29 protein-coding genes and 1 pseudogene are annotated in these 49,057 nt (G+C 73.1%); 15 read left to right on the top strand and 15 right to left on the bottom strand.

Going from position 1 to position 49,057, the window contains the following annotated elements; genetic code table 11:
* Nucleotides 1–708 precede the first annotated feature (708 nt).
* Nucleotides 709–2,367, bottom strand: coding sequence for a serine/threonine protein kinase (locus IH54_RS40800; protein WP_043183290.1), 1,659 nt, complete (start codon nucleotides 2,365–2,367; stop codon nucleotides 709–711).
* Between the two features lie 201 nt (nucleotides 2,368–2,568).
* Here IH54_RS40800 and IH54_RS0136670 point away from each other — a divergent pair, with 201 nt between their 5' ends.
* A complete protein-coding gene (locus IH54_RS0136670; RefSeq protein WP_052398280.1) occupies nucleotides 2,569–3,363 on the top strand; it encodes an FHA domain-containing protein in 795 nt (264 codons plus the stop codon).
* A gap of 56 nt (nucleotides 3,364–3,419) precedes the next feature.
* On the opposite strand, the gene IH54_RS42230 is transcribed toward IH54_RS0136670, so the two are convergent.
* The 3 genes from IH54_RS42230 to IH54_RS0136655 all read right to left on the bottom strand — a co-directional run bounded on the left by IH54_RS42230 (nucleotide 3,420) and on the right by IH54_RS0136655 (nucleotide 6,947).
* Nucleotides 3,420–3,653 carry a hypothetical protein gene (locus tag IH54_RS42230; protein ID WP_159012313.1) on the bottom strand — a complete coding sequence of 78 codons (234 nt, stop codon included), beginning with the start codon at nucleotides 3,651–3,653 and terminating at the stop codon, nucleotides 3,420–3,422.
* Nucleotides 3,654–3,685: 32 nt separating this feature from the next.
* The gene (locus IH54_RS0136660) at nucleotides 3,686–6,106 is read right to left on the bottom strand and encodes an ATP-binding protein (protein WP_159012311.1); all 2,421 of its coding nucleotides are present in this window, start codon (nucleotides 6,104–6,106) and stop codon (nucleotides 3,686–3,688) included.
* A gap of 82 nt (nucleotides 6,107–6,188) precedes the next feature.
* The gene (locus IH54_RS0136655; protein WP_052398279.1) at nucleotides 6,189–6,947 is read right to left on the bottom strand and encodes a Crp/Fnr family transcriptional regulator; all 759 of its coding nucleotides are present in this window, start codon (nucleotides 6,945–6,947) and stop codon (nucleotides 6,189–6,191) included.
* A 173-nt stretch (nucleotides 6,948–7,120) separates the two neighbouring features.
* Between IH54_RS0136655 and IH54_RS0136650 the strand changes: the two genes are divergently transcribed.
* From IH54_RS0136650 to IH54_RS0136630, 5 genes are read left to right on the top strand one after another with little or no spacing between them, the layout of a single operon-like run.
* Nucleotides 7,121–7,873, top strand: coding sequence for a hypothetical protein (locus IH54_RS0136650; protein WP_031525373.1), 753 nt, complete (start codon nucleotides 7,121–7,123; stop codon nucleotides 7,871–7,873).
* Nucleotides 7,870–8,286, top strand: coding sequence for a hypothetical protein (locus IH54_RS0136645; protein WP_031525372.1), 417 nt, complete (start codon nucleotides 7,870–7,872; stop codon nucleotides 8,284–8,286). Before IH54_RS0136650 ends, IH54_RS0136645 begins: the two co-directional genes overlap by 4 nt.
* Before the next feature lie 29 nt (nucleotides 8,287–8,315).
* The gene (locus IH54_RS40795; RefSeq protein WP_043183288.1) at nucleotides 8,316–9,476 is read left to right on the top strand and encodes a protein phosphatase 2C domain-containing protein; all 1,161 of its coding nucleotides are present in this window, start codon (nucleotides 8,316–8,318) and stop codon (nucleotides 9,474–9,476) included.
* Nucleotides 9,473–10,618, top strand: a complete 1,146-nt coding sequence (locus tag IH54_RS0136635; protein WP_159012309.1) for a hypothetical protein — start codon at nucleotides 9,473–9,475, stop codon at nucleotides 10,616–10,618. Before IH54_RS40795 ends, IH54_RS0136635 begins: the two co-directional genes overlap by 4 nt.
* A gap of 15 nt (nucleotides 10,619–10,633) precedes the next feature.
* Nucleotides 10,634–11,284: a vWA domain-containing protein gene (locus tag IH54_RS0136630; protein ID WP_031525369.1), complete on the top strand. Its 651-nt coding sequence runs from the start codon at nucleotides 10,634–10,636 to the stop codon at nucleotides 11,282–11,284.
* Between the two features lie 1,096 nt (nucleotides 11,285–12,380).
* Here the strand turns inward: IH54_RS0136630 and IH54_RS47435 are convergent.
* Nucleotides 12,381–12,485 (bottom strand): annotated as a pseudogene (locus tag IH54_RS47435) (flavin reductase family protein); the annotation flags it as partial.
* 383 nt (nucleotides 12,486–12,868) lie between these two features.
* Here IH54_RS47435 and IH54_RS0136625 point away from each other — a divergent pair.
* The 7 genes from IH54_RS0136625 (at nucleotide 12,869) to IH54_RS0136590 (ending at nucleotide 22,892) form a co-directional block, all read left to right on the top strand.
* The gene (locus IH54_RS0136625) at nucleotides 12,869–13,429 is read left to right on the top strand and encodes a GrpB family protein (protein WP_052398278.1); all 561 of its coding nucleotides are present in this window, start codon (nucleotides 12,869–12,871) and stop codon (nucleotides 13,427–13,429) included.
* 732 nt (nucleotides 13,430–14,161) lie between these two features.
* Nucleotides 14,162–15,976 carry an ABC transporter ATP-binding protein gene (locus IH54_RS0136615; RefSeq protein ID WP_063762443.1) on the top strand — a complete coding sequence of 605 codons (1,815 nt, stop codon included), beginning with the start codon at nucleotides 14,162–14,164 and terminating at the stop codon, nucleotides 15,974–15,976.
* On the top strand, nucleotides 15,973–17,766 hold the full coding sequence (locus tag IH54_RS0136610; RefSeq protein ID WP_031525366.1) for an ABC transporter ATP-binding protein: 1,794 nt from the start codon (nucleotides 15,973–15,975) through the stop codon (nucleotides 17,764–17,766). The genes IH54_RS0136615 and IH54_RS0136610 overlap by 4 nt, the downstream gene beginning before the upstream one ends.
* A gap of 1,327 nt (nucleotides 17,767–19,093) precedes the next feature.
* The gene (locus IH54_RS0136605; protein WP_324607853.1) at nucleotides 19,094–19,807 is read left to right on the top strand and encodes an AfsR/SARP family transcriptional regulator; all 714 of its coding nucleotides are present in this window, start codon (nucleotides 19,094–19,096) and stop codon (nucleotides 19,805–19,807) included.
* A gap of 43 nt (nucleotides 19,808–19,850) precedes the next feature.
* Nucleotides 19,851–20,615, top strand: coding sequence for a thioesterase II family protein (locus IH54_RS0136600; RefSeq protein ID WP_031525364.1), 765 nt, complete (start codon nucleotides 19,851–19,853; stop codon nucleotides 20,613–20,615).
* Between the two features lie 151 nt (nucleotides 20,616–20,766).
* Complete coding sequence (locus IH54_RS0136595) at nucleotides 20,767–22,668, top strand: HAD-IIIC family phosphatase (protein WP_031525363.1); 1,902 nt, start codon at nucleotides 20,767–20,769, stop codon at nucleotides 22,666–22,668.
* Nucleotides 22,665–22,892, top strand: coding sequence for an acyl carrier protein (locus tag IH54_RS0136590; RefSeq protein ID WP_031525362.1), 228 nt, complete (start codon nucleotides 22,665–22,667; stop codon nucleotides 22,890–22,892). The genes IH54_RS0136595 and IH54_RS0136590 overlap by 4 nt, the downstream gene beginning before the upstream one ends.
* A 72-nt stretch (nucleotides 22,893–22,964) precedes the next feature.
* Here the strand turns inward: IH54_RS0136590 and IH54_RS0136585 are convergent, their stop codons facing one another.
* Both IH54_RS0136585 and IH54_RS0136580 read right to left on the bottom strand, forming a co-directional pair.
* Nucleotides 22,965–24,377: an aldehyde dehydrogenase family protein gene (locus tag IH54_RS0136585; RefSeq protein WP_324607852.1), complete on the bottom strand. Its 1,413-nt coding sequence runs from the start codon at nucleotides 24,375–24,377 to the stop codon at nucleotides 22,965–22,967.
* 10 nt (nucleotides 24,378–24,387) lie between these two features.
* Nucleotides 24,388–25,482, bottom strand: coding sequence for an NAD(P)-dependent alcohol dehydrogenase (locus IH54_RS0136580; protein ID WP_031525360.1), 1,095 nt, complete (start codon nucleotides 25,480–25,482; stop codon nucleotides 24,388–24,390).
* A gap of 177 nt (nucleotides 25,483–25,659) precedes the next feature.
* Between IH54_RS0136580 and IH54_RS0136575 the strand changes: the two genes are divergently transcribed.
* On the top strand, nucleotides 25,660–27,255 hold the full coding sequence (locus IH54_RS0136575) for a hypothetical protein (RefSeq protein WP_159012307.1): 1,596 nt from the start codon (nucleotides 25,660–25,662) through the stop codon (nucleotides 27,253–27,255).
* Between the two features lie 68 nt (nucleotides 27,256–27,323).
* Here the strand turns inward: IH54_RS0136575 and IH54_RS45095 are convergent, their stop codons facing one another.
* The 4 genes from IH54_RS45095 to IH54_RS0136555 all read right to left on the bottom strand — a co-directional run bounded on the left by IH54_RS45095 (nucleotide 27,324) and on the right by IH54_RS0136555 (nucleotide 31,047).
* Nucleotides 27,324–28,391, bottom strand: a complete 1,068-nt coding sequence (locus IH54_RS45095) for an alpha/beta hydrolase (protein WP_031525358.1) — start codon at nucleotides 28,389–28,391, stop codon at nucleotides 27,324–27,326.
* Nucleotides 28,388–29,098 carry a 2-oxo acid dehydrogenase subunit E2 gene (locus tag IH54_RS45090; RefSeq protein ID WP_052398276.1) on the bottom strand — a complete coding sequence of 237 codons (711 nt, stop codon included), beginning with the start codon at nucleotides 29,096–29,098 and terminating at the stop codon, nucleotides 28,388–28,390. The genes IH54_RS45095 and IH54_RS45090 overlap by 4 nt, the downstream gene beginning before the upstream one ends.
* 115 nt (nucleotides 29,099–29,213) lie before the next feature.
* Nucleotides 29,214–30,320 carry a ferritin-like domain-containing protein gene (locus IH54_RS0136560; protein WP_031525356.1) on the bottom strand — a complete coding sequence of 369 codons (1,107 nt, stop codon included), beginning with the start codon at nucleotides 30,318–30,320 and terminating at the stop codon, nucleotides 29,214–29,216.
* 85 nt (nucleotides 30,321–30,405) lie between these two features.
* Entirely contained in the window at nucleotides 30,406–31,047 is a 642-nt protein-coding gene (locus tag IH54_RS0136555; RefSeq protein WP_078862796.1) for a TetR/AcrR family transcriptional regulator, read from the bottom strand.
* A 179-nt stretch (nucleotides 31,048–31,226) separates the two neighbouring features.
* On the opposite strand from IH54_RS0136555, the gene IH54_RS0136550 reads away from it, so the two are divergent.
* On the top strand, nucleotides 31,227–32,747 hold the full coding sequence (locus tag IH54_RS0136550) for an MFS transporter (RefSeq protein WP_031525354.1): 1,521 nt from the start codon (nucleotides 31,227–31,229) through the stop codon (nucleotides 32,745–32,747).
* A 33-nt stretch (nucleotides 32,748–32,780) separates the two neighbouring features.
* Here IH54_RS0136550 and IH54_RS47825 read toward each other — a convergent pair whose 3' ends face one another.
* The 4 genes from IH54_RS47825 to IH54_RS45075 form a co-directional block, all read right to left on the bottom strand.
* The gene (locus tag IH54_RS47825; protein ID WP_031525353.1) at nucleotides 32,781–34,259 is read right to left on the bottom strand and encodes an FAD-dependent monooxygenase; all 1,479 of its coding nucleotides are present in this window, start codon (nucleotides 34,257–34,259) and stop codon (nucleotides 32,781–32,783) included.
* A 12-nt stretch (nucleotides 34,260–34,271) separates the two neighbouring features.
* Complete coding sequence (locus tag IH54_RS0136540; RefSeq protein ID WP_031525352.1) at nucleotides 34,272–35,324, bottom strand: 3-oxoacyl-ACP synthase III family protein; 1,053 nt, start codon at nucleotides 35,322–35,324, stop codon at nucleotides 34,272–34,274.
* A 131-nt stretch (nucleotides 35,325–35,455) separates the two neighbouring features.
* Nucleotides 35,456–39,505, bottom strand: coding sequence for a type I polyketide synthase (locus IH54_RS0136535; protein WP_043183285.1), 4,050 nt, complete (start codon nucleotides 39,503–39,505; stop codon nucleotides 35,456–35,458).
* Between the two features lie 43 nt (nucleotides 39,506–39,548).
* Nucleotides 39,549–49,010: a type I polyketide synthase gene (locus IH54_RS45075; RefSeq protein ID WP_234344228.1), complete on the bottom strand. Its 9,462-nt coding sequence runs from the start codon at nucleotides 49,008–49,010 to the stop codon at nucleotides 39,549–39,551.
* Nucleotides 49,011–49,057: the final 47 nt, after the last annotated feature.

The raw sequence follows: 49,057 nt of genomic DNA, 5'->3' as shown, positions 1-49,057 counted from the left end.
TCAACCATCGGCCCCTTCACCCCCAGAGCCGCGGCGAGTCCCGTCACCGCGGCTCCCCACAGCTCGGGGATCAGTCGGTGGCCATTCCTCTGCGCCGGACACCAGCCCGACGCTGGGATATTGCAGACCAGTTCCAATGAGCTACACCATTTCCACGGACGCAGCCCCGGGTCATGCTGCCTGGTGCCGTTCTGCCTGACCACAGCGCCTGTGGCCGGTCAACCGAATACTCTCTCGTACTACGTCGTCCAAAGGCGTCCGGCCACGGACTGGCCACGGGAGACACCGGATGCCCCGCACCCCGGGGTTGTCGCCCCTCTACAGGAGGCGCCTGCTATGGGTTACTGAAGGACACCCGCCTGTGGCCGGATCAACCGACGGCGCGGAGTCGTTCGAGGAGTTCGCCGACTTCTGCTGTATCCGCGTACTGCGAGACGACCTCCCGGTCGCCCCCGGCGCCGCCCACCTCTTCGGGAGCCCGGCGCCCTGGAGGAGGTCACCCGTGCGGCGCGCGACTGGTCCACCGCCCACATGGCACCGGCTGGTGCAGGCCGATGAGTACGCCGTCCGGGACCGGACCCAGCAGCTCAACGGACTGCCAGGCCACGCGTTTCCGGCGGATGGTCGGCGGGTCGGCCAGTGGCTCCGAGCCCGCTGGGATGCAGCCGGTCGGGGCACCTTGCGCCCCTCAGCGGCTCTCCCGGTTACTCACTCCTCCACCGGGGTGTGGCCGTGCATGGCGAAGCGGGCGGAGCACTGCGTGCCGGACGCGTCGTTCGCGTTCCAGACGCAGATCCACATCGTGGTGCCGACGTCCGAGACGAAGTTCGTCTTCGCAGCGCCCCAGGAGGCATGGAAGCCGTACGCGACGCCGTCGCTGCGGTAGAGCATGGCATTGCAGGTCTGGCTCAGGGAGGTGTTGAGCACGCCTGCGAGCTCGCCGGATCCGTTGTCGTCCAGCCAGGCGGAGCAGGCGGCGTCGTTCCCGACCCAGCTGGTGTCCGCTTCGGAACCCTTGACCTGGTCCGGGTCTTCGTTGCCGCTGATCCCGGCGATCTGCCGTGCGGTGGGGCGTGCGGCGACTGCGGTGGATGCGGTAATGGCGGGGGCCGACGGCTTGGTGGGCGCGCCGTCCGGCGGGGCGGTCGTGTGCGTGCCGACCGGGACGCCTGGGGTCAGGGTCAGGGTCGGGGGCGCGGACTCGGCGGTGGGCGAGGCCGGACGGCTCGGGTTCGCGGAGGACGCCCGCGTCGTACCGGCCACAGGTTCGACGGTCGCCGGTGATCTGCCGGGTGAGTGGGCGGTGCCCTTCTGCGAGGGTCCGGACGGAATGAGCAGGAACGCTGCGCCAGCAGCGACAGCGAGCACTACGACGGCCAGGAGCAGGCGTCTGCGCGGGCGGCGGGGTAACACGGGGATCGTGGGCAGGGTCCCGGCCTCCGTCGACCCCGGAGGGTCCGCGGCATCCGGGGGGCCCGCAGCCAGGTTCGGCGGCGGTACCGTCTCCAGCTTGCCGACCGGCGTCGTGGCGAAGGCACGTCGCGAGGCGATGCGCGACATGACCTCGGAGGGCCAGGACGGGGGCGGAACGGACGGGTGCGCGCGGACCGCTTCCACCACCTCGCCGGCGGTGGGGCGGGCTTCAGGCGCGGCGGTGAGGCAGGACCCGACCACAGCGGCCAGGCTCGCGTCCACCGCGCGCAGCGGCTCGACGTCGGGGACGGCCCCAGGCGTGCGGCCCGAGGCCGCGTAGAGCAGCAGCGCCCCGAGCGCGTAGACGTCCGCCGGCGCGTCCACGTCCTCGTCCCCGGTCTGCTGCTCCGGCGCCGAGAATCCCTGCGTCCCGTAACCCCCGCCGCCCCTGGTGAGCCTCGTCTGGTCCGCTGCGCGCGCGATGCCGAAGTCGATCAGCCTCACACCGTCGCGCACCAGCATGACGTTGCCGGGCTTGACGTCGCGGTGCACGATGTCGAGCGCGTGCACGGCGCGCAGTTGGGCGGCTGCCTCAGCCAGCAGAAGCCACAGCGCCTCGACGGGCAGCGTGCCGCGCAGCCGGACCGCTTCGTCCACGGTGAGTCCGGGAATGTACTCGGCCGCGAACCAGGGGCGTTCGGCCGTGCCGTCGCTCGCCAACACCCGCGGCCCGACCCCGACCGGCACGCGGTAGAGAATGCCCACCTCGCGCTCGAAGCGCTCGCTGGAGACCAGCCGCGGCCGCACGCGCTTGACGGCGGCGTAGCCCTTGTCCGACGCCCCGAGGTAGACCTCACCCATGCCACCCGTGCCGAGCAGGCCGATGATGTTGAAACTGCCGATCTCCCGGGGATCGTCCGGGCCGAGCTGTTCGGCGATCGTGCTGTCCATCATCAGCGGTTCCTCGGCTGCTCGCGCTCACGGCGGGCATGTCGTCGCCCAAACCGGGGCCACACGATACGCGTTGGCGGCGGACGCGCGCGGCCGACGTACAGGACCCACACATTTCCGATATCCGCGCGCCGAATGCGGCGGGAGGACCGGTCCTCGCAGTGCGCTCATACACTGGCGCGACCCGAGCCGGAGGTCTGTGAAATGAAGTCCGGAAACTTCCCACCCCAGATACTGCCGCCGGGGAGTCCCTCCGGCAGGGTGCCCTCGGCGCCGCCCGGCACGATCTTCGTGCTGGGTCCGGAAGGCGGGTACGCCGTGCCGCCGCGCCGGTACACGCTGCTGTTCGGGCGCGACCGCGAGGACGTGCATGTGGCAGTCGGTGTCGACGACCCGACCGTCAGCCGCCGGCACGGCGTATTCACCTGCACGGGTGTGGGCGGCGAGTGGTGGCTGGCCAATACCGGCAGCCTGCCGATCGAACTGCCCGACGGAGCGCTTATGCTCACCGGCCACAAGCGGATCATCGCATCCGGGTACACCCCGCTGGTGATCAACTCGTCCAAGCAGCGTTCGCACCTGGTGGAGGTCCGCGTCGTCGACCAGGACGACCGGCACCCGCGCGCCACGAGCAGTGCGAAGACCGTGGATCCCGAGACAGTCTACGAACTCTCCCCCCAGGAGCGACTGGTGCTCACCGCGCTCGCCCGGCGCTATTTGGAGGGCCACGACACCTTCCCACTCCCGCTGACCTGGGAAGAGACTGCCCGTCTGGCCAACGCCTCGCCTTACGCCGCCAAGTCCTGGACCTACAAGTCGGTCGCGAACACGGTCGAGGACGTACGCGAGCGGCTGCACCGGCGGGGCGTGCGCGGGCTGCTGCGCGACGAGGTCGGCGAACCGGTCGGCTCGGTGCTCAGCGTCAACCTGATCAGGGAACTGCTGAAGACTGCGACACTGAACACCCAGGACCTGGAACTGCTGGCCGAACGGGACTGAGCGGAGCACGGCGCTGCGTGCCCCGGCCGAACGTCGGCCGAGGCACGCGGCGTTGCTCAGTCCCCGGCGTCACCGGCGATTTCGCGGGAGGGTCCGGAGTTGTAGGTGACGTGCATGGTCCCGTGTTCGACGGCGAAGACGGACCCCTGGCCCTCCGCGGAGTTCTGCTGGTGCGGTTGGGAATGCCCGGGGCAATGCGTCGTGCTCGTCACGTGGTTGTCGTCGCCGACGACGAAGGTGCCGGAGACGTCTCCGACGTTGATGTCCCGGTGTCCGGGTTCCGTAGGCATGTTCGGCCTCTCGTGGGCGGGTTGCAGGGAGGTCATTCGCCGCAGTCGGTGTCGAGGCTGTCGGCGGCCGAGAGCATCGCAACGCCCTGGCTCGACGTGTCGAAGTCGGTACCGCTCGGGGAGTCCGCGTACGACTGGTACAGGCTCTCCATCTGCTGGACAGGGGTCAGCATGCTGTCGAGGTCCGTTTTCAGGGAATCGTCCTGGGCCTGTGCCATGGCCTCCTGCAACGTGGAGTCGATGGCGCTCAGGTCGTTGATGACGGTGCTGACCTGGGAAAACACCGTGCTGGGGTCGGGAGGGGCGTACGCCTGGCCCGCGTTGTAGTCGTCCATGGCGCTGTTGTACGAGGCCATCGCGTCGGACGCGCTGGAGGCGTCGGCGCTGAACTGCCCGATCCCCGGCGGCAGGTCCGAGATCAGGGTCGCGCAGACGGGATCGACGGAATCCGGGGTGTCGTAGGCCGGGTCCTGCGTACCGACGTATTCCTGGTCCAGCGTGTCGACGACGGTCGGTGCGGCGACGGGGGACGGGTCCGGCCGGTGGTTCTCGTACGCCGTGACACCCACGCCGAGCACAGCTACGAAGCCGAAGGTGCAGGCGACGGCGAGTGCCGACATTCCGCCCTTGGCACCCACCGCAACGGTGGTGGCCGCCGTGTGGGCTCCGCCGGTCGCCGTCGTGGTCGTGGTTGCGGCATGCGACGACGGGGAGAGAGACGTGTGCGCGTGCGAAAGATCGACCCGCGGCCGGATCTGTGCAGCAGTGGAGTGCGCATTGGCCACATGGGTCGCGGCCTGCGCGTGCTGGGCGGGCTGGGAGAGGTCGAACACCGGCCTGGCGGCGGCCGTGGGCAGGTGAGCCGCAGCGGCGGACGTGTGGACCGCGGTATGCGCGGCGTTGGACACGTGGGCCGCGGTATGCGCGGCGGTCGACGTGTGAGCCGCGGCGTGCCCCTGGACGATTGCGGAGGCCGGATGCGCGACGGTCGACGCCGTGTGGGCGACCTGTTGCACGGCCGAATGGGCCCGCAGCGCGAGGAGTTCGTGCACCAGCACACCCGCCTCGACTACCAAGCCCGCCTTCAGTGCAGCCCGGCCGATCGCCCGCTTCCGGGTGTCGGCCTCGCGCACGAAGAACTCCTCGCCCTGCGTGTCCTCCGCGCTCCTCGCCGCCGACCAGCCGGCTCCGAGCAGGCAACCCCACGCGTCGAACTGCCGCGAGAGCGCCAGCTTGGGCGAAGCGGCGCGGACCAGCGCCACGCCGAGCTCCGGGTGTCCCCTCTGCTCCGCCCGCACCACCGCGACGTCCAGGGCCTGGAAGTGTGCCGCGACGTCGTCCGGGGTGGTGCCCCTGGCCCGGACCCACTCGGTGAGCTCCCGGCAGAGCCGGTCGGCGGGGAACTCCGTCCCCCGGCTCGTCAGCACGTACTCGGCGACATCCGGCGGACAGCTGTAGCCGGTCTCCGAGGCGAGCAGCAGGCCGCGGCGCACCAGGCTGTCGGCGACCGCGTCGCTGTCCGGATGTCCGAGCAGATCGTTGAGATGCCGGGCGGCCAGCTCGGCGCCGGACAGCGAACCGAGCAGGTGCATCAGGTCGTGCTCCCGCGGCTCAAGCCTCCTCACCAGCGCGGGAATCAGCTCGGGGAGCTGGGTGACACCCGGCAGGCCCGCTCCGCCCGCTGCCGACGAGGCGATGCGCCGCAGCTGGAGCGGGCTGCCGTCCACCACGTCGCACAGCGCGTCCACGGTCGACGCCTCGTCGGTCCGCAGTTCGCGGCCGAGCAGCGTCGCCACCAGTTTCGCCGCTGCCGGGGCCGTGAGCCCTTTGAGCTGGACCGCCTGGACGCCGTCGACCGCGGACAGCTGCTGCGAGGTGAAGACGAAGGTGGAGTGCTGGGCCAGGTCGAGGAGCCGGCGTAGGTCCGTCCCGTCGAGTCCGGTGTCGTCCAGGTAGATCCGCAGCCGCAGTTGCTTGAGGTGCTCCTTCAGCACCTCGGGCGACGGCTTGTAGTTCGGGGCGTCGAAGCTGATGTCGAAGATCGCCTGGGCGATGTCGTCAGCCGTGCGGCCGCCGGCTTCGATGTAGGCCACCCCGTCGGCCCCGCGCGGCAAGGTGCGGGCGAGGTGGCGCAGCAGCACACTCTTGCCGATGCCGGACGCGCCCCAGATCTGCACCAACTTGCCTGCTCGGACGGCTTCCTGCAGCACCCGCAGGTCCTCGTCGCGTCCGATCAGCGGATCGGCGGCGGAGCGCGGGAGCTGGGAGATCGGCTGGCGCTTGACCGGAGCGGGCAGCGGTCCGGCGTGCACGGTGACGGTCGAGCCGTACTCGGCGTTGAGGTTGAGTGCGAGGTGGTTGACGGTGTTTCCGCTGCCCACGATCATCATTCCGGACACGTTGTCTGCCCGGACCGGGCCGGATGCGTCCTGAGCTCCGCTGTTGTCTGCCATCTTGCTTCCTCGTTTTCTCCCACGCGCGGATCCCCGGCGCCCGGTCAGGCTGGCACCGGCTCGTCGCGCGAACCCGGTGCTTCTACGTGATTGGCGAAGTCCGCCGGCGATCCGGCGGCACGGCTGCGAAGCCCCCCGGCGGGGCGGCCTCGGCGGCGATCCGGGCGAGGTGTTCGAGGTCGAGGATGGTGATCCTGCGGTAGCCGGTCACGATCACGCCCGACGCCCGCAGCGCGCGCAGCGCCTTGTGGATCGACGACTCGGCAGCACCGACCAGGGTGGCCATCTCCGGTTGCGACAGCGGAAGCTGGGCGTCTCGACGGCCGGGAAGCCGGTAGGTGACGGCCAGGTGGTACAGGATCCTGGCGAGCCGCCCGAGCACGTCGCAGCCGGTGAAGTCGACGATCCGGCCGGTTGCCGTGCGCAGCTTGGCCACCACGCTCGCCCCGATCGCCTGCCCTACGGCAGGGTGCTGCCTTGTGCACTCCAGCAGTTCGGAGCGCAGGATGTAGCGGGCCAGCACCCTGCCGCAGGCGGTCACGGTGCCGACGCGCGGCTGACCGTCGATTCCGGCGAGTTCCCCCACCAGATCCCCGGCCATCCGCACGGCCAGCAGCGCCTCGCGGCCGTCCTGTGCGTGCGCGGTGACCTTCACCGTGCCGCCGAGCAGGAGCAGCGCGAAGTCCGAGGTGTCGGCCTCCCGGATGGCGATCTGGCCGGCCGGGTAGACCACACGGTGGCCGAGCCCGAGCAGGATTGCGCGGTCGGCCTCGTCGACCCGGCCCAGCAGCCCGGTCGGCGGCCAGTAGGACGCGGTCCGGCGAACCGGTGTGTTGCTCATCGGCCGTACCTCTCTTCCTCGTCCGCCCGAAGCGGCACAAGCGGTATTAGTAGCGGTTCTCCGCCGGGACCCCTCCTCTACGATCCCGTCAACCATCGGGAACGGCACCGGAGAACCGGGAAGTCGGCGAATCGGTGCGCGAATTTCGGCCCCGTCGTGATCGCGGAGGGATTGTGAATCCGAGGTATGAATACCGGGCGCTGCTGGCGTGCGACATCGCGGACTCCGCGGGCCGCGGCGAGCAGCGGCTGCAGGAGATCCGCAGGGTTCTGCGTTCCGCGTTGTCCGACTCCCTCGGTCTCGCGGACCTGGACGCCGCGGACTTCACCTACGTCGACACGGGCGACGGCTGCCAACTCGTCGCCCCTGCCGGACTGTCCAAGGCCAGGCTGCTGCACCCGCTGCTGCCCGAACTGGGCACGCGGATCCGCGGGCACAACCGGCAGGCCCGCCAGGACGCCCAACTGCGGGTGCGGGCGGCGGTGCACGCGGGGGAGATCCGGATCGACCCGGAAGGCACCGTCTCCGGTGCCCCCTTCGAAGCGCTGGCCCGGCTGCTCGACTCCGCACCGCTGCGGAACGCGGCCCTCGCCGGCACCACCGGTACGCCGGTGGCCGTGATCCTCTCGCAGCACTTCTACGAGGAGGCGGTCGGTCACGGCTACGAGGGGCTCGACGCCGACGCCTTCACAGCAGCAGACGTCCGGGTCAAGAAGTACGCCGCGCAGGGCTGGCTCTGGTACCCGGGCAGCCCCGTAGGGCCGCGCGCCGATTCCGGCGGGGAATCCCACGCCGGCGAAATGCCTGCAGAACCCGGGCGGCGGAACGTGGAACAGATCGTCCAGGCCTCGGGAAACAGCACAGCCTTCGCCGTCCTCCGCGGCAACCAGTACGTCCGCCACAACGACCGGGGTACGCAGCGATGAACGAAGAACTCGCGGAAATCGCCGTGAGCGGCGCCGCCACCCTGGTCGCCGCCATGGGCACCGACCTCTGGCACGAGGCGAAGAGGCTGATGAGCGACATCCTGGCGCGAGCTCGCAGCAGTCGGCGCAACGAGCTGTCCGCCGCACTCGATCAGCCGTCGACCGCGCACAGGGGGGCGGTCGACGGCGCAGCCGTGGGCTACTGGGCCGAGGCGCTGTCCCAGCTGCTCGACCGGAACCCGGCTCTTGCCGGGGACGTCATGGCGCTGGCGGCGCTGCGCACCCCGGAAAGGCCGGACGTCCAGATCCAGGTCAATTCCGCGACCCACTCGGGTGAGGTGTTCGCGGTGCAGCACGGTAGTCAGCACTTTGCTTCCGGGCCGGACTCCCGCGGTTCCGGGGCGCGCTCGTGAGGCGGGCCGACAGCCGGCAAGGCGGCCTCATGGACGGGTGGGTGCGGGCGGTGCTGCTCGTGGCCGTCGTCGTCGGAGCCTTCGTCGAGGTCAGCACGCCGCACGAGCACTATGGCCGGCTGGTGAACGCGTTCGCCCTCGCCGCAGTGGGTGTCGTCGGCACGGCGGCGACGCTGGGGTACGGAGCCGCCGCGACGCCCGCCCGGCACCGGGACCGCCCCGAACCGGAGCCCAGGCCCAACCCGCCGGTCCCGGCCGTACCGGCAGCGGCGCCGCCGCAGGCCCGGCCCGCGGCCCCCCGGCCGTTCCTGCGCGAGCGGCCGACCGACCTGAGCGTTCCTCGTTTCGGCGAGGGCGCCCGCGCCCAGGGCTACCCGTGGCTGCTGCCGGAGCGCACGGTGCAGAACGGGATCGCCGCCGACGAGGCCGTGGTCGGCGCCTTCAGCATCCGCGCGGCGTCCGTCGTCGGGCCCGGCCACCGCTGCGGCCAGCCCGCCGAACCGCGGCAGGATTCCTACCGGATCGGGCGGAGCCGGGACAGCCGGTACGCGATCGTGGCCGTGGCCGACGGCCTGTCCAGCGCGGCCTGGTCCGACGCCGGCGCCACCACCGCCTCCAGCCAGGCCGTCACCCTGCTGCGTGAGCAGTTGGAAGCAGTGGGCTTTGACGGGCTCGACATCAAGAGCCTGTACAGCCGGATCGCGGAATCTGTCGCCGCGCACGCCGCCGGACGCGGCGTCGGCACCTCGCACGTGGCCACCGTGCTGATCACCGCGGTGTTCGCCGAACCGGACGCGAACGGCATCGCGAGGGCCTGGGTCTCGTGGCTCGGCGACAGCTCGGCCTGGACGCTCGACCCGCGCGGCCCGCTGTGGCTGTTCTCGTCCGGCGAGCCGAAGGACCGCACGTCGGCGGTGGTCTCGAACGAGGTCACCGGGCAGTTGCCGGACACTCCGCAACTGGCCAGGGGCCACTACGTCACGCTGCCTCCCGGCGCCGCCCTCGCCCTGGTCACGGACGGGATCGGCGACGCGTGGGCAAACCCGGAAGGCAACGTCAACACGTACTTCGCGAATGCCTGGCGTCTGCCGGTCCCTGCAACGCGGCTCATCGCCGACGTCGGCTTCGACGCGCCGCAGTGCCTTGACGACCGCACCGCGGTCGTGGTGTGGAACGGAGCACGGACATGACAGCACCCGATCTCACCGACGGAGCCGGTGGCAAAGGCAGTGCCAACGGCGGCGGTCCGGCAGCCGATCCATGCGGCTGGACATTGCCGCGGAAGGTGAGCATCGGCGATCTCGGACCGCTCGGCGAGTCGATCTCTGAGCACAACGGCCAGGCAGTCGCCGTGAAGCCGCTGACGGACCATCCGGGCTGGCTGGCCAAGCTCTACCGGCAGGACCAGCACCCGGACGACGCCTCTCGGCTCGACCTGCTGATCTCGGCCCCCGGCACCCTGCCGGAGGCGGACCGTGCCGCCCTTTACACCGGGACGTGCTGGCCCACGGCCCGGATCCACGAGCCCGGCAACCCGGCCGTCGGCTGCGTGATCCCGGTGGCACCCGAGCACTACCGCTCCGAGCTGCGGCGCGGCACCTTCAGCGAGCGCCGCTTCGTGGAGGTCGACTGGCTGGCGAAGTCCGACGACTCGATCCGGGGGATCGGGCTGCCGAGCCCAGGCGCGAAGGGCAGGCTCGCCGCCTGCCGCCGTCTCACCGAACTCGCCGCGATCCTGGAGACCTTGGGCCTGGTCTACTCGGACTGGTCGTTCTCCAACGCCTTCTGGAGCCCGGACCAGCACTCCGTCTACCTCATTGACGTCGACGGCTGCCAACCCGAGAAGATGCCCGACCTCCACCAGCCGAACTGGGCCGACCCGCTCACCCCGCAGGGCACCGACGCGGACAAGTACACCGACCGCTACCGGCTCGGACTGCTCGTCGCCAAATGCATGACGGGCCAGCGCGATGCCCGCGTCTTCCACACCATCGCCGGCTCCCCCTGGGGGGAGCAGCCCGCAGCTTCGGAGGTCCTGCTGGACATGCTGCTCGCGACCGACCGCGAACAGCGGCCCTCAGCGGCCCAGTTACGCCAAGCCCTCAACGGCGGCCCCTATCTCAGGGCCATGCCCCGTCCGACCCGCACCGAACTACCGCCACTGGCCCCGATCGTGCAGGCCCCCACCAGCACCGAGCGGGCCGAGAAGAAGAAACCCGTGCCGAAGCCCACCGGCAAGACATCCAAGCCCGAGGACACCACGCAAGAGGGGTGGGTTCTCGTCCTCATCCTGGCCGCGATCGTGATCCTCGTCCTCGCCGCCCACCACTGACTCAGAGGTGCACCCATGTCAGACTGCCTGCCCACCTATGTGGTGATCGACGCGTCCTCGTCGATGAAGCCGCACGAAGCGGTGCTCAACGCGACCCTCGCCCGTCTGCACTACAACCTGGCGGTGAATCCTCGCGTCTCGGAGTTCGCCCGAGTGTCCGTGGTCGCCTTCTCCACCGACGTGCACGTGGTGATCCCGATGTCGGACATGGAGCAGGTGCCGGCCATGCCCGAGGTGATCTGCGGCGGGCGCACGGAGTACGGCAAGACCTTCGACCGGGTGCGGCAGTGCATCGAGCAGGATGTCCGTGACCTGCGGTCGCAGAACTTCGGTGTGCTGCGACCGACCGTCTTCTTCCTCACCGACGGCAGTCCGACGGACGCACACTGGCAGAACTCCTTCCGCACGCTGGTGGACAGGAAGTGGCCGCGCCACCCCCACGTGATCGCCTACGGCTTCGGCGGCGCCAACCGCGCAGTGCTGGAAAAAGTGGCGACCAAGGCCCTGTTCATCGCCGACGGTTCGGACACCGAGACGGCGCTGAGCGGAGCGATCTCCGGCCTGCTCAACACCCTGATCGCCTCGTCGAGGAGCGGTCACATGGAGATCGCCACCAATGTCACCGGCTTCGAATACGTCCAGGTCGCCCAGGAGTTCGTGGACTGATGACCTACGCCGACCCGCGTTTCTCAACGCCCCGCGCCCTGCGTGCCTCCGCAGGCCTGACCGCACTGGCCGTAGCGCTGCTCACCAGCGGCGCTGCAGTCGAGGTGATGGGCAATCTCCTCATCCCCTCGGCAAATGGAAGCGGAAGCGCCCCTCACGTGACACCGGCAGCGCACCCGCCAAACCGCCCCACCCCGACACCCTCAGCCTGCGTCCCGACCCTGACCTCCCCCTCTTGCCTACCGACAACCATGCCCACAGCCCACGGCTGGGACGGGCCGGGCGCAGCCCAAGATAGAGCCCGCGCCCCGGATCTGCCGCACTGATCGATGTACCTCAGGCCCGAAAAGTCACGCTCGACGCCTTGTAGGAAGTCGACAGCACTTCAGCCTCGCGTGGGTCGAGTCCGGGCAACGCCGTCGCCCGCTTGCTGCACGCATGGCCACGGGATGGCCACCGGGTCCAAACCCAGAGCACAGGCCAGAAGACATTCAACGAAAAGTCACAGGTCAGAGCGCCGCATCGAGTAATCACCGCTGACGATCAACCGGCGACCCACGCATTGCGATTCGCAGGTCGCGCGTGTCCGGTTGGCCCGAATTCCAAGGCCAACGAATGCAAAAACCCCAGGTCATGGCCTATGCGACCTGGGGCTTCGTGGAGCCGCCTTCGGGATTCGAACCCGAGACCTACGCATTACGAGACCGTAAGAGTTCGTGCTACGCGGTGCCTGGTCGTGCTGCCTGATGCTGTCCTGCCTGATCAGAGCACATCCGGCTCGTTGGCCCGTGCTGCCGCGTATCGCGTCGTCCAGAGGCGTCCGGCCACCGGTCGGCCACCGGAGGCGCCGGATGCTTCGTGCATCAGGGCTGTCGTCTTTGGACAAGGGGTGGTTGTGGCCGGGTGCGCGTGTCTGCCGGGAGGTAGGACTCTGACGCGGCTTGCAAGAAGTTTCGGCCTGCGCCGGTTCGGCGATACGAGTCTTCCCTTCGGCAACAGGCGTTCCCGTCGGTTGGCTCCGCAGAGACCGCGGCTCCGACCTCGTCTGCACCGATGGGGCTCTGCCCTTCACAGACGTCGTCGGCGCAGCGCCCGTCGCCGCCGCGTCAACAGCGGAGATGGGCCTGGGCACCACGGTCGCCGTGAGGAGCCTGTAGAACGCGTTCCGGCCGAGCTGCTCAGGATCGAAGTCGATTCGCATGCGCCCCAGTATCCCGGCGGGCGCGCGCGAGCCTAACGACGGATCGCAGCACGGCCAAACCCGGTGTTCTCCGGAAAGTGCCCGGTGCCGAACGGCACGAGCACCGGAGCTGAGCTGCACGAACACGACCCCGTCCCCCTCTGGGACGACCTGGTGGTCCCGCCCCAGGCGATGGGCCGCGGCGTCACCCTCAACCTCTTCGACCAGCTTCGCCCGGATCCACCGGGAGAACCCCGGGTCGATTCAGTGCACCTGGCCCGAGTTGCGCACGCCCCGGCCGACGTCGGCCGGTCTCACGTCAGCGATCCTTGCAACTCGGTACGCGACAGCCAGGGAACTCCGAGGGATGCGACGGGCTTGGCGATCCTGCGAAACTGCGGGACATGACTGACATGATCGTGGTCAGCGACTACCACCCCGGATGGCCCGAGCGGTTCGAGGATCTGCGGCAGCGCCTGGCACCTCACGTCGCCGGTCTGGCTGTGTCCATCGAGCACGTCGGCAGTACGGCCGTGCCCGGGTGTGCCGCCAAGCCGATCATCGACCTCGACATCGTCGTGTCCGAGGAGTCGGTCATGCCTGAGTTGGTCTCCCGGCTCGCCGGGCAGGGCTACCGGCACGAAGGCGATCTGGGGATTCGGGGACGGGAGGCGTTCCAGGCCCCTCCTGCGTCTTCCGGACATCATCTGTACGCCGTGGTCGCGGGCTCGAAGCCCCACCTTGATCACGTCCTGCTCCGCGGTTACCTGCGTCAGCGGCCCGATGAGGTCCGGCGCTACAGCGCCTTGAAGGTGGCCTTGGCACACCGGTTTCCTGCCGACAGCGAGGGCAGGGCGGCCTACTCGGCGGCGAAGAGCGCCCTGGTGGAGGAACTGGTCGCGAAGTCCTACGCCGCTTGGGCCGCCGGCGCCTCGGGACGTGAGGCGGACCGCACGGGGTGGTGATGTTGTGACGCATTACCGAACCCGTGCGGCCTTGTCCCGTCCTGCCCTCTGCGTGCGCGGGCGGCGCAGGGCCGGACCACGAACTGGTCTTCACCGACCGCATCATGGTCACCGTGGTCCACCTGCGCCTGCCGGCTGCGGCACGCGGCGCCCGCCGAGCCGTACGGCGTGACCCGCCCTACCGTCACCCCCGCCGTCCACGGGATCCGCCCACCGCTCACCGGCCCAACTGGTCAAGGCGGCCGAGAACCCCCGCTCCACACTCGACCTGCCCCCCGGATACGCCACGCCGATGCCGGACCGCGACGCCGCCGTGTTCACGGCGACGGGACGCCGTCGGGCAGCGGCGGGCGGCCCGCCAGGACGAGCCGGGAGCCCGCCGCGTCCAGTGCCTGGGCGTAGTTGACCACCTGCGCGGTGGTACGCGTCGGTGAGGAAGGCGACGCCGACGAGGATGACCGCGGCCGCGTGCTGCTCGCGCAAGAGCCGGACGAGGTCGTCCTCCCGGCTCACCTCGTCGTGGGTGCGCAGACCGGGCTCAGCCTGCCGCGGCGCGCGGCCTCCTCTCCACGCCGGCGGCCAGGTGCTCGCTTCCCCGACCCGGGCCGACCGGTCACCTCCCCGCAGGGGACCCGGCCGTAATGGAGTTGCGGCGGAAGGCGTTCGACATGAGCATCAGGGCCTTCCCGAGCGGTCGGAGGGGCTGTGGGTCTGACTATTCGTGAGCGGTGGATGCTTCTGCTGCCGCTGCGAGACGCCGGCGGTCCGCTGCTCGTCGGTTACGTCCTGCTCGCAGTGGTGGAGGCCATGGTGCCCGCTGCCACAGCGGTCACCATGGCCTTGCTGGTCTCGCGGCTCGGTGCCGGCAGCAGCGGTGAGGTCTTCGCCGCCGCCCTGGAGCCCCTGCTCGCCTTCGGCGCGGTACTGCTCGCCGGGCATGTCGTCGATGCCCTGGCGGAGCCGCTGCGGTTCGTCGCCCAGACCCGGATGGACGGTGCGCACCGGGCGCGCATCGCCGGGCTCGCGGCAGGCAGCCCCACCATCGGGGCCTTGGAGCGGCCCGAGGTACAGGAACAGATCCGGCTGGCCCGCGCCGACCCGGACAACTGGACCGAACGCACTCCCGGCCAGGGCGCCCTGGCGCAGGTCGGCGATTTCGTCCGCGTCCTGGGCATCACCGCCTCCTGCCTGGTACTGGCCCGCTACGCCTGGTGGCTGGTCCCGGTCGTGCTTCTCGCCGCGGTCGCAGCCCGGTCCATCGGATACCGGCAGGGCCAGGCCTTCATACGTCTGTGGCAGGCCGGCACCCCGCACGGACGCCGCGCCTACATGTGGCAGGAGGTGCTCACCAAGCCCGCGGAGGCGAAGGAGGTGCGTGTCTTCGGCTTCGCCGAGTGGGCACTGCAGCGCGAGCAGCAGCACATCCACGGCATGTTCGACCCCGCGTGGGCGGCGACCGTGCGCCACCTCAACCAGCAGTGGACCAGACTCGCCCTGACGGTGGCGGGCCTGGCCGCGGCCTATGCCCCGGTGGCTCTGGACGCCGCCCACAGCCGGACGACGGTGGCGGTCGAGACCGCGGTGTTCGCGGCGGGCTGGTCGGTGTTCACCGCGCTCGACAGCTACGGCTGGCGCGACAGCATGGGCGCCCTGCCGGTTCTTCACGCGGCCCGGAAGCTGGAACAGCAGCTGCGGGCTCCCGCCGCCCCACCCGGTGCGACCCCCGCGAGCCGGCCTGCGGAGGCGCCCCTGGTCCGCTTCGAGCAGGTGGAGTTCGCCTATCCCGGCACCGCACGCAAGGTCCTCCAGGGCCTGGACCTGGAGATCCGCCCCGGCGAGCTGCTGGCCGTCGTCGGCCTCAACGGCGCCGGCAAGTCCACCCTGATCAAGCTGCTCTCCTCGCTGTACGAACCCACCGCCGGCCGGATCACCGCTGACGGCACCGACATCGCCGAACTCGGGCCGGCCGCCTGGCGACGCCGGGTCTCCGTCGTCTTCCAGGACTTCGTCCGCTACCACCTCACCCTCGCCGACAACGTGACGCTCGGGCAGGCCGACGGCACCGCCCCCGACCTCGCCCGCGCCGAGGCCGCGGCCCGCGACGCGGGGCTCGACGAGGTGCTGGCCCGGCTGCCCGACGGCTGGGCCACTCCGATGGCCCGTTCGCGTACCGGCGGAGTGGACCTGTCGGGCGGCCAGTGGCAGCAGGTGGTGCTCGCCCGCGCGCTGTACGCGGTACGCAGCGGAGCCCGGCTGCTGGTGCTGGACGAGCCGACCGCGCACCTGGACGTGCGCACCGAGTTCGACGTCTTCTCCCGGCTCGCCGCGCACCGGGGCGGCAGCAGCGTGGTACTGATCTCCCACCGGCTGTCCACGGTCCGGCAGGCCGACCGCATCGTGGTGCTCGACGGCGGCCGGATCACCGAGTCCGGCACCCATGAGGAACTGATGGCCTTCGGCGGCTCCTACGCCGGGATGTTCACCCTCCAGGCCGAGCGCTTCGTCGCCGGCTTCGACGACCGCATCCAGGAGGGGGACCTTCGGTGAAGCGCTATCTGGCTCTCTGGGCCGAACTCTTCAGGCTGTCCTGGCGGAAGGAGCCACGGCTGGTCGGCGGCATACTGGCCGCCCAGACGGCCGCCGTGGCCGCCGTCGCCGCCTCCGCCCTCTGCCTGCGCGAAGCCGTCGACGCGGCGCTCGCCCACCGCTCGGGCCCGGCCGTCGCAGCCGCCCTGGGCGCGGCGCTCGCCTACGGTGTCACCTGGTTCCTTCGCGGCGCGAGGGGGAGCCTGCGGATGCTGCTGGTGGAGAAGGTCGGGCTCACCGATCTCCACCAGCAGATCCACCGGGACATCGCCTCCGTCGAGGGCCTGGACCACCTGGAGCGGACGGACTTCCTGGACCGCGTCACCGTCGTCCGCGAGTCCGCCTGGGAGATCGCCAGCAGCCTGTGGGCCTCGGTGGACGCGGTGTTCAACGTCATCGAGGTGACCGTCGCACTGGTGCTGCTGGGAACCATGAACCCCTGGCTGCTGTTCCTGCTCGCCTTCGCCGCCGTACCGCTGTGGTTCGACCAGCGCGGCCTGCGGGCGGTGAAGGAGGCCGAGACGGCGACGGCGGAGGCCTTCCGGCTGCAACGGCACCTGTTCGAGCTGGCGACCTCCGCCTCGGCGGGCAAGGAACTACGCGTGGCGGGATCCGGACCCGAGCTGGCCCGGCGCCAGCAGGAGGCCTGGGACGAGGCGATGAGCGGCCGGACCATGGCACGGATCAGCGCCGCGGTGTGGAAGGTGTCGGGATGGGGACTGTTCACCGCGGGCTTCGTCGCCGGACTGGCGCTCGTCGCCCACCGGACGGCCCATGGCCACGGCACGGTCGGTGACATCGTGCTCACCGTCACGGTGGCCAACAACCTGCGCGAGTCCGTGCACCTCACGGTCGTCCGGGCCACCGAAACAGCGGGGGCGAGCCGGCTCATCGAACCCTACCTGTGGCTGCGGGACTGGGTCGCGGTCGACCGCGCCCGGGCCAGGGGCGGCGAGAAGACGCCCAAGGTGCTGCGCGAGGGCATCGCGTTCGAGAACGTCAGCTATGCCTATCCCGGCACCGGCCGGCTCGCCCTGGACGGAGTCGACGTCACCCTGCCCGCCGGCTCGGTGGTCGCGATCGTCGGTGAGTACGGGTCGGGCAAGACGACCCTGGTCAAGCTGCTGGCCAAGTTCTACCGCCCGGACGGCGGCCGCATCACCGTGGACGGCGTAGACCTCGCCGAGCTGGACACCGGGGACTGGCGCTCCCGCTCCAGCGCCGCCTTCCAGGACTTCGGCCGCCTGCACGCCTCCTTCGCCGAGGCGGTGGGGCTCGGCGACCTCGCCCACGTCGAGGACCGCGAACGCATCGCCGAGGCGGTGCGCGCCGCCGACGCCGAGTCGCTGGTGGCCCGGCTGCCCGACGGGCTGGACAGCCAGTTGGGCCGGGAGTTCGACGGTGTGGACCTCTCCGAGGGCCAGTGGCAGAAGACCGCGCTCGCCCGCGCCTCCATGCGCCCTGACCCGCTGCTGTTCGTCCTCGACGAGCCGACCGCCTCCCTGGACGCACCCAGCGAGCACGCCATCTTCGCCCGCTACATGCAACGGGCCCGGGACCTGGCCGCCCGCACCGGCGCGGTCACCCTGATCGTCTCGCACCGCTTCTCCACAGTCACCGGCGCCGACCTGATCCTGGTCCTGGACAACGGCCGACTCGCCGAGGTGGGCACCCACCGGGAACTGCTCTCACTCGGCGGCCGCTACGCCGACCTCTACGCGATCCAGGCCAACGCCTACGCCCCGAGGTGACGTTTCGCTTCCCTCTCGGCTGCGGTACTGCGCTCCGGCCGGCCGCCGGGCTCATGTGTTGCGCCGGGCGAAGTTCTCGGGACGTCTGCATGAACGGATCCCCCGCCCGGCGTGCGGACCCTTCGGCCGGCTGCCTCCTGGATCGCGCCGCGCGTGGCGTCGGCACGGCCTGCCCCGGTACGGCCGAAATTCGCCCCCCCAGCGGCACCGCGGCACATGCGGAACACGGGAAACACGCCGGGCCGCGCCGGCTCGCTCGCCGGTGACGTGGCTCACAGACCGCGGCTGCGCGTACGGCGCCGCCGATATGGCGCGTCGCCCGATATTACGCATTTAATCTCGGCAACTGTCCTGTATCGGGGCACGGCCCACCCGGGCGTTCGACCTTCGGGTACGCCCCGCACGGCGGACCGCGGCCGGGCCCGGTAGAACATGCTCACGAGTGCCGCGAAGAAGCCCCTGGGGGCTGCATCCCATCTCTTGGCCAAGTGCTGGGAAAAGGAGAAGGTAGCCGCCGCACCACGAACGGTATAGTTCCGCCTTCACAACCCCGCCCTCAGCGGCGAGCCGAGCCCACAGGCACCGGCGAAACACGTTCGCACCGGTCCGGAGGTCGATTACCGGACAGCCCTAGACTCGCTTTAGACGCCAATTAGGTGGCCCATTAGGCTGGGCCGATGGTGGCATTCTGTCCGCCGAGCGGTGCATGGCGCCAGAAAACGTCCATGTCACGGGGGAGCACAGTGCACGAGCATGACACCGATGACAAAACGGTAAATATCGACCCGAATCGGCGCAGTGCAGCGCCCAACGGGCGGGAAATTGAGCCAAACGCAGTTCTTATCCACCGCCGGTCGCAACTGGCGCAGGATGGCCCGTTCTTGACAGCCATGCCGGTGTCGCTAGGCTCGATTCCGATATGAAATCCCTCCTGTGGCGTGACGCCATGCCGACCGGATCACGCACTTGCAGACCGAAGGCGCCCAGCCGGCACGCCGGCGACGGCAGGAGGGGCTCCGGGCTCTCCCGGGCGTGAATCCACCGAACAGGCGATCGGCGCAATATGCCGTTCATACATGACGTCGACGGCGCCCGATCTGCGAGTGCAGTCCGATCGGTCACCGGTGACCGCGACGTAACACCGTGCAAACGACCCCGCCCGTGGGGACCATCAATGAAGCGATCTGAAGACCGTTGCAGCCAATCACGGGAGGCTCAACTGTGGCAGCCAGTTGCGAGGGCGGTCGGTCGCGAGAAACGGGGAGGTTCCATGCGTTATGAGATCCTAGGTCCGCTTCGCGTGGTATCGGGTACCGGCGAATTCTCGTTGAGCGCGCGGAAGATGGAGATCCTGCTCGCCACCCTCCTCATCCGCGCCGGTCAGCTCATGTCCGCCGATCAGTTACTGACGGAGCTGTGGGGCGAGGATCCGCCGCGGCGCGCCGACGCCGGGCTCTACGTGTACATCTCCCAGCTCCGCAAGTTCCTCGGCAGCATCACGGAGTCCAACAGCACGATCGTCACCAAGTCGCCCGGCTACGTACTGCACCTGGGGTCGGACGAACTCGACCTGCACGCGTTCCAGAACTCCGCGCGGCTCGGGCGCGAGCAGCTCAAGTCGGGGACTGCGGGCGAGGCCGCAAAGACCCTGGAGTCCGCGCTCGCGCTCATCCGCGGTTCGGTGCTCGGCGGGCTGCAGGGCGGGCCGGTCACCACCAGCTTCGCCACCTGGTTCGAGGAGGCGCGGCTGGAGTGCCTGGAGATGCAGATGGAGGCCCACCTCGCGCTCGACCGGCACCGCGAGGTCGTCAGCCCGCTGTACTCGCTGATCGCCGAACACCCGCTGCGCGAGGCGTTCTACCAGTTCCTCATGATCGCCCTCTACCGGTCCGGCCGGCAGGCGGACGCCATACGCGTCTACAAGCGGGCGCGGGACATCATCGTGGACGAGCTGGGGCTGGAGCCCTGCCGGTCGCTGCGCGACCTGCACCAGGCGATCCTCGTCGCGGACGGCGACGTCGACGTGCGGATCGCCGTCTGACATGCCGGACCCGAGGAGCCCGACGAGTGAGACAGGACGGCCGATGACGACGACACGAGCGGACGACTGGATACGCAGGTTCCACCCCGCCCCCGGCGCCGGCGGAACGCTGGTGTGCTTCCCGCACGCGGGCGGGTCGGCGGGCTACTTCTTCCCGCTGTCACGGGCGCTCGCGCCCGAGGTCGAGGTGCTGGCCGTGCAGTATCCGGGCCGGCAGGACCGCAGGGCGGAGGCGGTCGTCGAGGAGATACCGCTGCTGGCCGCGCGGATCGCGGAGGTGCTGCGCGAGCGGGCGGGCGCACGGCTGGTGCTGTTCGGCCACAGCATGGGAGCGGTCGTCGCCTTCGAGGTGGTGCGGCTGCTGGAAGGCGGCGGTGTCGCGGACCCCTCGGTCGCCGGGATCATCGCGTCGGCGCGGCGAGCGCCGTCGCTCCCGCCGGGGACGGCCGTGCACCTGCGGGACGACGCGGGGATCATGGCCGAGATACGGCGGCTGAGCGGCACCGACGACGCCGTGATCGGCGACCGTGAGCTGATGCTGTCGCTGATGCCCGCGATCCGCGGCGACTACAAGGCCATCGAGACCTACCGGTGCCCGCCCGGTGCCACCGTGGGATGCCCGGTGACGGCCTTCGCAGGCGAAGCGGACCCGGTGGCCACGCCCGAGCAGGTCGCCGCGTGGAGCGGCCACACCACCGGCGCGTTCTCCTTGCGGACCTTCCCGGGCGGGCACTTCTACCTCAACGGCTGGAACGGCCCGGTCGTGCGGGAGATCAGACGGTGCCTGCCGACCGCGGCGGTGCGCTGACGGCAGGGGGCCGGCCTTCAGCGTCGAAGGCCGACCGGCCCCGCCCCTCCCACCGTGGCTAGACACGCAATAGCCCGGGTTTAGAGCCCTCGCCGACCATGAGTGGCCGGCATGCCGATGTCAGCGGATATCAGCAAGGGGTGTGAGCACCATGACAGCAGTCGGGCCGCCGCAGGAAGCACAGGCCTCCGACGAATTCTTCAGGATGTGCCGCGAGGAGCGGCTGACCGAGTGCTACCCGGACGTCGCCGGCCTGCTGGCGGGCATCTCGGGACCGGACTTCCTCCGCGCGGGCCAGTTCCTCGGCCGGCTGGACCCGGAGGCGGTCCTGCGGGCCCATCCCGGAACGGTGGCGCTCACCGTGGCCGTCACCGGGCACGGCACACTGGCGCCCCTGGTGCCGGTGCTGACCGCGGAACTGGCCCGGCACGGCATGCTGCTGCGGCCGGTGGTGTCCGCGTTCGACTCCTACGTCTTCGACCTCGCGGACCCCGGCAGCGCGCTGTACGCGGCCGAGCCGGACGTGACGCTGTGCGTCCTGGACCCGATGACGGTCTTCGACGAGGTACCGGTCCCCTGGCGCCCCGCGGACGTCGAGCAGTGCCTCGCCGCGAAGCTGGCCGTCATCGAGGGCATCGTGGCGACGTTCGAGGCCACGAGCCGCGGCACGCTCGTCCTCAACACCATCCCGCTGCCCCACCGCTTCTCGGCCCAGCTCGTCGACCACCGCTCGCGCGCCGTGCTCGGAGCGCTGTGGCGCGAGGCGAACGCGGGGCTGCTGCGGCTCGCGGAGGGGCACCCGGCCGTCGTGGTCGTCGACCTGGAGCCGCTGATCGCCGAGGGGGTGCCGCTCAGCGATCCCCGGCTGAGCATCTACACCAAGGCGTACCTCTCCCCCGACCTGCTCGCCCTCTACGCACGCGAGGTGGGCCACCTCGCCCGCGCGCTGGTCGGCCGGGGCAAGAAGTGCCTCGTGGTCGACCTGGACGGGACGGTGTGGGGCGGGGTGCTCGGCGACGACGGGGTCGACGGCGTCGAGGTCGCCGAGAGCTACCGCGGCGAGGCCTACCGGGCGTTCCAGCAGACGGTCAAGCAGCTCGGCTCGCAGGGCGTGCTCCTCGCGGTGGCCAGCAAGAACGAGCTGTCGCTGGTGCGCGAGGCGCTGCGCGACCGCCGGGACATGACGCTGCGGGAGGAGGACTTCGTACGGGTCGCGGCGAACTGGCGGCCCAAACACGAGAACCTGGCCGAGCTGGCCTCCGCGCTGAACCTGGGGGTGGACAGCTTCGTGTTCGTCGACGACAACCCCTACGAGTGCGGTCTCGTTCGGGAGCTGCTGCCGGGCGTGACCGTGGTGCAGGTCGACGGCGACCCGGCGCTGCACGTCGGCAAGCTGGTGCGCGACGGCTGGTTCGACACGCGGGAGCTGACCGCCGAGGACAGCACCCGCGTCGAGAAGTACCGCGACGAGCTGGTGCGCAAGGACTTCCTGGACAGCTTCGACTCCGTCCAGGACTACCTCACGGAGCTGAAGGTCCAGGTGCGGCTCGGCCCCGTGGCCGAGCGCGACGTTCCGCGGCTGTCGCAGCTGACCCTGCGCACCAACCAGTTCAACCTGACCACGCAGCGCCTCCAGCAGCCGGAGGTCCGCGCCCTGCTCGGCGATCCGGACCGGCTGGTGCTCTCCGTGCACTCCAGCGACCGCTTCGGCGACAACGGGCTCGTCGGCGCGGTCTTCGCCCGCCGTGACGGGGAGCACCTGCACATCGACAACGCGGTGCTGAGCTGCCGGGTCTTCTCGCGCGGCATCGAGCAGGCGTGGCTGGCGGCGCTGCTGGGCCACGCGCGCGCCGCCGGACTGACCGCCGTGTACGGGGAGTACCGGCCGACGGCGAAGAACGGCATCGTGGCCGGCTTCTACCCGCGCTACGGCTTCACCGAGGCCGGACCGGCCGACGGGGGCGGCACGCTCTTCCGCCACGACCTGCGCGAGCCGGTGGAGATTCCTGACCATGTGACGCTTGACGAGAACATCACGGGAGGCCGTGCATGAACACCCTCGACGAATTCGTCTCGGTCATACGCGACGAGCTGGGCCTGCCGGTCACGGTCGACGACGCCTCGCGCGGCTTCGACGAGCTGCCCGGCTGGGACTCGGTCCACCTGGTGTGGCTGCTGTCGGTGCTGGAGCGCCGCACCGGGCGCAGCGTCTCGCTGCCCGACGTGCTCGAGGCGCGCGACCTGGCGGGCATCTACTCCGTGGTCAGCGCCGCCTGACAGCGCACACGCCCGTGGGGTGCCGGCCGATGCGGCCGGCACCCCACGGTTGCGTCCGGGGCCGAAGGCGGCTCAGAGCCGGCCGACGACCTGGATCTCGGAGAAGCTCTCCAGCCCCCAGCGGCCGTTCTCCAGCCCGATGCCGCTCGACTTGTGTCCGCCGAACGGCACGTCGGGGCGCAGTGCGCCGCGTCCGTGGGTGTTGATCCACACCTGGCCCGCGTCCACGCGCGCCGCGACCTGCGCGGCGCGGTCGGTGTCGGCCGACCACACCGAGGCGGTCAGCCCGTAGGGGGTGCCGTTGGCGCGGTCGATCGCGTCGTCCAGCCGGTCGTACGCGACGACGGGCAGCGCGGGGCCGAACTGCTCCTCGTCGACGATCGGGACGCCGTCGGACAACCCCGTCAGGATCGTCGGCGGGAAGAAGAGCCCCGGCCCGTCGCCCGCGGGCGCGCCGCCGGCCGCGGCGACCGCACCGCGGCCGAGTGCGTCGGCCACCAGGCCTGCCACCCGGTCGTACTGCCGGCGGTTGCTGACCGGACCCAGTTCGGTGCCCTCGGCCGCGCCGTCGCCGACCCTGGTGGCCAGGGCCCGCGCCGCGAGGGCCTCGACGAGCTCGCCGTGCAGGGCCGCGGGCACGTAGACGCGTTTGACGGCCATGCAGAACTGCCCGTTGTTGCGGAAGGCGCCCCAGAAGAGGGCCTCCGCGATCTTCGCCGGGTCCGCGTCGTCGAGGACGATCGCCGGGTCGTTGCCGCCCAGTTCGAGGCTGATGCGCTTGAAGTCGGCGCTCGCGGCGGTCATGACCTTCGTACCGGTCTCGGTCGACCCGGTGAAGCTGATGCGGCGCGGCGTGCGGTGCGCCGTGATCCACGCGCCGAGCGGGTCCGGTCCGCTGACGACGTTCAGGACGCCGGGCGGCAGCACCTCGCGCAGCAGCTCGCCGATCGCGAGCGTCGTCAGCGGGGTGTACGGGGAGGGCTTGAGCACCACGGTGTTGCCGGCCCGCAGCGCCGGCGCGACCTTCCACAGGGCGAGCGCCACGGGGAAGTTCCACGGCGCGATCGCGGCGACCACGCCGAACGGGCGGCGCATCACCGCGATCCTGCCGTTCTCGTCGTCCTGCAGCAGCGTCTCGGCCGGCAGGTCGAGGTCGGCGTAGTAGCGCAGCCACGCGCACGCACCGGCGATCTCCCCCCTGGCCTCGTAGCCGGGCTTGCCCTGCTCGGCGGTGAGGAGGGGGGCGAGGCGGTCGACGGCGGCCACGATCGCGTCGGCCGTCTCGTGCAGGGCCGCGCGCCGCGCCTTCTCGTCCGCGCTCCAGGCGGGGAAGGCCGCCTGCGCGGCGGCCATCGCGGCATCCAGCTCCGCGGGGCCGCACGCGGGCGCGCGGGCGACCACCAGGCCGGTGGCCGGGTTCACCACGTCGTACGCACCGGAGCCGGGCAGCGGCAGCCCGCCGGCGGTCATCGTCGAGTCGAACACGGACAGCCTCCTATGCCGCCGGCACCAGGACCGGCTTGACGACGTCTCCGTTGCCGAAGTCACGCTCGGCGTCGTTGATCCCGGACAGCGGGTAGGTGCGGACGAGCCGGTCGAACGGGAAGCGCCCGTTCTGCCACAGGGCGATGAGGACGGGGATGAACTGCTGCGGCACCGCGTCGCCCTCCATGACGTAGCGCAGGGTCTGGCCCCCGAGCAGTGCCCGCGGCGGCAGGACGACGTCGGCGGCGCCGGAGCCGACCAGCGCGCAGGTGCCGCGCGGGCGCAGCGAGGTCACGGCGGCCAGCACGACCTCCGGCACGCTCGTGGTGTCCAGCGCGGCGTCCGCGCCGCCGCCGGTCAGCGCGGCGATGCGGGCGGCGGTCTCGGGGTCGGCGCCGTCGAGGGCGTGGGTGGCACCGAGTTCGAGGGCCAGTTCGCGGCGCTTGGGGTGGGTGTCGACGGCGACGATCTCGCGGGCCCCGGCGGCGGCTGCGGCCATCACCGCCGCGAGCCCCACCGCGCCGGTGCCGAAGACCGCGAGCGTGGAGCCCGCGCCGGCGCGCAGCGCCAGCAGCGCCGTCCCGGCGCCGGTCTGGATGCCGCACCCGAGCGGGGCGAGCGTCTCCAGCGGCAGCGAGGCGTCCACGGGGACGAGGCCGCGCTCGGCGGCGATGCAGTGCGTCGCGAACGAGGACTGCCCGAACCAGCGCGCGGCCACCGGCTCGCCGCCCGCGTCGGTGACGGACGTCGAGCCGTCGACGCGGCGGCCGGAGAGGTTGCGCGGGAAGAACTGACCGCAGTAGGAGGGCTCGCCGCCCAGGCAGCGCGCGCACCAGCCGCACGAGTCGTAGCTGAGCACGACATGGTCGCCGGGCCGGACGCGGGTGACGCCCGGGCCCACGTCCTCCACCACCCCGGCACCCTCGTGGCCGAGCACGACGGGACCGGACACGATCGGCACGTGCCTCGGCATCAGGTCGCTGCGGCACAGCCCGGCCCCGGCGACGCGCACCAGCACCTCGCCGGGGCCCGGTGCGGCGAGGTCCACCTCCTCGATGCCGAAGGGTCCCGTCCTGTCCCGCAGCACCGCGGCATGGATCATCATGCGAATATCACCTTCGCAACAGGGGGTAAATGCGGGGAAATTCCCGGCTCCCGATGCTACTGATCGCAACTAAAGTCCTTCTAATACCGACCTTCTGCGGACGACCGCCACCAATTTCCCGGATTTGGCTGTACCGTATCGGCGTCGATATGAATAACGGACGAGGGAGATTGTGAAATGAATGGTGAATCCGAGGGGCATACCGCGGGCCGCCCCGCGCACCGCGGGGTGTCGCGGCGCGGCGCGTTAGGCGTGGCCGCGGGCGCGATGGCCTCGGTGCTGCCGCTGGCCGGCCACGCCCACGCCGCCGCGGGCCGGGGCGCGGCGCGGGTCGAGACCTCGCTGCTCCCGTCGGGCGCGCAACTGTACCGGGACAATGCCGCAATGGTCGGATTCGGACCGCGTTTCACCGGTTCCCGGGCACACGACAACTATCTCGGCTGGCTCCTCGACCAGTTCGAGCGCACCGGCTGCCGAATACTGCCGTCGCACGCGTATCCGTGCGAGACCTGGGAGGCCGAACGCTGGGGCCTGACGCTGCTGGAAGGAGCCCACGCCGGGCACGTGCGCGTCGCGGCCTACCACCCGCGCGGCGGCGAGACGCCCCCGCAAGGCGTGGTCGGGCGGCTCCTGCACCTCGAGGGCGCACCGAAGATCGGCGCGGTGGCGGACACCGCGGACCCCGCGGCGCTGGAGCGGGCCACGGCGGACTGGCAGCGGCGGACGTCGCAGTGGCTGGCGGCACGGACGGCCGAGCTCGGCGCGGACGCCGCGGGCACCGTCCTGCTCATCGACCCGGGGCTGCCCACGACCGGCACCCGCGCGGCGACGGACGCCTCGGCCGGGGTGTTCCTGCGGCAGCCCAACGACGACGGGGTGCCGTGGAAGAAGCTGTGGGACCCGCGGCTGTGGTCGGCGGTGGCCTCGGCGCCCGGCGCCGCGACCGCCGCCGGCGTCGTCTGCATCGTCGACGCCTCCTACGAGGCACTGGCCGGCGACTACCTGCCGCCCAAGAACGCCTACACGGGCATCCCGGCCGTCTACGTCGACAAGGACACCGGCGCGATGCTGCGGCAGGCCGCCGAGGCCACGCCGCTGGTGCGGTTCACGATGACGGCCGGGCGCACCAAGACCACGACCCCCAACCTCGTGGCGGTGCTGCCCGGTGACGGCAGCACCGACGAGGTGCTGATCGGCAACACCCACACCGACGGCACCAACTTCCTGGAGGAGAACGGCGGCATCGGCCTGCTGGCCCTGGCCCGATACTTCCGGGGCTTGCGCCTGCGCGGCCGTGGGCTGCGCCGCTCTCTGGTGTTCTCACTCGTCACCGGCCACTTCGACGCGGGTTTCCCGGAGACGGAGGGCTTCATCGACGACCACCCCGACCTGGTGGGGAAGGCCACGGCCGCGCTGAGCATCGAGCACCTCGGGGTGACCGAGTGGGTCGACGACGACGCCGGCTACCGCTCGCTGGGGGTTCCGGACTGGGGCGTGATGTACGTGGCGGACAGCCTCGTGCCCCTGGCCTCCGAGGCGTTCGCGCACCACGACCTGTTCAACCACCGGCTGGGCCGCAACCCGTCCAACTACGGCGGTGTCGGCGCGGCGTTCGCAGCCGCGGGCGTCCCCGCGCTGTCCTTCCTCGCGGCGCCCACCTACCTGCTGTCGACGACACCGAACGGCGACCTGGACAAGCTGGACCCGGCGCTGATGCGCCGCCAGCTCGCCTGGTTCGCCGACCTGCTGCACCGCCTGGACGCGACCCCCTGACACGCGCCGCGGGCCGGCCGCCGGGAGCGAAGAAGCCCCTCGGCGGCCGGCCCGCGGCACACGGTGCGTCAGCGGCCGGACCGCAGCCGCGCGATGCGCCACCGCAGCGACGCGCGCCGCCGCAGGCTCGCGCCGGTCGTCCGCAGGACGGCGAGCACCAGCCGCAGCCCGCTCTCGGCGACGTGCCGGGGCGAGCCGTGCACGTCGTCGTACGTGTGCAGGTGCAGCCGGCGCACGTTCTCGCGCAGCATCCGCACGTCACCGGCGGGGATGATCTCGTCGCGCAGGCTCACCAGGCCGTGCACGGGGATCTGCAGCGCCCGCAGCTGGCTGCCGGTCAGCGCCCAGTCACGCACCCGGTCGGGCACGTCCCCCGGCTTCTCGTCCATCAGGTGGGCCATCGTGTCGACGGTCACCCGGGGCAGCGCCTGCTGCCACTGCGGATCGGTGAAGAACGGCCCGACGGGCGCCCCGGCGACGACTACGCCCCGGATCCGCGGGTCGTCCACGGCGCAGCGCAGCGCCAGGTGCCCGCTGAAGCTCAGCGCCATCGCGTGCACGCGGGTGGCGTCGGCGCCGAGGTCGCGCACCGCGTCCAGGATTCTGGAGATCATCAGCCAGCTGTCGGCGCCGTAGCGCAGGGTGTTCTCGCCCACTCCGGGCATCTCGGTGACCAGGCCGGCCATGCCGAGCGACCGGGCCCGCATGAGCATGGGCGCCCACTGCTCCTTGACGCTGATGATCCCGCCCATGATGAGCAGCAGCGGCCGGCGCTCGCCGGGCACCAGGTTGGACGTCCAGCACGCGACGCGCCCGCCGGGCATGTCGACCTCCAGCCGCTGGATGTCGGAGTTCTCCCGGCGCCACCGGTCGAACGCCCGCACGCAGCCCTCCATGGCCTGCCGGCGAGCTTCTCCGTCCACGAAGGGGAAGCGGGCCATGTTGTAGTGGCGGCACGCCTCCAGCAGCTTGCCCTGCGACTCCAGTTCGCGGGCCGCGGCGCTCCACTCGGCGACCCAGGAACCCGGTCCCTCGCCGTCGTCGCGGATGCGGTCGAGCAGTTGCCGGTAGTGCGGGATGCCCTGCGCCTTGGCGTGGACGCCCACGTACTGCTTGAGCTCGGCGATGTCGTTCACGACCGCCCCTCCCCCGCCGCCTCGGCGACGGCCGCCGGGGCCGGGGGCCGCACGGTGAAGCCCTCCAGCGCGTCCTTGATCTCGCTCAGGACGTCCGCCGCCTCGGCCCCGTCGATCACCCGGTGGTCGAACGTCAGGTTGAGCCGCATCACCGGCGCGACCGCGAACGCGCCGTCGCGCACGACGGCCCGGTCGGTCACCCGCCCCACCCCGAGGGTGATCGTGGTGCCGCCCACCGAGTGGAAGCCGTCCACCGCGCGGTGCCCGAGCGAGCTGACCGCGAAGGTGCCCATGAGAGCGGCCCGCCGCTCCAGCGGCCGGGCGATCTTCCGGTAGCGCGCCAGGCCCCGCGGGTAGCGGCGGGCGTCGAGCCGGCGGGCGCCGGTGAACTCCGGCGCAGTGTCCGGGTCGATGTCGCGGTAGCGGTCGACCGCGCCCTGGATCTCCTCCAGCGTCGCGGTGTCCAGGTCCCGCAGCACCGCGGACAGGGCCACGCGCCGGCCGCCGAGCGTCTTGTCCAGCGCCAGCTTGCCGTTGACGGAGGCGTAGCGCGCCACCGCGGGACGCCCCCAGCCGAACCAGCGTTCGCGGATCGCGGCGTTGGCCTCCGGGTGGCGGGCCAGCACCCGCCCGGAGGTGTGGAGCACGTACGTGACGACCGAGTGGCGCCGGCCGTCTGCGCGTGCCTCCTCGCGGTGCCGCAGCACGCTCGGCCTCGTAGTGGGCCTACTCGGTCGATGCGGCAACGCAGCGAGGTGCCGTGCCGGGCGTCGCAAGCCGGTGAACCCTCCCGGTCACAGCACTAGCGTGCGGCGCCTTCCGTCACTCGGCGGCGGCCTCGGCGATGACGGCGTCGACCTCCTCCTTGCGGGCCTGCTCCTCCGCGCGTGCCGCCTCCGTCTCCAGTTTCTCGGCGACCTCCTCGTCCTGCCGCATGAGCACCTCCAGGTCCTGGCGGGCGAGGTCCAGCACGCCGAGGTCGGCGAAGACGCCCTGCACCCGCTCGCTCCACAGGCCGATGTCGCGCACGCACGGCACCAGGCGGCTGAAGAGCAGGCCGCGGAACATCTTGTGCGCCTCGGAGTTGTCCAGCAGCGCCTTCGACTCCTTCTCCGAGATGCCGAAGTTCTCCCACACCTCGGTGCCGCGAAGCCGGTCCTGCATCAGGTAGCAGCCCTCGATGACGAAGTCCTCGCGCTCGCGCCGCTCGGCGTCCGAGATGTGCCGGTAGTGCTCGCGCAGCGCGAGCCGGCCGAACGCGACGTGCCGCGCCTCGTCCTGCATCACGTACGCCAGGATCTGCTTCGGCAGCGGCTTGGTGGTCATGTCGCGGATCAGCCCGAAGGCGGCCAGCGCGAGGCCCTCGATCATCACCTGCATGCCCAGGTACGGCATGTCCCACTGGGGGTCGCTGAGGGTGTCGCTCAGCAGCCGGCCCAGCTTGTCGTTGATCGGATAGATCAGTTCGAGCTTCTCGCGCAGGAACTTGGAGTAGATCTCGACGTGCCGCGCCTCGTCCATCACCTGCGTGGCGCCGTAAAACTTGGCGTCGAGGTCGGGGACGGACTCCACGAGCCGGGAGGCGCAGATCACCGCGCCCTGCTCGCCGTGCAGGAACTGCGAGAACTGCCACGAGGCGACGTGGCGGCGGACGTCGGCGCGCTCGCGCTCGTTCATCCGCTCCCAGTGCGGCGTGCCGAAGATGGCGATCGAGCGGTCGGGGACGCCGAGCGCGTCGTACGGGTCGACCTCGGTCTCCCACGCGATGCGCTTCATGGAGTCCCACTGCTTGTCCTTGCCCTTCTGGTACAGGGACAGCAGGCGTTCACGCCCGTCGTCGTAATCCCACGAGAACCTGGCCGCGCCCGACGCGGGCACCTCCCAGGTCGTGGATGCGACAGGCGTGGTGTAGAGATCGCGTGCCGACACGGCGCCTCCTTGGTTGACCGGCTCCGCTCACGGTCGCCCGCCGCCTTAAAGCACGCCTAATCCACGTCTAGGGCCGGGGCCGGTGTCAGGGCGCGGTCAGCGGGAGCAGCACCCGGTCGACGACGGAGACCAGGTACGCGTCGGGCGCGGGGGCGCTGTGCACGAGCGGGTACTGCACCAGCAGGGCCGGGCCGACACCGGCCACCAGCTCGGTGGCGGCCTGCGGGCCGACCTCGCCGCGCTCGGCGCCGCGCCGCAGCACGTCGAGGATCCGGCGGGTGCACGGCTCGACCACCCGCTCGATCGCGGCGCGGCGCACATTGCCGTTCTCGCAGCCGGCCTCGGCCGAGACGATCTGGAAGGCGGTGCCGCGCGTGGCCGTGAACGACACCTGGACGCACCGCATGAGGGCGAGCAGGTCGGAGCGCAGGTCGCCGGTCAGGGCCACCTCGTCCGGCTGCGGGAGCATCGCCTTGAGGGCGTCGGCGACAAGCTCCTCCTTCGACGTCCAGCGGCGGTACAGGACGGCCTTGCTGGTGTGGGCCGCGCCCGCGATGCGCTCCATCGTCAGGTTCGCGTAGCCGACCGCCTCCAGCTGCTCGAAGACGGCGTCGAAGATCGCGTGCCGCAGCGCCTCGCCGCGGCGGCGCGAGACGACGGCCGCGGGCGACGGCGTCAGGGCGCCGCTCGGCGCGACGGGCGGCTGGGCCCGGGTCGGTGTCGCCAATGTCGTCTCCCGCGTTCCGGCGTGGCCCGCCGAGCAGGTCGGCAGGCCGTCGACCTCTTCAGCATAACCCCCGGAATAAGAAACGACTCGGTTTCCAATCGAGCTGACGCCATGTTAGCCTGCTGCGAAAATAGGAAACGTTTTGGTTCCTCAGGTCGTCACGGTGCTGGGAGGCATCCATGTCAGTGGAATCGGCAACACGCTCGGGGGGGACCGGGCCGGCCGATGCGGCGACGAGCGGCAAACGGCTCGGCCTGGTCCTCACGGTCATCGTCGCCTGCCAGTTGATGCTCGTGCTCGACGCGACGATCGTGAACGTCGCGCTGCCGAAGATCCAGGGCTCGCTCAGCTTCTCCCCGACGAACCTGGCGTGGGTGCTCAACGCGTACACGCTGGCGTACGGCGGCCTGCTGCTGCTCGGCGGCCGGGCCGGTGACATCCTCGGGCGGCGCCAGGTGCTGGTCGGCGGGATCGCGCTGTTCAGCGTCGCCTCGCTGCTCGGCGGCCTGGCCACCGAGTCGTGGATGCTCGTGGTCTGCCGCGCCGCGCAGGGCGTCGGAGCCGCGTGCGCCTCGCCCAACGCGCTGGCGCTGATCGCCAGCAACTTCCCCGAGGGCACGCCGCGCACCAAGGCGCTGGCCGCGTGGGCGGCGGTGTCGGGGGTCGGCGGCTCGATCGGCCTGATCGTCGGCGGCATGCTGACCACCTGGCTGTCGTGGCGGTGGGTGATGTTCATCAACGTGCCGTTCGGTGTCGCCGTCCTCGTCCTGGCTCCGATGGTGCTCACCAGCCCGCCGCGCAACCCGGGCCGTTTCGACATCGCCGGCGCGGTCACCTCGACCGTCGGACTGGGCGCACTGGTGTACGCGTTCATCAGGGCCGCGTCCGACGGGTGGAGCGACGGCCAGACGATCGTCGCGTTCGCCGTGGCCGCCGCCGCGCTGGCGCTGTTCGTCGTGGTGGAGAACCGGGTGGCGCAGCCGGTCGTCCCGCTGCGGCTGCTGGCCGACCTGCCCAGGGCCCGCTCGTACCTGCTCATCCTGCTGCTGACCGGCAGCATGCTCGGCATGTTCTTCTTCACCACCCAGTTCGTGCAGAAGGACCTCGGATTCAGCGCGCTGCAGGCCGGTTTCGCCTTCCTGCCGATGACCGCCGGCATCCTGGTGTCCGCCTCGCGCGCCTCCAAGCTGCTCAAGACGATCGGCCCGAAGCCGCTGATGCTGGCCGGCGCCCTGCTCACCACCGCCGGCATGACCTGGCTGACCCGGATCTCCGACACCAGCTCGTACGCGGGCGCCGTCCTCGGCCCGATGATCATGTTCGGGCTCGGTGTGGGCGCACTGTTCGTGCCTCTGAGCGTCGCCGTCGTCTCCGGGGTGCCCGCGCGCGACACCGGCGCGGCCTCCAGCATGATGGTCGTGATGCAGCAGATGGGCGGCTCGGTGGGCCTGGCCGTCCTGGTCACGGTGTTCGGCTCCGCCACCCGGGACGCGCTGTCGGACCCGCCGCACGACATGACCCCGGCGCGGCTGCCCGAGTACGTCCTCGCCCACGGGGTGTCCGCCGCCTACACCGTCGCCACCGTCTTCCTCGCGGTGATCCTGCTGCTCGTGCTGATCACCCGCCAGGTCCGCCCGGCCGACGACGCGAAGACGGCCTCCGCCCCGGCCGACGCGGAGGCGGAGGCCGTCGAGAGCTGACGTCCTGCCGTAACGTTTCGGGCCGGTGGCCGCTCAGGCGGTCGCCGGCCCGAACCAGCGGGTCAGGGCGGCGAGCGCACCCGCCGGGTCGGTGCCGTCCCCGGCCCAGGCGACACGGCCGTCGGGCCGCACCACCAGCAGGGCCGCGTCGATCCCCGGGACGGGCTCGGCCGCCACCACGTCGACCTGGCCGGGCCGGCCGTCGGCCCACGACCTGGCTCCCGCCGCCGCGCCCGCGAGGTCCAGCACGAGGCCGCGGCCGGAGTGCAGCAGGCGTGCCACCGACGTCTCGCCGTCCGCGGTGCGCAGCGGCACGTCCGCCAGCCGCCGGCCCGTCAGGGGGTGGGCGTCGCCCTCGGGTCCGAAGGAGTAGGCGGTGTCCAGGTCGGCCGCCATCCGCACCAGGTAGGCGTTCACGTCGTCGAACCGGATCAGCTCCCTGAACACGTCGCGCAGCGGTGCCATGGCCGGCAGCGGGTGCAGCAGCGCGGCCTGCGCCGCCGTCGTGCGGCACGCACGGTCGGCGACCGGCCGCCGCTCCTCCTCGTAGGTGTCCAGCAGTCCGGCGGGCGCGCGTCCCGCGGCGGCTGCGGCGAGCTTCCAGCCCAGGTCGACCGCGTCCTCCACGGCCGTGCTCATGGACTTGCCGCCCAGCGGGAAGAACGTGTGCGCCGACTCGCCGGCGAGGAAGACGCGGCCGTCGCGGAAGCGGTCCGCGAGCCTGGTGGCCACGTCCCAGCGCGACAGCCAGCGCGCCTCCAGCCCCGGCGCCTCGACACCGGCCAGCCGCCGCAGGGAGGCGCGCAGCTCCTCGGCGGTCACCGGCGCCGCGGCGTCCTCGGGCAGCACGTCGAACTCGGCGGTCATCACCCGCACATGGTCCGGGCCGAGCCGGCGGACCGTCAGCAGCCCGCCCGGGTACTCGGTGGCGCCCGTGAGGTCGAGCACCTCGGCGGCGCCGGCGGCGGTCACGTCGCCGACGATGCCGTGGAAGGGGAAGTCCGAACCGGGAAAGCCGATGCCGGCCAGCTCCCGCACCCGGCTGCGCCGCCCGTCGCAGCCGACGAGGTAGCCGCAGCGGATCTCCGACTCGCCCGCGGCCGTCCGCGCCGTCACCGTCACCCCGGCCGTGTCCTGACGCAGGCCCACCACGGTGTGGCCGCGCAGGATCTTCACCCCCAGGTCGGCGGCGCGCTCCTCCAGGACGCTCTGCAGCCGTGACTGCGCCACGGCGAACGTGTACGGGTGGTGCCCCGGCAGCCGCGACGGGTCGAGCCACAGCTGCGCGAAGTGCGCGTTGCGCGACTCGATGCCGTACGGCCGCAGCGCGTCCATGATGCCGCGCTGCGCGAGCAGTTCGACCACGCCCGCGTTGACGGCCAGGCCCGGCGCCTCCCCCGTGGGGTGGGGGCTGCGCTCCAGCACGGTGCACGGCACACCGCGCAGCCCGAGTTCGCAGGCCAGCATCAGGCCCGCAGGGCCCGCGCCCACGACGACGATCTCCTCGCTCACCGCTGCTCCACCTCAGATCTTCTCGAATGCGAAACCGGCCTTGATCCACTTGCTGGACTCCACCGCGATGCCCAGGGCACGGTCGCCCGGACTCATCTCCGCCAGGGCCCGTTCGAGCTGGAGGAACGGAAGGGCGTTCCCGGTGTTCCCCGTCTCGGTGACGCAGGAGACCTCCTCCGCGGCGACCTCGAGACCCTCCAGGATCTTCGGCGTCATGCGTCCCGACAGCTGCGGCGGCAGGATGTAGTCGAAGTCGGTGTCCTTCCACCCGAGGTCGTCCAGCAGCTCCCGGAGGATCTCGACGGACATGGCGGGCACCGCGTTCTCGATCGCCTTGTAGTTCTCGCCCGCGGGCGGTACGTCGCTGTCGCGTTCGGCCAGGCCGTACCACTCCAACGTCTGGCCCGGCTCGCGTCCCAGGCCGGTGAGCCGGGTGAACACCCGCTCCAGGACGGCCTGGCCCCGGCGCCCCGGGCCCTGCCCGCCGGCCTCGGGGGCGGTGTCCAGCACCACGGCCCCGGCGCCGTCCCCGAACAGCAGGAGGTTGACCAGCTGCGCGGGGGGCATCGAGGCGACGTCCATGCCGATGTCGAAGTGCTTCGCGGTGCTGTCGCCGCCGATGACCAGGGCCGTGCGGTAGGCGCCGGTGCGCAGGAAGTGGTGCGCCACGTCGAGCGCCTGGACGGCGCCCGAGCAGCCCGACTGGAGCTGGAAGGTGCGGACGTCGTTCACGCCCAGCCGCTCGGCGACCATGTTGACCGTCGCGGGCATCAGCATGTCCGGTGTGGCGGTGCCCATGACGATCAGGTCGACGTCCTCCGGTGCGACGTCCGCGCCGGCCAGGGCGCGGCTCGCGGCGGTCGTCGCGAGGTCGGTGAGCGACACGGACCGCTCCCCGGTGTCGAGATCGCGGGCCAGGTGGCGGGTGCGCGTTCCGATGAACACGTCCACCCACTGCTCCCACACCTTGTCCATCTTGAACAGGCGGGCCAGCCGCGCGTTGCCGATCGGTGCTCCCGGCAGCGCGGTCCCCACGGAAAGGATGCGGATGTTCGGAGAGTCCATACCGGCATCGTCCGAGCCCGCCCTAATGCTCGACTTGGGCGTTCCTTGCGTGCTCCGGTCCCGCCGGCCGGCATGCCGCCGCCCCGTGCCGTGCGGCACGGGGCGGCTCCTCGTCCGGCTCGGTGGGGCGCTCAGCCCCGGGCGCCGACCACCTCGCCGCTCGCCCGCTCGTGCGCCCCGGCGCCGCCGTTCCCGCCCGACGCCGCCAGCTCGCCGCGCAGGTATCGGGCGAACCCGGCCAGCGTCGGGTGGTCGAAGACGGCCGTCGCGGGCACCTCGAGCCCGGTGTCGTCGCGCAGCCGGTTGCTCAGCTCCAGCGCGGTGAACGACGAGAAGCCCAGCTCCAGCAGGCTCGTGGCGCCGTCCAGCTCCTCGGGCGCGTCGTGCCCGAGCACCGCCGCCGCGTGCCCGCGCAGCGCGCCGAGCACGATCTCCTGCGCCTGCGCCTCGTCGGCCCCGGCCAGTTGCGCCAGCAGCCCGGGGCGCTCCGCGGCGCCGCCGTCCGCGGCCGACCCGCCGGGATCCGCGACGGCCGCGAAGAACGGCGATCGCGCCGCGCCCGGCAGGCTGCCCCAGTCGATGTCCGCAAGCACCAGGACGCCGTCGCGCGCCGTCGTCGCCTCGTCCAGCACGTCCATGGCCAGGTGAGGTGCCACCGCGCGCAGTCCCGGCCGCCCCTGCGCGCCCGGGTCCGCGTCCGTCCACGGCCCCCATGCGACGGCGAGGACGGGCAGCCCGTCCGCGCGGCGGGCCGCGACGACGTCCTCGATCTCCGGCGCGGCCACCGCCTCGGTCTCGCCGAAGCCCTCCGGCAGGCCGGTGAGGAGCACGAACGCCGTGAGGTCCAGGGCGCGGGTGGCCGCGTCGAGGGCGACGGCGGTCGCGGGGTCCGCACCCGACCGGGCGTCGGCGTGGACGACCGCGGTGAGCGGCGGGCCGTCCGGGAGCGACGCCAGCAGCCGGCCGACCGCCTCCCGGTCGGCCGGGTCGCACACCGCGGAGGTGACCCGTACGCCCTCGGCGGCCAGGCCGGTCACGAGGTCCTGCCCGGGGAGCCGCGGCGCCGCCAGCACGACGTGCTCCGCGCCGGTCCTGACCAGCCGGCGGGCGGCGTGCACGCCGAGCCCCTCCGGCCCGTCGAGGTCGCCGGTGACCACGACCGTGCCGGTGGGCCGCCATCGGCCGTTGCGGGACGGCGCCGCGCGCACCAGCCGCCGCACCGGCCCCTCGTCCGCGCCGGGGACCTGCCCGAGGGCCACGCGGTAGCGCCACTGGTGCCGCCGCCGCCAGGCGTCGAGGACGGGCAGCAGGCCGGCCAGCGCGCCCTCGGCGACGCCGAGGTCCGCGGCCAGCCCGGCGGCGTCCCCGCTCCCGACCGCGTCCCAGAAGCCCGCCTCGGGCCCCTGGGGGCCGCTCCGCGCGGCGGCGTCGATCCAGTAGCGCCTGCGCTGGAACGCGTACGTGGGCAGGTCCCGCTCCTGCGGCCCTTCGCCGAGTACGCCGGGCCAGTCGACCGGCAGGCCGTGGACGTGGGCCAGCGCGAGCGCGGCGAGGGCCGAACCGGTCTCGGGCCGGTCGCCGCGCAGCGCCGGGATCACCACCGGCCCGTCCACACCCGCCGCGGCGAGGCAGTCGTGCGCCAGCGGCGTCAGCACCGCGCCGGGGCCGACCTCCACGTAGGCGGTGACACCGTCGTCGTGGAGGCTGCGCACCCCGTCCGAGAAGCGCACCGTCCCGCGCACGTGGCGCGCCCAGTAGCCCGGGGAGCGCAGCTCGTCGAGCCGGACGGGCGCTCCCGTGACGTTCGACACGACGGTGATCGCCGGCGCCCTGAAGGTCAGTCCCGCCGCCACGTCCGCCAGGTCGTCCAGCACGCCGTCCATGTGGGGCGAGTGGAAGGCATGGCTCACCCGCAGCCGCTTCGTCCGGTGGCCCAGGCCCCGCAGCTCCCGCATCACCCGCAGCGTGGTGTCGCGGTCGCCCGAGATCACCACCGTGGCGGGGCCGTTGACGGCGGCGATGCCGACCCCCTCGGCATGCTCGGCCACCAGCGGCATCACCTCGTCCTCACCCGCGCGGACCGAGACCATCGCGCCGCCGGGCGGCATGGCCTGCATCAGCCTGGCGCGCGCGGCGACCAGGGTGCAGGCGTCCGCCAGGTCCAGGACACCGGCGGCGTGCACGGCGGCCAGCTCGCCGATCGAGTGCCCCATCACGGCGTCCGGCACCAGGCCCCAGCTCTCCAGCAGCCGGAAGAGCGCGACTTCGAGCGCGAAAAGCGCGGGCTGGGTGTACCGCGTCTCGTCCAGCAGCGCAGCGTCCGCGCTGTCCGCGGGGGCGAACATCACCTCGCGCAGCGGCCGGTCGAGGTGCCCGTCGAACTCGGCGCACACCGCGTCGAGCGCAGCGGCGAACACCGGGTGCTCGCCGTGGAGTTCACGGCCCATGCCGGGGCGCTGGCTGCCCTGCCCGGTGAACAGGAACGCGGTGCGTCCCGGCGCCGACGCGGTGCCCGGCCCGACCAGCTCGGGCGCGCGCTCCCCGTGCCCGAGGGCGTCGAGTCCGCGCAGCAGGCCGTCGCGGTCCGCGGCGAGCACGACGGCCCGGTCCGGCAGCGCCGACCGTCCCACCGCGAGCCCCCGCGCGAGGTCCGCGACCCGCAGCCCGGGTCCGGCCGCCACGGCGTCGCGCAGCCGCGCGGCCTGTGCCCGGAGTGCCGCACGCCCGTGGGCCGAGACGGGTACGGGCACCGGCGTGGCGGTCCCGTCCGGTTCGACGGGGGCCGGGGCCGCCTCGTGCTCGGCCTGTTCGAGGATCAGATGGGCGTTGGTGCCGCTGATGCCGAAGGCCGACACCCCGGCGCGGCGCGGGTGGTCCGTCGCGGGCCACGGGACCGTCCGCGCGAGTAGGGACACCCCCGCGCCGGACCAGTCGACGTGCTCGGACGGCTGCTCGGCGTAGCGGCTGCGGGGCAGGACGCCGTGGCGCATCGCCATGACCATCTTGATGACGCCCGCGACGCCCGCCGCCGCCTGCGTGTGGCCGATGTTCGACTTCACCGAGCCCAGCAGCAGCGGCCGGTCCGCCGGGCGGCCCTTGCCGTACGACGCGATCAGCGCCTGCACCTCGATGGGGTCGCCGAGTGACGTGCCGGTGCCGTGGCCCTCCACGGCGTCGACGTCCGCGGGGCCGAGGCCCGCGTCGGCGAGGGCGGAACCGACGACGCGGCGCTGCGCCGGGCCGTTCGGGGCGGTCAGGCCGTTGCTCGCGCCGTCCTGGTTGACGGCCGAGCCGCGCAGCACGGCCAGCACGCGGTGGCCCTCCCGCACCGCGGTGGACAGGCGTTCGAGCAGCAGCAGCCCGGCTCCCTCGGCGAAACCGGCGCCGTCGGCCCCCGCGGCGAACGACCGGCACCGGCCGTCCGCGGACAGGCCCCGCTGGCGGCTGAACTCCACGAACAGGCCCGGTGTCGCCATGACCGTCACGCCGCCCGCGAGGGCCATCCCGCACTCGCCGCGGCGCAGCGCCTGGGCGGCCAGGTGGACGGCCACGAGCGAGGACGAGCACGCCGTGTCCACCGTGATCGCCGGCCCCTCCAGGCCGAAGGTGTACGCGATCCGGCCCGACGCCACGCTGCCCGCGCTGCCGTTGCCGACGAAGCCCTCGAACTCGGCCGGGACCTGCCCCAGCCGCGTCGCGTAGTCGCCGTACATCACCCCGGCGAACACCCCGGTGTCGCTGCCGCGCAGCGAGTTCGGTGCGATGCCGGCGTGCTCGAACGCCTCCCACGCCGTCTCCAGCAGCAGCCGCTGCTGCGGGTCGGTCGCCGCCGCCTCGCGCGGACTGAGTCCGAAGGGCGCGGGGTCGAACTCGTCGGCGTCGTGGAGGAAGCCGCCGTACCGCGTGGTGGACGTGCCGGGCGACTGCGGGTCGGGGTCGTAGAGGCCGTCGACGTCCCAGCCGCGGTTGGCGGGGAAGTCGCCGATCGCGTCGCCGCCGTCGAGCACCAGCCGCCACAGGTCCTCCGGACCGCGCACGCCGCCGGGGTAGCGGCACGCCATGCCGACGATCGCGATCGGCTCCCGCGCGGCGGACTCGGCCTCGGCGAGGCGCTTGCGGGTGCGGTGCAGGTCGGCGGTCACCCACTTCAGGTAATCGACGAGCTTTTCTTCGTCGGCCATCCGAGATCGGTCCTTTCCGTTCGGTGAGGGGCCTGGCGGCGGTTCAACGGGCCCGCCCGAGCTCGTTGTCGATGAAGTCGAGGATGCTGTCGGCGTCGGCCGCGCCGAGCGTGTCGGCCACGTCGGCGCCGTCCTCCGCGGCCGGCTGCTCGTCCCAGCGGGCGACGAGCGTGCGCAGCCGCGCGACCATGGCCTGCCGGTCCGGGCCGGGCGCGGCGGACAGGGCCGCGTCGAGGCCGTCGAGCACGGCGGTCGCGGGCGGCGCCGCCTCGTCGGCGGGGACCAGCTCGGCGCCGATGTGGCGGGCCAGCGCCGCGGGGGTCGGGTAGTCGAACACCAGCGTCGTCGGCAGGCGCAGGCCGGTGGCCGGCCGGAGCCGGTTGCGCAGCTCCAGCGCGGTCAGCGAGTCGAAGCCCAGCTCGGCGAAGGTGCGGTCGGCGGCGACGTCGGCAACCGTCGGGTGGCCGAGCACCGCCGCCACGGTGGTGCGGACCGCGTCGAGCACCGTGCGGTCGCGCTCGGCAGCGGAAAGCCCCGCGAGGGTGCTGCCCAGCGCCCCCGGATCCGCCGCCCCGTCCGCGTCCCGGCGGGCGCCCTGCCCCACGAGGTCCTCGAACAGCGCGGGCAGCACGCCCGAGCGGGCCTGGGAGCGCAGCGCCGGCATGTCCAGGCCGACCGGCACTGTGAGGGCCGGGCCCGCCGCCAGGGCGGCGTCGAAGAGCGCGAGGCCGAGCGCGGCGGGCATCGGGGTGAGGCCGCCGGGCGCGGTACGGGCCCGGCCGGGCCCGCCGAGCCCCGCCGTCATCGTGCTCTCCGGCTCCCACAGGCCCCACGCCATCGACGTCGCCGGGAGCCCCAGCGCCCGCCGGTGCTGCGCCAGGGCGTCGGTGAACGCGTTGGCGGCGGCGTAGTTGGCCTGGCCCGCGCTGCCGGAAAGGCCCGCGAAGGAGGAGAAGAGCACGAAGGCAGCCAGGTCCAGACCGCGTGTCAGCTCGTGCAGGTGCCACGCCCCGTCGGCCTTCGGCCGCATCACGGTGTCGATGCGCCCGGCCGTCAGGGAGTCCACGACGCCGTCGTCGAGCACCGCCGCGGCGTGAACGACCGCGGTGAGCGGGTGCCGCTCGTCCACCGCGTCCAGCACGGCCGCCAGCGCCGCCCGGTCGGCGGCGTCGCACGCCGCGAGGGTGACGTCCGCGCCGAGGGCGGCGAGTTCCTCGCGCAGCCGCGCCGCGCCGTCCGCCGCGGCGCCCCGGCGGCCGGTGAGCACGAGGTGGCGCACGCCGTGCGCCGTGACCAGGTGCCGGGCCAGGAGGCCGCCGATCGTCCCGGTGCCGCCGGTGACCAGCACGGTGCCCTCCGGATCCCACGGCCGTACGGGCTCGTCGGCGAAGGCCCGGCGTACCAGCCTGGGCACGAGGACGGTGCCGGCCCGGACCGCGAGCTGCGGCTCGCCCGTCGCGAGGGCGGCCTCGACGGCCGCCCGGGGCACCGGGCCGCCGTCGCCGTCCTCGGGGTCCAGGTCCAGCAGCACGAGGTGGCCCGGACTCTCCGACTGGGCGGTACGGACCAGGCCCCACACGGCTGCCGCCGCCGGGTCCGGCAGCGGCTCGTCCTCTGCGGTGCTCACCGCGCCCCGGGTGACCACCACCAGCCGGGAGCCCTCCGCCCGGCCGTCCGGCGCCCAGGACTGCACGGCCGCCAGCACGCGGGCCGTCTCCGCCCGGGCCGCGGCAGCTGTGTCGGGGCCGCCCGCGGCGGTGACGGGCACGAACACGGTCTCCACCGTGTCCGCGTCGGCCGCGGGGATGTCCGTCCCGTCCGCGACGGTGAGGCCCGCCGCCGCGAGCCCGGCCGCGAGGCCCAGCCCGTCGGGGGAGACCACGGTGCAACGCCCCGCGGGGAGCGGCGCCGCGCCCTGCGGCGCCGCTGCCCGCCACTCCACGGCGAACAGCGACCTGGCGACCGCGGTCCCAGGTGTGCGCAGCCGGTCGACCGGTGTCCGGCGGATCGTCAGCTCGTCCACCGACAGCACCGCGGCGCCCTCGTCGTCGAAGGCGTCCAGCCGCACGGCGTCCGTACCGGTCGGCGTCAGCCGCACGCGCAGCGCGGCTGCGCCGTCGCGCCACCACGACACGCCGGACCAGGAGAAGGGCAGCGGCACCGTGCCGCCGTCCGCGCCCGCGCCCGGCCCGGGCAGCGCGAGGACGTGCAGCGCCGCGTCGAGCAGCGCGGGGTGGACCCCGAACCGTCCGGCGTCCCCGGCGGCCGGCGCGGGCAGCGCGACCTCCGCGAGCAGGCTCCCGCCGTCGCGCCACGCGGCGCGCAGTCCCTGGAACGCCGGGCCGTACTCCAGCGCGATGTCGCCGAGCAGCTCGTAGGCGTCGGCCGCACCGACCGGCTCGGCCCCCGCGGGCGGCCACTCCCCCGGCGGCTCGGGCGCGGGCCCTGCGCCGTCAGGGGCCAGCAGCCCGGCGGCGTGGCGCCGCCACGGCGAGGTGTCCTCGTCCGCGGCCTCCCGCGCGTGGACGGTGACCGGTCGCCGTCCGTCCTCGGGCGCCCCGACCGTGACCCGCAGCTGCACGTCACCGCGTTCGGGCACCGGCAGGGGCGCCTCCACGGCCAGCTCGTCGATCCTGCCGTAGCCGCAGCTTCCGCCCGCCTGCCCCGCCATCTCCACGAAGGCCGTGCCCGGCAGCAGCACCGTCCCGGCCACGGCGTGGTCGGCCAGCCACGGGTGGGTGCGCCGCGACAGGCGGCCGGTGAGCATGAACTCCTCGGTGTCGACGGCGTCGATGACCGCGCCGAGGATGCCGTGCCCGGTGGCGCCGAGCCCGAGGTCCTGGGCGTTGCCGGTGCCCGCGGCGGCCGGGTGCGCGTCGAACCAGTAGCGGCGCCGCTGGAAGGCGTACGTGGGCAGCTCGAAGCCGGGCGCCTGCGCGCCGTCCGGGCCGAACACCGCGGACCAGTCGACGGCCACGCCGTTGACGTGGGCCTGGGCGAGGGAGAGCAGGTACCGCGCGGGGCCGCCCTCGTCGCGGCGCAGTGACCCGAGGGCGACCGCGCGGTTCCTGCCCTCCTGGAGGCCGCGGTCCTCGATGGTCTCCTGCACGCCGATCGTCAGCACCGGGTGCGGGCTGCACTCGACGAACACCCGGTGGCCGCGGTCGAGCAGCGAACGGGTCGCCTGTTCGAACTTCACGGTCTCCCGCAGGTTCGTGTACCAGTACTCCGCGTCCAGGCCCGACGTGCCGATGACGTCGCCGGTCAGCGCCGAGCAGTAGGCCACCTCGGACTCCCGGGGCTCGACGCCGGCCAGCTCGCGCAGCAGCCGGGGGCGCAGCGCGGTCATGTGGGCCGAGTGCGAGGCGTAGTCCACGGGGACGCGCCGGACGCGCACGCCCTCCGCCTCCCCCGCCTCCAGAAGCTCGCCGATCGCCGCCGCGTCCCCGGAGACCACGGTGGAGGACGGGCCGTTGACCGCGGCGACCGACAGGCGCCCCTCCCAGCGGGCGATCAGTTCCCGCACCCGCTCGGCGGGTGCGGCGACCGAGGCCATGCCGCCGTCGCCCGCCATGTCCGCGATGGCCTGGCTGCGCAGCGCCACGACGCGCGCGGCGTCGTCCAGCGACAGCGCGCCCGCGACGTACGCGGCGGCGATCTCGCCCTGCGAGTGACCGACGACGGCCGCGGGCCGCACCCCCTTGGACCGCCACAGCGCGGCGAGCGAGACCATCACGGCGAACAGCGCGGGCTGCACCACGTCGACCCGCTCCAGCGTGGGCGCGCCGGGCGCGCCGCGCAGCACGTCGAGCAGCGACCAGTCGGTGTACCGCGCGAGCGCGTCCGCGCACAGCGCCAGCTCGGCGGCGAAGGCGGGTTCGGCGTCGAGGAGTTCCACCGCCATGCCCGGCCACTGCGAGCCCTGGCCGGGGAAGACGAAGACGACCCGGTCGGCGTCGGTGGCCGTGGCCGTCACGAGCTGGGGCGCCTCGGTTCCGCCGGCCAGCGCCCGCAGGCCCGCGGCCAGCTCGCCGGGGTCCGCCGCGACGACCGCGGCCCGGTGGCCGTGCGCCGTGCGCGCGACCGCCAGCGCCCGGCCGACCTCGTGCGGCGACGCGTCCGGGCGGGAGGTCACGGTGTCCAGCAGCGCCGCGGCCTGCGCGCGCAGCGCCGCCTCGTCGCGGGCGGAGACCACCCACGGGACGGGTGCGCCCGGCCGGGCGGGCGTGTCCTGGCCGTTCGCGGGCGGGGCCGCGGGGGCCTCCTCCAGGACGACGTGGGCGTTGGTGCCGCTGATACCGAAGGAGGAGACGGCCGCACGCCGCGGGTGGCCGTTGCGGGGCCAGGGCGTGTTGCCCGTCAGCAGCGTGACGGCGCCGGCGCTCCAGTCCACGTGCGGCGTGGGCTCGTCGACGTGCAGGGTGCGCGGCAGTTCCTCGTGCCGCATCGCCATGACCATCTTGATGACACCGGCGACACCGGCCGCGGCCAGCGTGTGCCCGATGTTGGACTTGACGGAGCCGAGCAGCAGCGGGTGCCCGGGGTCGCGGTGCCTGCCGTAGGTGGCCAGCAGCGCCTGCGCCTCGATGGGGTCGCCGAGCGCGGTGCCCGTGCCGTGCGCCTCGACCGCGTCGACTTCGGCGGCGGGGACACCGGCGTTGGCGAGCGCCTGCTGGATGACACGCTGCTGCGAGGGCCCGTTGGGGGCGGTCAGGCCGTTGGAGGCCCCGTCCTGGTTGATCGCGCTGCCGCGCATCACGGCGAGCACCCGGTGGCCGTTGCGCTCGGCGTCGGAGAGCCGCTCGAGGAGCAGCAGCCCGGCGCCCTCGCCCCAGCCGGTGCCGTCGGCGGCAGCCGCGAACGCCTTGCAGCGCCCGTCCGCGGCCAGCGCGCGCTGCCGGCTGAACTCCACGAAGGTGGCCGGCGTCGGCATCACCGTGACGCCTCCGGCCAGCGCGAGCGAGCACTCGCCGCTGCGCAGCGCCTGCGCCGCCAGGTGCATCGCGACGAGCGAGGACGAGCACGCGGTGTCCACCGTGACCGCGGGGCCTTCGAGGCCGAAGGTGTAGGCCAGCCGCCCTGAGGCGACGCTCGTGGTGTTGCCGGTCGACAGGTAGCCCTCGAAACCGGCGGTGGCGTCACCCAGCAGCGAGGCGTAGTCCTGGGCGATCACCCCGGCGAAGACACCCGTGGCGCTGCCGGCCAGGCCCGCGGGATCGATGCCGGCCCGCTCGAACAGCTCCCACGCCGTCTCCAGCAGGAGCCGCTGCTGCGGGTCGGTCGCGACCGCCTCGCGCGGGCTCATGCCGAAGAAGGACGCGTCGAACTCGTCGGCGCCGTAGAGGAATCCGCCCTGCGTCGCGTACGTCCTGCCGGGGCGGTCGGGGTCCGGGTCGTAGAGCGAGTCCAGGTCCCAGCCGCGGTTGGCCGGGAAGTCGCCGATGGCGTCGGTGCCCGTGACGACGAGCTGCCACAGGTCCTCGGGCGAGCTGACGTTCCCCGGGTAGCGGCAGGCCATCGCGACGATCGCGATCGGCTCGTCGGTCGCCGCGGTCGCCACCGCCGCCGCCTGCGCCCGCTCGCCGCCCAGCAGCTCCGAGCGCAGGAAGGCCGCGAGCGCGGTCGCGGTCGGGAAGTCGAACAGCAGCGTCGCGGGCAGCCGCAGGTCCGTCGCGGCGTTCAGCCGGTTGCGCAGCTCGACCGCGGTGAGCGAGTCGAAGCCCTGCATGCCGAACGGCCGGTCCGGCTCGACCGCGTCGGGCGTCCCGTGCCCGAGCACGATCGCCGCCTGCTGCCGCACCAGGTCCACCAGGAACCTGTCGCGGTCCGCCTCCGCCAGCGCGCGCAGCCGGTCGCCGAGTGTGCCCGGCGCCTGCTGCGCCCCGGACGCGGCGACCCGCCGCGCAGGCACCCGCGCGAGGTCCCGCAGCACCGGCGGGAGGCCGCCCGCGGCGGCCCGGCGGCGCAGCGCGGGCGCGTCCAGCCGTACCGGGACCACGAGCGCGGCGTCGTCCGCGAGGGCGGCGTCGAACAGCGCGAGTCCGTCCGCCGCCGCGAGCGGGGCGAGCCCGGAACGGCCCAGCCGCGCCGCAGACGCCTCGTCCAGCTGCGCGGTCATGCCGCCGTCGGGCTCCCAGGGGCCCCACGCCATGGAGACGGCCGCGAGCCCCCGCGCCCTGCGGTGCTCGGCCAACGCGTCGAGGAAGGCGTTGGCCGCCGCGTAGTTCGCCTGGCCCGCGTTGCCGGCGACGGCGGCGACCGAGGAGAAGACGGCGAAGACCGCGAGGTTCGCCTCGGCCGTCAGCTCGTGCAGGTGCCAGGCAGCGTCGGCCTTGGGCCGCAGCACCGCGTCCAGCCGCCCGGCCGTCAGCGACCCGACCGGCGCGTCGTCGAGCACCCCGGCGGTGTGGACCACCGCGGTGAGGGGGTGCCCGGCGGGGATCGCCGCCAGCAGTTCTTCCACGGCCGCACGCTCGGCCACGTCGCACGCGGCGTACTCGACGTGCGCGCCGAGTCCGGCCAGCTCGGCGGCGAACTGCGCCGCGCCGTCGGCGTCCTGGCCGCGCCGGCTCGCCAGCAGCAGCCGGCGCACGCCGTGATCGGTGACCAGGTGCCGTGCGACGAGCCGGCCCAGGCTGCCGCTGCCGCCGGTGACCAGCACGGTGCCGTCCGGGTCGAGCGGCGCGGGCAGGGTGATGACGATCTTGCCGGTGTGCTGGGCCTGGCTCAGGAAGCGGAAGGCCTCGGGGGCGCGCCGCACGTCCCACGCGGTGACGGGCAGGGGGCGCAGCGCCCCCGACGCGAACAGCCCGCCCAGCTCCGCGAGCATCTGCGCGATGCGCTCGGGCCCGGCGTCCATCAGGTCGAACGCCTGGTAGGCCAGGCCCTCGTGCTCCGCCTCGACGCGCTCGCGGTCGCGGATGTCGGTCTTGCCCATCTCCAGGAACCGCCCGCCGTCGGCCAGCAACCGCAGCGAGGCGTCGACGAACTCCCCGGCGAGCGAGTTGAGCACGACGTCGACGCCGCGCCCGCCGGTGGCCGCGCGGAAGGACTCCTCGAAGTCGAGGGTGCGCGACGACGCGATGCGGTCCTCCGCGACGCCCTCGGCGCGCAGCGTGCCCCACTTGCCGGAGCTCGCCGTGCCGTACACCTCGACGCCCAGGTGCCGCGCCAGCCGGGTCGCGGCCATGCCCACGCCGCCCGCGGCCGCGTGCACGAGCAGCGACTCGCCGGGCCGCACCCGGGCCAGGTCCAGCAGGCCGTGGTAGGCGGTGAGGAACACGATCGGGGTGGCGGCGCCCTGCGCGAAGGTCCACCCGGCCGGCAGCCGGGTCAGGTGCCGGTGGTCGGCGAGGGCCAGCGGCGCGATCGCACCGGTGAACAGGCCCATGACGCGGTCGCCCGGCGCGAGTCCGGTCACGCCGGACCCGACCTCGACGACGACCCCGGCGCCCTCGCTGCCCAGCCGCGCGTCGCCGGGGTACATGCCCAGCGCGATCATGACGTCGCGGAAGTTCAGCCCGGCCGCCCGCATCTCGACCCGCACCTGCTCGGGTCCCAGCGGCTCGGCGGCCGCGGGCGACGGCACCAGCGCGAGGCTCGACAGCGTGCCGGCCTCGGTCACGTCCAGCCGCCACGGCACGCCGCCGCCGGGCGGCGCCAGCCGCTGCGTGCGGTCGGCGCGCGCCAGCCGCGGCACGTACGCCCGGCCGGACCGCACGGCGACCTGCGGCTCGCCGGAGGCGAGCGCCGAGGGCAGCTGCGCCCAGGCGTCGTCGCGCCCGTCGAAGTCCACGACGGCGATCCGGTCGGGGTGTTCGGTCTGCGCCGCGCGCAGCAGGCCCCACAGAGGCGCCTGCGGCAGCGACCCGATCCCCTCGGCGTGGCGGGTGGCGACCGCGCCACGGGTCAGCACGGCCAGCCGGGAGCGCGCGAAGCGGTCGTCGTCGAGCCACTCCTGGAGCAGGGCGAGGACGTCGCCGCAGGCGCGGCGCACGGCCTCGTCGACCGTCACGCCTTCCGCGGCGCCGCCCGGAAGGACGGCCAGCACCGTGCCGGGCGCTGCCGCCTCCGCGGGGAGGGCGGCACGCAGCCCGGCGAGGCCGCGGTGACGGGCGGGTGTGACGCCCGCCGCGGCCAGCGCCTCCGCGGCACCGGCGCCGATCTCGCCGAGCAGCGCCCAGCCGCCCTCGGCGGCGGCGGGGCCGGTCTGCGGCAGCGCCGTCCACGTGAGGTGGTGGAGCCCGGTGCCGCGCTGCGGGGACGCTGCCGCCAGGCCCTCCTGCGGGACGGGCCGGAGGGTCAGCGCCCCGATGCCGGCCACGGGCGCGCCCGCGGTGTCGCGGACCGAGACCGCCACGGTGTCCTCGCCTGTCACCTCCAGGCGCACGAGGACGTCCCGCGCGCCGGTGGCGTCGAGGTGCACGTCGCTCCAGGAGAAGGGGATGCGCACCGGGGAGCCGGCGTCGTCCAGGGCGCCGAGCACGAGCGGGTGCAGTGCCGCGTCCAGCAGCGCCGGGTGCACGCCGAATCCCGCCGGGTCGCAGGTCTCGGGCAGCCGCAGCGCGGCGTAGAGGTCGGGGCCGTGCCGCCACACCGCGTGCACGCCCCGGAAGGCGGGCCCGTAGGAGTACCCGCGCTCGGCCAGCCGGTCGTAGAGGTCCGCGGTGTCGAGCGGGGTGGCGTCCGCGGGCGGCCAGACGGCCGGTGTCCCGGCGGCGGCCGTGCCCGCGACGGCGGGCCGCTCGCCGGGGGCGAGGGTGCCGGCCGCGTGGCAGGTCCACGTTCCGGCCTCCTCCTCGCTGCCGCGGACCGGCCCCGGCAGGCTGGCGGGGTCGGCCGCCGGAGCGTCGTCCGGGCAGGAGTGGATCTGGACGGGGCGGCGTCCCGTCCCGTCCGGTGTGCCCACGGTGACCTGGAGGCGGGTGGGCGCGCCCTCGGCGAGGACGAGCGGGGCGCGCGTCACCAGCTCCTCCACGTGGCAGCCGACCCGGTCGCCCGCGTGCAGCGCCAGGTCGACCAGTGCCGTGCCGGACAGCAGTGTGCTGCCGGCGATGACGTGGTCGGCGAGCCAGGGGTGGGAGCGCAGCGACAGCCGTCCGGTGAGCACCACCGCGGCGCCGTCGCCGTCCGCGAGGTCGAGCGCCGCCCCCAGCAGCGGGTGTGCCGTGGTCGTCATGCCCAGGGCGGAGGCGTCGCCCGCGGTGTCGGGCGCCGTCAGCCAGTGCCGCCGGTGTTCGAAGGCGTACGTGGGCAGGTCGACGGCCCGCCCGCCGTGGCCGTCGAACACCGCGGCCCAGTCCGGCACCGGCCCGTTGACGAACACCCTGCCGAGGGCGGCCGTCAGCGCCTCGGTCTCGGACGTGCCCGCGCGGGCGGTCGCCACGGCCGCGGCGGGAAGGGGCCGCGCGGAGTCGGCGAGCGTGGCCGCGACCATCGGCGTGAGCGCCGCGGCGGGCCCGATCTCCAGGTACGTGGTGACGTTGTGGGACGCGAGGGTGGTCACACCCTGGTGGAAGCGGACAGCCCGGCGGATGTGCGCGGTCCAGTACC

The sequence above is a fragment of the Streptomyces sp. NRRL F-5123 genome, assembly GCF_000721495.1.
In the GTDB taxonomy this organism is placed as follows: domain Bacteria; phylum Actinomycetota; class Actinomycetes; order Streptomycetales; family Streptomycetaceae; genus Actinacidiphila.
The sequence above is the reverse complement of the archived record's forward strand: the minus strand, read 5'-3'. Positions and strand labels throughout refer to the sequence as shown.

What these genes read in the sequence shown, in the direction of transcription:
- IH54_RS0136670 (WP_052398280.1), top strand. Translation starts at nt 2,569, where the DNA reads ATGAAGTCCGGAAACTTCCCACCCCAGATACTGCCGCCGGGGAGTCCC.
- IH54_RS0136590 (WP_031525362.1), top strand. Translation starts at nt 22,665, where the DNA reads ATGAACACCCTCGACGAATTCGTCTCGGTCATACGCGACGAGCTGGGC.
- IH54_RS0136595 (WP_031525363.1), top strand. Translation starts at nt 20,767, where the DNA reads ATGACAGCAGTCGGGCCGCCGCAGGAAGCACAGGCCTCCGACGAATTC.
- IH54_RS40795 (WP_043183288.1), top strand. Translation starts at nt 8,316, where the DNA reads ATGGACGGGTGGGTGCGGGCGGTGCTGCTCGTGGCCGTCGTCGTCGGA.
- IH54_RS0136655 (WP_052398279.1), bottom strand. Translation starts at nt 6,947, where the DNA reads ATGAGCAACACACCGGTTCGCCGGACCGCGTCCTACTGGCCGCCGACC.
- IH54_RS0136535 (WP_043183285.1), bottom strand. Translation starts at nt 39,505, where the DNA reads ATGGCCGACGAAGAAAAGCTCGTCGATTACCTGAAGTGGGTGACCGCC.
- IH54_RS0136635 (WP_159012309.1), top strand. Translation starts at nt 9,473, where the DNA reads ATGACAGCACCCGATCTCACCGACGGAGCCGGTGGCAAAGGCAGTGCC.
- IH54_RS0136580 (WP_031525360.1), bottom strand. Translation starts at nt 25,482, where the DNA reads ATGATGATCCATGCCGCGGTGCTGCGGGACAGGACGGGACCCTTCGGC.
- IH54_RS0136660 (WP_159012311.1), bottom strand. Translation starts at nt 6,106, where the DNA reads ATGGCAGACAACAGCGGAGCTCAGGACGCATCCGGCCCGGTCCGGGCA.
- IH54_RS0136615 (WP_063762443.1), top strand. Translation starts at nt 14,162, where the DNA reads ATGCTTCTGCTGCCGCTGCGAGACGCCGGCGGTCCGCTGCTCGTCGGT.
- IH54_RS0136630 (WP_031525369.1), top strand. Translation starts at nt 10,634, where the DNA reads ATGTCAGACTGCCTGCCCACCTATGTGGTGATCGACGCGTCCTCGTCG.
- IH54_RS0136550 (WP_031525354.1), top strand. Translation starts at nt 31,227, where the DNA reads ATGTCAGTGGAATCGGCAACACGCTCGGGGGGGACCGGGCCGGCCGAT.
- IH54_RS40800 (WP_043183290.1), bottom strand. Translation starts at nt 2,367, where the DNA reads ATGATGGACAGCACGATCGCCGAACAGCTCGGCCCGGACGATCCCCGG.
- IH54_RS0136625 (WP_052398278.1), top strand. Translation starts at nt 12,869, where the DNA reads ATGACTGACATGATCGTGGTCAGCGACTACCACCCCGGATGGCCCGAG.
- IH54_RS42230 (WP_159012313.1), bottom strand. Translation starts at nt 3,653, where the DNA reads ATGCCTACGGAACCCGGACACCGGGACATCAACGTCGGAGACGTCTCC.
- IH54_RS0136575 (WP_159012307.1), top strand. Translation starts at nt 25,660, where the DNA reads ATGAATGGTGAATCCGAGGGGCATACCGCGGGCCGCCCCGCGCACCGC.
- IH54_RS0136540 (WP_031525352.1), bottom strand. Translation starts at nt 35,324, where the DNA reads ATGGACTCTCCGAACATCCGCATCCTTTCCGTGGGGACCGCGCTGCCG.
- IH54_RS0136600 (WP_031525364.1), top strand. Translation starts at nt 19,851, where the DNA reads ATGACGACGACACGAGCGGACGACTGGATACGCAGGTTCCACCCCGCC.
- IH54_RS0136645 (WP_031525372.1), top strand. Translation starts at nt 7,870, where the DNA reads ATGAACGAAGAACTCGCGGAAATCGCCGTGAGCGGCGCCGCCACCCTG.